The 47,878-nt window shown below is 35.7% G+C and carries 50 protein-coding genes, 1 tRNA gene, 1 rRNA gene and 1 pseudogene; 12 read left to right on the top strand and 41 right to left on the bottom strand.

Going from position 1 to position 47,878, the window contains the following annotated elements:
- Positions 1–156: 156 nt before the first annotated feature.
- The 8 genes from CD29_RS15675 to CD29_RS15710 all read right to left on the bottom strand — a co-directional run bounded on the left by CD29_RS15675 (position 157) and on the right by CD29_RS15710 (position 10,440).
- Positions 157–3,369 carry a DEAD/DEAH box helicase gene (locus tag CD29_RS15675; protein WP_036188938.1) on the bottom strand — a complete coding sequence of 1,071 codons (3,213 nt, stop codon included), beginning with the start codon at positions 3,367–3,369 and terminating at the stop codon, positions 157–159.
- A gap of 294 nt (positions 3,370–3,663) precedes the next feature.
- The gene (locus CD29_RS15680; protein ID WP_081976293.1) at positions 3,664–5,202 is read right to left on the bottom strand and encodes an acyl-CoA carboxylase subunit beta; all 1,539 of its coding nucleotides are present in this window, start codon (positions 5,200–5,202) and stop codon (positions 3,664–3,666) included.
- Positions 5,203–5,218: 16 nt separating this feature from the next.
- A complete protein-coding gene (locus CD29_RS15685) occupies positions 5,219–5,998 on the bottom strand; it encodes an enoyl-CoA hydratase (protein WP_036188943.1) in 780 nt (259 codons plus the stop codon).
- A complete protein-coding gene (locus CD29_RS15690; RefSeq protein WP_036188945.1) occupies positions 5,995–6,903 on the bottom strand; it encodes a hydroxymethylglutaryl-CoA lyase in 909 nt (302 codons plus the stop codon). Before CD29_RS15690 ends, CD29_RS15685 begins: the two co-directional genes overlap by 4 nt.
- Positions 6,904–6,916: 13 nt before the next feature.
- Positions 6,917–7,129 (bottom strand): acetyl-CoA carboxylase biotin carboxyl carrier protein subunit, encoded by a 213-nt coding sequence (locus tag CD29_RS15695; RefSeq protein WP_036188948.1) that lies wholly within the window; start codon positions 7,127–7,129, stop codon positions 6,917–6,919.
- Positions 7,130–7,228: 99 nt separating this feature from the next.
- Positions 7,229–8,572, bottom strand: coding sequence for an acetyl-CoA carboxylase biotin carboxylase subunit (locus CD29_RS15700; protein WP_036188951.1), 1,344 nt, complete (start codon positions 8,570–8,572; stop codon positions 7,229–7,231).
- 21 nt (positions 8,573–8,593) lie between these two features.
- Positions 8,594–9,736: an acyl-CoA dehydrogenase family protein gene (locus CD29_RS15705; protein ID WP_036188954.1), complete on the bottom strand. Its 1,143-nt coding sequence runs from the start codon at positions 9,734–9,736 to the stop codon at positions 8,594–8,596.
- 74 nt (positions 9,737–9,810) lie between these two features.
- Positions 9,811–10,440 (bottom strand): TetR/AcrR family transcriptional regulator, encoded by a 630-nt coding sequence (locus CD29_RS15710; RefSeq protein ID WP_036188956.1) that lies wholly within the window; start codon positions 10,438–10,440, stop codon positions 9,811–9,813.
- 270 nt (positions 10,441–10,710) lie between these two features.
- On the opposite strand from CD29_RS15710, the gene CD29_RS15715 reads away from it, so the two are divergent.
- Positions 10,711–11,943, top strand: coding sequence for an MFS transporter (locus CD29_RS15715; RefSeq protein ID WP_081976294.1), 1,233 nt, complete (start codon positions 10,711–10,713; stop codon positions 11,941–11,943).
- Between the two features lie 98 nt (positions 11,944–12,041).
- Here the strand turns inward: CD29_RS15715 and CD29_RS15720 are convergent, their stop codons facing one another.
- From CD29_RS15720 to norA, 7 genes are all read right to left on the bottom strand, one after another.
- Positions 12,042–12,545: a YkyB family protein gene (locus tag CD29_RS15720; protein ID WP_052124206.1), complete on the bottom strand. Its 504-nt coding sequence runs from the start codon at positions 12,543–12,545 to the stop codon at positions 12,042–12,044.
- 110 nt (positions 12,546–12,655) lie between these two features.
- A complete protein-coding gene (locus CD29_RS15725) occupies positions 12,656–13,435 on the bottom strand; it encodes an alpha/beta fold hydrolase (RefSeq protein WP_036188962.1) in 780 nt (259 codons plus the stop codon).
- A gap of 187 nt (positions 13,436–13,622) precedes the next feature.
- Positions 13,623–13,829 carry a hypothetical protein gene (locus CD29_RS15730; RefSeq protein ID WP_036188966.1) on the bottom strand — a complete coding sequence of 69 codons (207 nt, stop codon included), beginning with the start codon at positions 13,827–13,829 and terminating at the stop codon, positions 13,623–13,625.
- Between the two features lie 37 nt (positions 13,830–13,866).
- Positions 13,867–14,358 carry a DinB family protein gene (locus CD29_RS15735; RefSeq protein WP_036188968.1) on the bottom strand — a complete coding sequence of 164 codons (492 nt, stop codon included), beginning with the start codon at positions 14,356–14,358 and terminating at the stop codon, positions 13,867–13,869.
- Positions 14,359–14,466: 108 nt separating this feature from the next.
- On the bottom strand, positions 14,467–14,739 hold the full coding sequence (locus CD29_RS15740) for a hypothetical protein (RefSeq protein ID WP_036188972.1): 273 nt from the start codon (positions 14,737–14,739) through the stop codon (positions 14,467–14,469).
- Positions 14,740–14,929: 190 nt separating this feature from the next.
- The gene (locus tag CD29_RS15745) at positions 14,930–15,964 is read right to left on the bottom strand and encodes an LCP family protein (RefSeq protein WP_036188975.1); all 1,035 of its coding nucleotides are present in this window, start codon (positions 15,962–15,964) and stop codon (positions 14,930–14,932) included.
- A 415-nt stretch (positions 15,965–16,379) separates the two neighbouring features.
- On the bottom strand, positions 16,380–17,576 hold the full coding sequence (gene norA, locus CD29_RS15750) for a multidrug efflux MFS transporter NorA (RefSeq protein ID WP_036188978.1): 1,197 nt from the start codon (positions 17,574–17,576) through the stop codon (positions 16,380–16,382).
- 111 nt (positions 17,577–17,687) lie between these two features.
- Between norA and CD29_RS15755 the strand changes: the two genes are divergently transcribed.
- Complete coding sequence (locus CD29_RS15755; RefSeq protein ID WP_036188981.1) at positions 17,688–18,515, top strand: MerR family transcriptional regulator; 828 nt, start codon at positions 17,688–17,690, stop codon at positions 18,513–18,515.
- A gap of 202 nt (positions 18,516–18,717) precedes the next feature.
- Here the strand turns inward: CD29_RS15755 and CD29_RS15760 are convergent, their stop codons facing one another.
- From CD29_RS15760 to CD29_RS15790, 7 genes and pseudogenes are all read right to left on the bottom strand, one after another.
- Positions 18,718–18,945 (bottom strand): hypothetical protein, encoded by a 228-nt coding sequence (locus tag CD29_RS15760; protein WP_036188984.1) that lies wholly within the window; start codon positions 18,943–18,945, stop codon positions 18,718–18,720.
- Between the two features lie 260 nt (positions 18,946–19,205).
- Positions 19,206–19,355 (bottom strand): hypothetical protein, encoded by a 150-nt coding sequence (locus CD29_RS20520; protein ID WP_036188987.1) that lies wholly within the window; start codon positions 19,353–19,355, stop codon positions 19,206–19,208.
- A 141-nt stretch (positions 19,356–19,496) separates the two neighbouring features.
- Positions 19,497–20,330: a hypothetical protein gene (locus tag CD29_RS15770; protein ID WP_036188988.1), complete on the bottom strand. Its 834-nt coding sequence runs from the start codon at positions 20,328–20,330 to the stop codon at positions 19,497–19,499.
- Between the two features lie 195 nt (positions 20,331–20,525).
- Positions 20,526–20,992, bottom strand: a pseudogene (locus CD29_RS15775) (SAM-dependent methyltransferase).
- Between the two features lie 60 nt (positions 20,993–21,052).
- Positions 21,053–21,427: an iron chaperone gene (locus CD29_RS15780; RefSeq protein WP_036188990.1), complete on the bottom strand. Its 375-nt coding sequence runs from the start codon at positions 21,425–21,427 to the stop codon at positions 21,053–21,055.
- A 114-nt stretch (positions 21,428–21,541) separates the two neighbouring features.
- A complete protein-coding gene (locus CD29_RS15785; protein WP_036188992.1) occupies positions 21,542–22,759 on the bottom strand; it encodes a TolB family protein in 1,218 nt (405 codons plus the stop codon).
- A gap of 81 nt (positions 22,760–22,840) precedes the next feature.
- Complete coding sequence (locus CD29_RS15790; RefSeq protein ID WP_036188994.1) at positions 22,841–23,764, bottom strand: alpha/beta hydrolase family protein; 924 nt, start codon at positions 23,762–23,764, stop codon at positions 22,841–22,843.
- 381 nt (positions 23,765–24,145) lie between these two features.
- On the opposite strand from CD29_RS15790, the gene CD29_RS15795 reads away from it, so the two are divergent.
- Positions 24,146–24,637 (top strand): hypothetical protein, encoded by a 492-nt coding sequence (locus CD29_RS15795; RefSeq protein WP_036188996.1) that lies wholly within the window; start codon positions 24,146–24,148, stop codon positions 24,635–24,637.
- A 106-nt stretch (positions 24,638–24,743) separates the two neighbouring features.
- Here the strand turns inward: CD29_RS15795 and CD29_RS15800 are convergent, their stop codons facing one another.
- The 3 genes from CD29_RS15800 to CD29_RS15810 are packed head-to-tail and all read right to left on the bottom strand — an operon-like array spanning position 24,744 to position 25,821.
- Positions 24,744–25,295, bottom strand: coding sequence for a manganese catalase family protein (locus tag CD29_RS15800; protein ID WP_036188998.1), 552 nt, complete (start codon positions 25,293–25,295; stop codon positions 24,744–24,746).
- A gap of 20 nt (positions 25,296–25,315) precedes the next feature.
- Positions 25,316–25,594, bottom strand: coding sequence for a spore coat protein CotJB (locus CD29_RS15805; protein WP_036189001.1), 279 nt, complete (start codon positions 25,592–25,594; stop codon positions 25,316–25,318).
- Positions 25,591–25,821, bottom strand: a complete 231-nt coding sequence (locus CD29_RS15810) for a spore coat associated protein CotJA (RefSeq protein WP_036189004.1) — start codon at positions 25,819–25,821, stop codon at positions 25,591–25,593. The genes CD29_RS15805 and CD29_RS15810 overlap by 4 nt, the downstream gene beginning before the upstream one ends.
- On the opposite strand from CD29_RS15810, the gene CD29_RS20525 reads away from it, so the two are divergent.
- Complete coding sequence (locus CD29_RS20525) at positions 25,810–25,968, top strand: hypothetical protein (RefSeq protein ID WP_169716196.1); 159 nt, start codon at positions 25,810–25,812, stop codon at positions 25,966–25,968. The two genes, CD29_RS15810 and CD29_RS20525, sit on opposite strands and share 12 nt — an antisense overlap.
- A gap of 32 nt (positions 25,969–26,000) precedes the next feature.
- On the opposite strand, the gene CD29_RS20820 is transcribed toward CD29_RS20525, so the two are convergent.
- From CD29_RS20820 to epsC, 12 genes are all read right to left on the bottom strand, one after another.
- A complete protein-coding gene (locus tag CD29_RS20820; protein WP_268871004.1) occupies positions 26,001–26,135 on the bottom strand; it encodes a hypothetical protein in 135 nt (44 codons plus the stop codon).
- Positions 26,098–26,496, bottom strand: coding sequence for a hypothetical protein (locus tag CD29_RS15815; protein ID WP_036189006.1), 399 nt, complete (start codon positions 26,494–26,496; stop codon positions 26,098–26,100). Before CD29_RS15815 ends, CD29_RS20820 begins: the two co-directional genes overlap by 38 nt.
- Before the next feature lie 128 nt (positions 26,497–26,624).
- Positions 26,625–26,696: transfer RNA gene (locus CD29_RS15820), tRNA-Asn, on the bottom strand.
- 1,275 nt (positions 26,697–27,971) lie between these two features.
- Positions 27,972–30,302 carry an RNA polymerase recycling motor HelD gene (helD, locus tag CD29_RS15825; RefSeq protein WP_036189010.1) on the bottom strand — a complete coding sequence of 777 codons (2,331 nt, stop codon included), beginning with the start codon at positions 30,300–30,302 and terminating at the stop codon, positions 27,972–27,974.
- Between the two features lie 384 nt (positions 30,303–30,686).
- Entirely contained in the window at positions 30,687–31,247 is a 561-nt protein-coding gene (locus CD29_RS15830) for a hypothetical protein (RefSeq protein WP_036189012.1), read from the bottom strand.
- A 42-nt stretch (positions 31,248–31,289) separates the two neighbouring features.
- Positions 31,290–32,258, bottom strand: a complete 969-nt coding sequence (locus tag CD29_RS15835) for a 2-hydroxyacid dehydrogenase (protein WP_036189014.1) — start codon at positions 32,256–32,258, stop codon at positions 31,290–31,292.
- Positions 32,248–32,670 (bottom strand): NUDIX hydrolase, encoded by a 423-nt coding sequence (locus CD29_RS15840; protein ID WP_052124207.1) that lies wholly within the window; start codon positions 32,668–32,670, stop codon positions 32,248–32,250. Before CD29_RS15840 ends, CD29_RS15835 begins: the two co-directional genes overlap by 11 nt.
- A gap of 27 nt (positions 32,671–32,697) precedes the next feature.
- Complete coding sequence (locus CD29_RS15845; protein WP_036189016.1) at positions 32,698–32,883, bottom strand: hypothetical protein; 186 nt, start codon at positions 32,881–32,883, stop codon at positions 32,698–32,700.
- A 2-nt stretch (positions 32,884–32,885) separates the two neighbouring features.
- Positions 32,886–33,302, bottom strand: coding sequence for an HIT family protein (locus CD29_RS15850; protein ID WP_036189019.1), 417 nt, complete (start codon positions 33,300–33,302; stop codon positions 32,886–32,888).
- A 21-nt stretch (positions 33,303–33,323) separates the two neighbouring features.
- Positions 33,324–33,530, bottom strand: coding sequence for a hypothetical protein (locus tag CD29_RS15855; RefSeq protein ID WP_036189022.1), 207 nt, complete (start codon positions 33,528–33,530; stop codon positions 33,324–33,326).
- A 754-nt stretch (positions 33,531–34,284) separates the two neighbouring features.
- Positions 34,285–35,916, bottom strand: a complete 1,632-nt coding sequence (gene pruA, locus CD29_RS15860; protein ID WP_036189025.1) for an L-glutamate gamma-semialdehyde dehydrogenase — start codon at positions 35,914–35,916, stop codon at positions 34,285–34,287.
- A 260-nt stretch (positions 35,917–36,176) separates the two neighbouring features.
- Positions 36,177–37,076 (bottom strand): serine O-acetyltransferase EpsC, encoded by a 900-nt coding sequence (gene epsC, locus CD29_RS15865; protein WP_036189028.1) that lies wholly within the window; start codon positions 37,074–37,076, stop codon positions 36,177–36,179.
- Positions 37,077–37,389: 313 nt separating this feature from the next.
- On the opposite strand from epsC, the gene CD29_RS15870 reads away from it, so the two are divergent.
- Positions 37,390–38,394 carry an NAD(P)/FAD-dependent oxidoreductase gene (locus CD29_RS15870; RefSeq protein WP_036189031.1) on the top strand — a complete coding sequence of 335 codons (1,005 nt, stop codon included), beginning with the start codon at positions 37,390–37,392 and terminating at the stop codon, positions 38,392–38,394.
- A gap of 219 nt (positions 38,395–38,613) precedes the next feature.
- Positions 38,614–39,759, top strand: a complete 1,146-nt coding sequence (locus CD29_RS15875; RefSeq protein WP_036189032.1) for a CaiB/BaiF CoA transferase family protein — start codon at positions 38,614–38,616, stop codon at positions 39,757–39,759.
- Positions 39,760–39,838: 79 nt separating this feature from the next.
- Here CD29_RS15875 and CD29_RS15880 read toward each other — a convergent pair whose 3' ends face one another.
- The gene (locus CD29_RS15880) at positions 39,839–40,780 is read right to left on the bottom strand and encodes an aldo/keto reductase family protein (RefSeq protein WP_036189034.1); all 942 of its coding nucleotides are present in this window, start codon (positions 40,778–40,780) and stop codon (positions 39,839–39,841) included.
- 242 nt (positions 40,781–41,022) lie between these two features.
- Here CD29_RS15880 and CD29_RS15885 point away from each other — a divergent pair, with 242 nt between their 5' ends.
- A complete protein-coding gene (locus CD29_RS15885; protein WP_036189036.1) occupies positions 41,023–41,505 on the top strand; it encodes a C40 family peptidase in 483 nt (160 codons plus the stop codon).
- 146 nt (positions 41,506–41,651) lie between these two features.
- Here CD29_RS15885 and CD29_RS15890 read toward each other — a convergent pair whose 3' ends face one another.
- Complete coding sequence (locus CD29_RS15890; protein ID WP_052124208.1) at positions 41,652–42,491, bottom strand: DUF2268 domain-containing protein; 840 nt, start codon at positions 42,489–42,491, stop codon at positions 41,652–41,654.
- A 105-nt stretch (positions 42,492–42,596) separates the two neighbouring features.
- Here CD29_RS15890 and CD29_RS15895 point away from each other — a divergent pair, with 105 nt between their 5' ends.
- The 4 genes from CD29_RS15895 (at position 42,597) to CD29_RS15910 (ending at position 44,816) form a co-directional block, all read left to right on the top strand.
- The gene (locus CD29_RS15895; RefSeq protein ID WP_036189038.1) at positions 42,597–42,854 is read left to right on the top strand and encodes a hypothetical protein; all 258 of its coding nucleotides are present in this window, start codon (positions 42,597–42,599) and stop codon (positions 42,852–42,854) included.
- 194 nt (positions 42,855–43,048) lie between these two features.
- Positions 43,049–43,339: a DUF3219 family protein gene (locus tag CD29_RS15900; RefSeq protein ID WP_036189041.1), complete on the top strand. Its 291-nt coding sequence runs from the start codon at positions 43,049–43,051 to the stop codon at positions 43,337–43,339.
- A 10-nt stretch (positions 43,340–43,349) separates the two neighbouring features.
- Entirely contained in the window at positions 43,350–44,345 is a 996-nt protein-coding gene (locus CD29_RS15905; protein WP_036189043.1) for an LLM class flavin-dependent oxidoreductase, read from the top strand.
- Between the two features lie 33 nt (positions 44,346–44,378).
- Positions 44,379–44,816 carry a GNAT family N-acetyltransferase gene (locus CD29_RS15910; RefSeq protein ID WP_052124209.1) on the top strand — a complete coding sequence of 146 codons (438 nt, stop codon included), beginning with the start codon at positions 44,379–44,381 and terminating at the stop codon, positions 44,814–44,816.
- Positions 44,817–44,856: 40 nt separating this feature from the next.
- On the opposite strand, the gene CD29_RS15915 is transcribed toward CD29_RS15910, so the two are convergent.
- A complete protein-coding gene (locus tag CD29_RS15915; RefSeq protein ID WP_036189045.1) occupies positions 44,857–45,483 on the bottom strand; it encodes a class I SAM-dependent methyltransferase in 627 nt (208 codons plus the stop codon).
- Between the two features lie 591 nt (positions 45,484–46,074).
- Between CD29_RS15915 and CD29_RS15920 the strand changes: the two genes are divergently transcribed.
- A complete protein-coding gene (locus CD29_RS15920) occupies positions 46,075–46,842 on the top strand; it encodes a TerC family protein (RefSeq protein WP_036189048.1) in 768 nt (255 codons plus the stop codon).
- Positions 46,843–47,593: 751 nt separating this feature from the next.
- On the opposite strand, the gene rrf is transcribed toward CD29_RS15920, so the two are convergent.
- A 5S ribosomal RNA gene (gene rrf / locus CD29_RS15925) occupies positions 47,594–47,709 on the bottom strand.
- Positions 47,710–47,878 lie beyond the last annotated feature (169 nt).

Genomic DNA, 47,878 nt, shown 5'->3' on the forward strand with positions numbered 1-47,878 from the left:
GGTCATCAAAATGAAAAGCATTTTGATGACCTTTTGTCGACAATCTGAGAGCATTAACCTCTCGGTTAATGCTCTCTTTTAGATTCTAATTGTCCATTTTAACTTATTACGTTATTAATGTTTGTTTGTGTAAAACGTTGTCAGGAACACAAACAATTAAATCATTAAAATCTCCCGTATATCTTCTTCCGTTAGAGTTGTTGACGTTTTATCTTCAAATTCGAGAATGTCTGATATGAGATTTTTCTTTTTTTCTTGTAGCTCATTCATTTTTTCTTCAATCGTACCACGGGCTACAAGTTTAATGACCTGTACAGTATTTTTCTGGCCCATTCGGTGCGCACGGCTTGTCGCTTGTTCCTCTACAGCTGGATTCCACCACAAATCATATAGTATAACTGTATCTGCACCCGTTAAATTTAACCCTGTTCCTCCTGCTTTTAATGAGATTAAAAACACATCACGCTCACCGGCATTAAATCGATTACATAGTTCCACTCGTTCTTCTGAAGGTGTTTGACCGTCAAGGTAAAAATACGACTGGTTGCGGATAGTAATTTCGCGACCAATTAGTTCTATCATTTTTGTAAACTGTGAGAAAATCAACACTCTTCTTCCAGAAAGTCTGGATTCCTCAAGTATTTGGAGTAGCTGCTCAAATTTTGCAGAGCTTCCCTTATAGCCATCGACAAACAAAGAAGGATGACAACAAATTTGTCGCAATCTCGTCAAGCCTGCTAATATGCGAATTCGATTTTTATTAAAGGTTTCTTTATCAAGGTGCTTCAATGCATCAAAACGAAGCTTTGCCAAAAATGCTGCATACAGTTGTTTTTGTTCAGGTAGTAGCTCTGATACACCTAGTTCTTCATTTTTAGCCGGTAACTCCTCAAGCACATCCTCCTTTACTCGACGAAGTAAAAATGGACGAACTCTACCCGCAATTGCTTTTCTTGTTAGATAACTGTATTCTTCTAATCCTTGGAAAAGTTGCGGGAAAACAACATGATAAATTGACCACAACTCTACCTCACTATTTTCGATTGGTGTTCCTGTCAGTGCAAATCGGTTATCAGCTTTTATCTTTTTAACAGCACGGGCCGTTTGAGTTGTTGGATTTTTAAAGACCTGCGCTTCATCAAAGAACACCGTATGAAATGTTTGTTTTTCATACCATGCAATATCTTGTCGTAGTAACGGATAAGATGTAATTAGGACGGATACTTCACTATTCACAATAGATTGTTGTAGGTCTTTTCGAACTTTTAGTTCCCCATCCATTATGATTGATTGAAGGTTAGGTGCAAATTTCATAATTTCATGCAACCAGTTATAAGTTAAGGAGGATGGACATACAATCAAAACCGGCTTCTTAGAAACCCGTATGTTTGCTATTTCTGATTCTATAAAGGCTATACTTTGTACCGTTTTCCCAAGTCCCATATCATCGGCTAATACTCCACCAAATCCGTAGGTTGCGAGAGCTTTCAACCATTTAAATCCTTGAATTTGATAGTCTCTTAAGACCCCTTCTAAGCTTTGTGGTATTTCAAAATCCAACATCTCTGGATGAAGCAATTGATCAAGAAACTGTTGGAATGATTCCTCTGGTGTAAACACTTCACTCTCATCTATCAACTCGAGAAATTTCAAGCTTTCCATAATTGGCATATTAAAAGTGGTTTCGATCCCGTCATCTTGAATCGGTCCTGCCTGTAGGAAGGTTTGAATTTCTTCCATTTCTCTTGTTGTAAGAGATAGTAAAGAGTCATTAGGTAGACGATAATATTTCTGTTTTATTGCAAGTGCTTGTAAAATTTCCTTCACTTGTTTATCTGAAACACCATCCATCTCAAATTTAAATTCTAACCAATTTGTTCGTTCTTTGTTAACCTTTACGGTAATTTTTGGGAATGCACTTTTTTTGACTAGTCGATTGCGAACAGCGGTGGTAGCATAAATCTGTGCAAGTGATTGGAGCTTTGGTAATACATCATTTAAAAAGTCAAACTCGAATTCTTCATTTTGCATAAAATATCCGCCATCCGTTTTCATAAATCCACTTTCGTCCATCATTTTTATGATTTCTAGTTCCTTCTTATAATCTCTAATAATCATTGGACCTTTTGGCTGATCAGACTGTTCTAATGGTTGAATAACTACATGGTCATAATGAAATTCTAAACCTACAAGGAGTTTATTATGTAGGCGATCCAAATAAATCTTAGCGACCAGTGGAGTTTTCCTCATTTCCTCTGTTACCTGTTCAGATATTTGAACCTGGCCAATCTTCCTCAATCCAGGTACTACTTTGTTAAAAAATAAGTCTATTTGTTCATGTGGAATTGTTATAGAATTCTTACTTGGTGCTATAAGCATTTGCTGTAGTTCAGTTAGACGTTCACAATCTTGTCCTTCTAACTGAAAAACTTGGCCATCACTCAAAACCGCATTATAAGCACTAAAAATCAATATTTGTTCGAACCCTCTTATAGTCAATCGAAATTCAGCATCAATTGAATCTACTAAAAATTGTAAAGGTGGCGCTCCATCAACTAAACGTAATGGTTGGGTTGCTTGTCCATCTTGCACAATCAATGTGTCGGGTGTTTGTTCGAGTAAAGGGATAAGTCCACCCCAAACAGATGGCGGTACAAGTAATACATCATTCCCGACTAATTTGGATGTGTCATTCGGTAAAGCATTTATAAAAGTCAATTCATCACGAGCTACTCGAATTAATTGATGGAAAACAGCGTCAACTTCATTGCTAAAACAATGTTTGTTTGGGTCAAAGGTTAGGGTTGACGTTAATGCGCATAAATTTCCTAACTTTACGTGTTGAAGAAATGATCGAATCTGTGAGATTTTAGTTTGTCCTATGTATGTCTCTACTCCAAACAAACATTGCCCTTTTCCAATTGAGAAAGGTTTAAGTATAAACCTAACGTCAAGTACATGTCTGTTTTCAAAATGAAGCTGATGACGACTTTTTCGAATCGGTTCGTCCTGAAAAAGTGTCATGATGCCGTCTGACAGTGGTCTTTCATGCGAGTGTATATCAAGTGTTTCTGTTGATTGATTCCCTAGCCGTTTCTTTTCAAAAATGGCCAGTAAAACAGCCGCAACATGCTGACAATTCTTGCTAAAATTCTCAAGACTAGGACAGCTGCATGATGCCTGAATATGCCCAGATTCATTTTCGATTGTGACAAGGAATTCTTCTGCTCCAAGGACAGTAGCTGTACATAGATTTGAACTATAATCGTTAATTTTTACTTTATTTGCTTTGTAATAAGAATCGCCTCTTTTATAGGAGACGGTACCACATATTTCTTTAATGATTTTATGATTGATTTTAATGTCCATGCATCCCGCCCCTTCCATGCGATTTGTGCTAGAAATCTCGTTAATTATTACTAGTGCTTATTTTATCACGTATTTAAGTGGCTATCGACAAATAACAAAGACTCAAGTGATTCTAAGGTTAGACTAACTAGTCAAGGTTATATTTAATGGGAGGTAACTGAAGTATATTTCCAAAGAAAAGAGGAGGAATCGTAAATAATATGGTTCAAAATGAGGTTATTTAAAAAGTACCAGGCACATAAACTTTTTCTGAATCGTTCAGATAGTTTGTGTGACTGGTACATAAAGAAAAAATTATACTGGGCGAACTCCATGTTTTTTATTTACACTATCTAATTCTTTAGATTTATAAACTTCGATTCGCTTTTCTAGCACTTCTCTTAATTTATTAGGTTCGATGACTTCATCAATTATTAGTTCTGAAGCTAGTTTGTAAATATCAATTTCTTCGCGATATTCATTTCTTTTATTTTCAATAAAACTTGCTTGTTCATCTTTTGGCATTTCTGCAATTTTGTTTGCATAAACGGCATTTACTGCTGCCTCAGGTCCCATTACTGCAATTTGTGCACCTGTCAGCGCAATACATACATCGGGTTCAAATGCTGGACCAGCCATCGCATAAAGCCCCGCACCATATGCTTTGCGCACAATGACTGTAATTTTTGGAACAGTTGCCTCACTCATTGCAAAAATCATCTTCGCTCCATGACGAATGATCCCTAACTTTTCTACTTGCGTACCAATCATAAAGCCTGGCACATCTGCTAAGAAAATTAATGGAATATGGAATGCATCACAAAGTGATATAAACTTTGCTGCTTTGTCAGCTGAATCGTGGAATAACACTCCACCCTTTACACGAGGTTGATTTGCAATAATACCAACCGATTGCCCATTAATACGAGCTAATCCTGTGATAATCTCAGGCGCAAATAATTTCTTAACTTCACAAAACGAATCCTCATCGATAATACGGTCGATTAGATCATACATATTAAATGCTGCGTTTTGATTTTTAGGTATAATTTCATCAATCGTCTTTTCAAACGACGCTGGTACTTTTGGGGTTTCTAAATTTGGCTTATTTTTAAAGTTGGCTGGGAAGTAACTAATGTATCGACGTGCATAGCTAATTGCTTCTTCCTCCGATTTTGCTAATACGTCTCCACAGCCTGAAACCGTGCAATGCATTCTAGCGCCGCCCATCGTTTCAAGATCTACCTTCTCTCCAATTACCATTTCGGCCATACGTGGCGAGCCTAAATACATAGAGGCATTCCCCTCTACCATGACAACAACATCACAAAATGCAGGGATATACGCACCACCTGCTGCTGATGGTCCAAACAGTAAACAAATTTGTGGGATTCTTCCTGACAATCTTACTTGATTGTAAAAAATTCGCCCAGCGCCTCTGCGCCCTGGGAACATTTCAATTTGATCAGTAATTCGTGCACCTGCTGAATCTACTAAATAGAGTAAAGGTACACTTAACTTTTCCGCAGTTTCTTGAATGCGAATAATTTTTTCAACAGTATGTGCACCCCAAGAGCCAGCTTTCACTGTTGAATCATTCGCCATTACACATACAGTTCTTCCGTGAATTTTTCCAATACCAGTTACAACGCCATCTGCAGGTAGGTCTCCAGCAAGTATGTTCGCAAATGCACCATCTTCCACTAGTAAACCTTCATCGAATAGTAATTCTAGTCGTTCGCGAACGAACAGTTTTCCTTGTTCTTTATTTTTTGCGTGATATTTTTCGTGTCCACCTTTTTTTATAGCTTCTTCATAGTTTTGATGTTTATTATCAACTGAAAGATTTGCCATTTTTCCCATCCCCCTTTTATTTACCTCTATATAAAGGCGAGCGCTTTTCCTGGAAAGCTCTTAGTCCTTCTAAACGGTCCTCTGTATAAAGCAGACGGCTATAAGCTAATGATTCAATTTGTAAGCCCGTCGTAATATCTGTTTGTATCCCTTGATTGATCGCAACTTTTGCCTGAATAAGTGAAAGTGGGGCATTTTTCGCCATTTCAGCTGCAAGCGCTTTGGCTTCCTCAAGTAAATCTTTAGCAGGAACAACCTTCTCCACTATGCCGTACGCCAACGCTTCATCAGCTGTTATTCGACGAGCAGTAAAAATTAGCTCCTTTGCCTTTCCTACCCCTATTAAACGAGGTAAACGTTGAGTTCCACCGGCTCCTGGAATAATGCCAAGCGCCGTTTCAGTTAAGCCAACTTTAGCATTGCTACTTGCAATTCTAATATCACAAGCAAGTGCCAATTCCAACCCACCACCAAAAGCGACACCATTAATAGCTGCAATAACTGGCTGTGCCAGTAATTCAAAGTGATTAACTGTAAGTCCAATTAATGCAACGGTTTGGCGTACTTGTTCTTCACTCATACCTTTACGTTCTTTTAAATCTGCTCCCGCGCAAAACGCCTTTTCTCCATCGCCGGTTACAATAACAACTCGAATGGAACGGTCGTATTGGATTTTTTCTAACTCTTCATTAATTTCATGTAACATTTGAATTGAAAGTGCATTTGCTGCTTCTGATCTCATGAGCGTTACGATTGCAATTCCATCTTCTAGTGTTACATTTACAAAGTTTGTCATGATTGTTTCCCCCCATGTGCAATCATTACTTGCTTTGAGGATAATTTTCTCCCTATAACTTCTTCCACAGAAAGTGCTGCATCAGTTATGCGATCCAGTTGCACCCCAGTATCGATTCTCATTTCTTGTAACATATATAATAAATCCTCAGTTGCTACATTTCCCGAAGCACCTTTCGCGTACGGACAACCACCTAATCCACCAATCGCACTATCAAATTTCGATATACCATGCATTAAACTGACTACGGTATTTGCAAGTGCTGTTCCTCTTGTATCATGGAAATGCATCGAAAGCTGATCCGTTTTAAAGTATCGCAACAATTCCTTTAGCAATATATCTACTTGTGTTGGTACGCCTATCCCAATCGTGTCACCTAAAGAAATTTCAGAAACCCCCATTTCGAAAAGCTTATCAGCTATTCGTAATACTTGTGCTGGCTCTGTATACCCGTCATATGGACAAGCAATCACTGTTGAGATATAGCCACGTACTGTTTTACCTGCGGCTAAAGCACCATCAACAACTTCCTTGAGAATTGGAAAGGTTTCATCAATCGATTTATTTATATTCGCATGGTTATGACCTTCGCTTGCCGACATAAATATGCTGACTTCATCTACATTGCTTTCTAACGCTCGCTCGAGTCCTTTAACATTCGGGACAAGTGCTGCATACGTTACATTAGGATTCCGTTTAATGGCTTTTAACACATCGACCGCATCGGCTAATTGTGGAATCCATTTTGGATGAACGAAGCTCGTCACTTCGATATAATCGAGTCCTGTCTCACTTAAACAATCGATTAACTTTACTTTTTCAGCTGTTGGAATAAAGGCATTTTCATTTTGTAATCCGTCGCGTGGGCCTACTTCCTTTAGTTGAACTCGCTTTGGAACATCCATATACAAGTCTCCCTTACTCGATTTCTACTAAATCATCATCACTATTGATGAAGTCCCCTTCTGCTGCAATAATGCGCTTTACTGTACCAGCTACTTCTGTTGCAATTGGAATCTCCATTTTCATAGACTCTAAGATAACAACATCTTGACCAGCTTCAACTTGCTCCCCTTCTTGAACTAACACTTTCCATACTGTACCTGCCATAGTAGCTTTAACTATTGTCATAATTACCCCTCCATTGAATTTAATAAGTAGAAGAAATGGCCCTTTGCAATTTGATATTGTATATTTCAGTTTATCGGGCCCTTTCTCCTTCCTATGTTTTTATTTTGATAAATAATATTCTTCTACAAATTTAGTTGTCGTTACTCCTTCTATAAATTGTGGATGCGTGACAATATCAAGTAACATCGGAATATTAGTTTGAATCCCCTCAATTACATAATTTCTTAAAGCATCCGCCAATTTCACACAAGCCTCACTTCTTGTCTGCCCAAACACTATCAATTTCCCAATCATTGGATCATAGAACGGTGTCACGACACTGCCTGATCCAATTGCTACTTCATGCCGAATTCCATCTCCCTTTGGTAATTGTAGATGTGTAATTTTCCCTGGCGACGGGAAAAAAGTTATTGGATTTTCTGCATAAATGCGCACTTCGATTGAATGTCCGTTTCGGTTTAGACTTTCTCGAGTAAATGCCAAAGTTTCACCATTAGCTACTTTCAATTGCTGCTCGACTAAATCCAAACCTGTAATTTCTTCAGTCACAGGGTGTTCTACTTGTAATCGTGTGTTCATCTCTAAGAAATAAAAGTTTTGCTGACTATCTACTAAAAACTCGATTGTCCCTGCATTCGTGTAGCCAATATGCTTTGCTGCATCTACTGCTGCATTGAGCATTTTTTGTCTAGTTTCCTCTGATATGAATGGTGACGGAGCTTCTTCTACTACTTTTTGATTACGGCGTTGTATCGAGCATTCTCTTTCAAAAACCGGAACGACATTTCCGTGCTTATCCGCCAATACTTGCACTTCCACATGGTGTGGCTGGTCTATATATTTTTCGATAAACATCGTGCCATCGCCGAAAAAGCTTTGTGCCCGTTTTTGATTTCCTTCAAAGGCTTTACGAAGTTCATCTTCGCTATCAACAAGTTGCATTCCGATACCTCCGCCACCTGCTGATGCTTTTAACATCACAGGATATCCGATATCCTCCGAAGTTTTAACTGCTTCATCTACATTTGCAATTGGATCATTAACGCCTTGAATAATCGGAACTCCAGCAAGCTCCATCGTTTTGCGTGCCTCAATCTTACTCCCCATTGCTTGGATTACATCTGATGTTGGGCCAATGAATACAAGACCTGCATCTTCTACACGTTTTGCAAAATTCGCGTTTTCAGATAACAAGCCATATCCTGGATGAATTGCTTGTGCACCAGATTTTTTTGCTACCTCTATAATTGCATCAATATTTAAATAGCTCTGTGCAACGGGAGGTTTCCCAATGCAATAGCTTTCTGTCGCCTCTTTAACATGTAAACTTTCAGCATCTGCCTCTGAATACACAGCTACTGTATCAATACCAAGTTTGTCGCAAGTTCGAATAATGCGGCGTGCAATTTCACCACGATTAGCGATTAACACTTTAGAAAACATGTTGATTCCACCCTTCATGTATTAGCAGCCGAGTTGTCTTGATATAACTACTCGTTGAATTTCTGAAGTCCCTTCACCAATTTCCATTAACTTAATATCACGTAGGTGGCGTTCTACATCATATTCCGCCATATAGCCGTAACCACCGTGTATTTGTATCGCCTGATTACATGTTCTAAAGCCCATTTCAGATGCGAACAGTTTCGCATATGCTGCTTCCTTTTTAAATGATTTGCCATTGTCCTTAAGCCATGCAGCTTTGAACACCATGTTTCGTGCTAATTCAATTTCCATGGCCATATCTGCTAATTTAAATTGGATAGCTTGTAATTTTGATATTTGTTGACCAAACTGTACTCGTTCCTTTGAATATTTTAACGCTTTTTCAAATGCAGCTTGGGCGATACCAACTGAAAGTGCAGCAATCGAAATGCGTCCACCATCTAATGTATTTAAAAATTGACCGAATCCTTTCTTCTCATCACCTAACACATTTTCTTTCGGAACACGTACACTCTGCAATACAATTTCACACGTATTTGATGCTCGAACGCCCATTTTTTGATAATCCGAACGAATCGTTACTCCAGGAGTATCAGTTGGTACAATGATTGCTGTAATGATATTCTTACCGCGGTCGTCTTGACCTGTTACAGCTGTTACAACAACTTGTCGCGCATAGCTCGCATTGGTAATCCAACATTTCTCCCCATTGATAACCCATTCGTTCCCATCTAAATGTGCTTTCGTTCTAGTGCCTCCTGCGTCTGATCCAGCATTAGGTTCTGTTAAACCGAATGAGCCAAGTGTTTTCCCTTGCGCCATTGGAACTAAAAATTCTTGCTTTTGTTCTTCTGTACCGAAATTATAGAACGGTGTAGCTCCTAGACTTACCGCGGCAGCGTAAGACAACCCTGTTCCACCACATGCACGACCAATTTCTTCTACTGCTAGTGCATACGAAACTGTATCGCCATCAGATCCTCCATATTTTTCAGGAAATGGAATACCAAACAGTCCAAGGTCTGCCATTTTATCGAAACTTTCTTTACGGAAAGCGTGCTTTTCGTCTAGCTCCCTAGCATGTGGTGCAATTTCTGCCTGTGCAAATTCACGAACCATATCCCGAACCATTTGTTGTTCTTTTGTTAAATCAAAGTTCATTGTGAAAAATCCCCTTTCCCCTTTTAAGACCGACTAGTCGGTCTGTAATATGTTTTAAAAAAACTAGTTTTTAACTAGTTATTTTCCCCTAAACGAATTAATTGTAGCTCTTTGGCTTCGTTTAACCCCACTTCAGTAACAATCCCACGTAAAACAATATCATTAAAATAGGCTGTAATCTCTTCCATAGATAATGGACCTTCACTCTTATACCATTTATATGTCCAGTTAACTAATCCGATGATAGCCATTGTTGTAATACTAGTCGAAATTTCTGATCGAAAATGTTTACTTTCTTTGCCGTCATCAATTACTCTTTCAATGAGTTTACGATATTCTTTTCTTTTTTGATATATAGTGTCTTTATACTCATCTTGTAAATAGGCACTTTCATCATAAAAAACAGTGATATGTCTATTGTATACGTCAAAAACATGCGTAAATGAAACAAGCATATTATATAATCTTAAAATTGGAGAATCATAACTTTCGTATACTTGTTTTGTTTCTGCTAATACATGGGAAATAAATATATCGTGTATTTCGTAAAGTAACGAATCCTTCGACTTAAAATTGTGATAAAAACCTCCTTTTGAGGTTTTAGCTTTTTCAACTATTTCATCGATTGTTACTCCGTGGTACCCCTTTTGCTGAAATAAATCGAGTGCGGTTTCAATAATTCTTTCTTTTACTGACTGCTTCAAGTTCCTTACCTCCTATATCACTCCCTAATCTGCTAATTTATATTAGGCTATAATCTAGGATGATGTTGGGAAAAATATACCATTTGTTAAAAGCTTAGTCTAGTAAAATATTTCACTAATTAAAATTATTAGACAAAAATCTATGGCGAAAAACAACTTTATATATTTTAAAAATCAGGAAAGAATAAGTTTGTAATGATTTAAAAAGTAACTCTTTAGACTTACTAATCATTAATTTTTACTAAATAGCCTTGGAAGGCGGTCTTTTAAATGGGAAAAATTAAAGTAAAACTTTGGACAAACCAATATGTCATAATTATTGCTTTATCTTTAGTAATGTTTGCTTCTTTTTATATGATTACCGCAGGTTTTCCTATTTTTGTTTCATCTATTAGTGATAATCCTACGATTGCTGGCATCATGACCACGACCTTAATGACAGCATCTCTGATTACTCGCTTCTTTGCTAGCGTCATTATTCAAAAAGTTAATATGAAATTGCTCCTTATAATTTCCATGATTTATTTTATAGGTACTATAGGTCTTACCTTTTTAAGTGATGCTATTTGGTTTTTAATATTCATCCGCGCACTCCAAGGAATTGGCTTTTGTATGCTTACAACATTAGTCTTTACCATGTCTAGTAATATTGTTCCTAAATCTCGACTGGGTGAAGGAATTGTGTTTTTCGCTATGTCAACGAGCGTTGGAACGACAATTGGACCTTTAATCGCAATTTCTTATCTTTCGAATTATTCCTTTCAGTCAATGTTAATGCTAACCCTGGGACTGATGGCTTTTTCTTTTGTTTGTAGTTTATTTACTAAAAATAGTCCTGTTAGTAAAGAAGAAGCAAGCCCGCAAGAAACTAAAAATGAACCTTTTTATAAGTATATGTTTGATAAACGTGTCCTACTTCCCTGTATTTTGGTGTCATTCAATTATATGACCATAGCAGGTACTGTTAATTTTATGGGCGCGTTTGGGAAAGAAATAAATGTAGGCGGTAGTATTTCTCAATTTTTTATTGCTCAAGGGATTGCAATGGTCGTTGTCCGTGCCTTTTCTGGTAAAATATTCGATCGATTCGGTCACAGAATTTTAATCATTCCAGCAGCGAGTTCCGGAGCAGCAGGTTTACTCTTACTCGGCTTCGCTGCTAGTATGTGGATGGTTATAGTTGCAGGAGTATTATTCGGAATCGCTTTTGCAGTTATCCATCCGATTTCTCAAGCTTGGGCATTAACTCTCGTTCCACCTGAAAAAAAGGCAACTGCCAATTCCATGCTTTTAATTTTTATCGATTCAGGTATGGCGATTGGTTCAGTACTACTTGGAATTTTAGCAGGTCGAGTTGGATACGGCATGATGTTCTCTTTTACTGCAGCGATAATGGTAATTATTTTAGTCTTATATCTTTTTGGAAACAGAAAAAAGGTCACTTTTGGGACTAGTAAAAAAGGACCTTCCCTGCAGAAACAAACTCGTTTACGTGCTGGTTAATAAATAGTTATTACGAATGGTCTGAACCAATGTCAAATAGACATATGGAACAGTCCATTTTTCTTTGGTCAATACATAAGGCGAAGTAATGTATGTGTTTACCGTTCACCAAAACGTTTAGCAAATGGTGAAATATATTTTTTCGTTGTGGAAGAAGCGTAGGGATTTGTTGGTTGAGGCTCTTTCATACCTGTATAAGCAATAAGTAAAGTTTTCGCTTGTTTCAGAGAAAAGTTAGTTTTTGGGTTTCTTTGTTCCTCATCTAAACCTCCTAGGTGTGGTAAAGTTTGGAAATCTTCTTTTGTTGGAGGAAGGTGAAATAAATAATCTCCACAGGAAATTAAAACTGTCGATGTTTGTCTTGAAAGTTTTGGGTTTCTTGAAAAATGTAATCCTAATTTTTCCGCTTTCCCATCTATAATCATTTTCTCTAATGCTTTTTTCTTCAAGTCATATAAAAATTTAGGATTTGTCGCTGCTTTTGCATGTTTATTAATAACAAAGATTGCTCTAGATAAATTTTCAATAGAAAATTCTAGGTGTTGTTCTTTTTTATTATTTCTTTGGTTAGTATTCAATCGATCACCTATCTTCAATAGCATATTTGTATGGTTTATTATATAACGATTTGCTATTGAAATTAAAGTATTATCATTACAAAAAAGAGAGACAAGTTTGCACCTCTTTTCAAAAACTATCTTTTTGCACAATACTAAATAAACTGAGTTAACAGCTGGTTAAATTTATCGCGTTCTTCCCAGAAAGGACCGTGCCCGCTAAATTGAAATGGGACTAGCTTTGAATTTCTTATTTTTTGATTCATCTCTTTAGCTTGTGAAAATGGGATTACTTTGTCATGAATGCCATGGATGATTAAAGTAGGTATATTTATGTTAGGTAGATCAGCATAGAGCTTTTCATCTCTTAAAGTAGTAATGATTGCAGCTGTTGACCAGCTAGCTGCTTGTAGTCCCATTTGTAAAAACCAATCTGAAAATGGTTTTGTAAGATACTGAAAGAAAAAGCCATCTGTTACGTCCTGCATCATTTTCGGACGGTCATTTAAGCATTTTTTCAAAAATTCACTTGCGGTTTCAGCAGTAAATCCTGTTGGAGCTGCCGCATCAACAAGAACCAGCTTGGATACTCCAAATCCATTGTGGCGAGAAACATATCTTATGGCAATTGCACCGCCAGTTGAGTGACCTAATAACGTAAAATCTTTGAGTCGAAGTGCATCAACTAATGAGCGTATATCATCAGCAAGTCTATTAAAAGTATAACCACTCATCGGTCTATCTGACTTACCAAACCCTCTCCAGTCAACACCGATACACCGGTATCCCATTTGTGGTAAGACATTGAATTGATACTCAAATTGTTCATGACTTAATGGCCAGCCATGTAAAAATACAATGGTCTTATTCCCACCTGGGTTTATATCTTCTACATATAATTTTACCCCTGAATCTACAGTAACGTAATATCCTATGGGACTTCCTCCTTAGTTAAGTTAGTTGCCACATTAGGATATTCAGTTACCACATTATAGGTGAGTATCCATAGTATTAAGACAATCTGTACTACTGAAAATTTTACTACTTACTTTTATTTTTTAAATAAGGATACATTAATTTAATTGAGCAAAGCTCCAGTTCGTCAATATTTACAACCAAAACTCAATAAATTGTACCTTTAAATCTACCCGGCTTCTTTACATAGCCGTGAATGATAAATCCACACCCCGTGCAAATAAGATATTGAATTTCTGAACCTATACTCATTTTTCCACGAGGGTACATTGTTCCGTATCCACTATGTTTCCCAATTCCCAGTTCATTTTCTCCACATTTTGGACATTCCGTCACATTCGATGATTGACTCATGTGTTTTGCCTCCCTAATTCAAATATTTTTCATCTGTTTATTCGATAAACTCTAAATCTATATTTCTAAATAAAATGTCTGATGACACTGGTTTTCTATTAAGTTCTCTTGCCCAAATGGAAAGCTGTCCTATATGATGAACTTCATGCAAGCATATATGAAGAAGAACCTTGTCATATGGAAAAAAGGATGGTTCTCTATCTTTACGATTGATTTTCAATACATTATCCATAGCTTCTTTTTTATTCATGTAATCTATTAAAAATAAGTTGGTTTTTTCTTTCATTTCGTTTGAATAATCAATGACTTCATTTAACTTTTTTATTTCTTCCATATTCCTTTGAATGACAGGTTCTTTTAACATTTGGTTCACCCATATTTGTTCACAATCAATTACGTGATACAAAGTATGAAGAAAGCTTCCCATACCTCCAACACGTTTTTGAATTAATTCTTCCTCTGATAAACTTTCACACCATCGGAACCAATCTTCTCGTATTTGCCAATTATATAAGAACAATTCATGCATTACTTTACGGACCTCCAACGTTTAATTAATTCTCATATTTATCTTATTTCGACCAAAACAAAAGAAAACCTGCTATTTCATATCTTGAGCAGGTTTTCAATAATGATCTTATAATGGTTCTTTATCCATTATTTCTCCATTTTCGGTAGTCCAAATACGGTAATATTCCCCGTCCATTTCAACCAGTATGACGTATTCTGAAAACCATTCTCCCCAATGTCCAATACTGTTTATTTTATTTATTTTCGTAATTTCAGGGTTATTTTCATGCACTTTTGCCATTACATGATCAAGCTTGCTGTTTGTATATAACTGAATTGAAAAATAAGTAATTAACACTAAAGCACTAATAAACACTAGAATTGCCAATACTTTTTTCAATGATTCTTCTCCTAATACAAGACATTTATTAAGATGACGCTAATAATTGGGAAATGTTTCATGTAAATCAATTATTTAATAAGCATAAAGTAATTTAGAAAAATAAAAAAGTATGTTTCGAATTTGACCAAAACACACTTTTATAAACATTGGTTAGTAACTACATATAATTTAATTAGTCCGTACTTCCCTAATTACCATATGAGCTTGCACTTTCATTTTTTTCTAATGTGCTTGATAAGTTTGAAGAGTCTTCAATTAAGCCGAGGTGACTTTTTAAAATCGTTTGTGTTTCAATAAGATTTTGTTGATCTAAGACATAGATGTACGCACCAGTGTATGGTTGCTCCCCATTACCACCCTTTAGTGTCAAAGTATCAATTTGAGGCATTCCACCTAGTAAAATGGAGAAAAACGATTTCATTTCTTCAAAAGTCATATCTGTTTTCATGTTTGAACCGACTGCATCAATAATAGAGCCGTAACTACCTATCGAAGTGATATTCGTCGATTTACTAGCAATTGCTTTTAATAGTTCTTGCTGACGTTTCCCTCTATGAACATCACTATCTTGTAAACGAGTTCGTGCGAATGCTAAAGCTTCACGCCCATCTAAATTTTGCCAACCTTTTTTCAATTGAATTGTATAGTTATCATTTTCATCGAGTTCTAATCGATCGTATGGTACTTCTACTTCAACTCCACCTATTGCATCAACCACATCAATAAATGCATTAAAATTCATCTTTACATAATAATCAACAGGAATATCTAATAGTTGTTCAACGGTTTCGACTGACGCAAGTGTTCCACCAAATGCATGAGCATGGTTAATTTTATCTTTATATTGAACGTATGGTATGTATACATATGAATCTCGGGGAATACTTAACATTTTGATTGTTCTATCGTTATTATTCAACGTTGCCAAAATTAAAGCATCAGAACGAGGTCGACTATCTTGTCGTTCATCACTATCATCCACGCCAATAAATAATATGGATACACTATCATTGGCTGGTTCTACTTTTGTTTCACGCTTATCAGAAATCGGTCGTTCCTTAATTTCCTCATAAGCATCTGTCACTGCAATTTCGGCTTTTTTTGTTAAATAAATAGCATATGCTGTTAAACAAATTAATAAGGACCCGCATAGAATCACAGCTATTTTAAGCGAAAATATTAACTTTCCTTTACCACTTTTCTTTTTTGTAGTTCTTCTCATTAAAATCCTCCTTATATAAAATGAAAAAGTGACATAAATTTCTTTAAAAACCATTCTTTAATGTTTATATTCTTATCAGTGATAATCCTTTTTTGTTTTAAGAAGTTCTATACATTCTTTTGATTTTGATTCGTGTCTGTAATGTAGTTATTGGAACAATTGTACTATTAATACTATAATCATCTTCTATTTTGTATTATTATTCAAGTTCTTTCCAAGTATTTTAATATTTTCCTAAGATCCTAAGGATAATTTTTGATTAGTAGAACACTTTTATACTTTTTATCCTTCTTATAAGTAGACTCATAAATTTACATTTAGTAACATACAAAACACACTTCTTGATGTGAAATGGTCTAAATCCTATGACTTATAAAAAAAGCGCAAACCTTTAAATTAGGCTTACGCTTGTCTATTAATTCGCAACTGAAGGTTTAATTTCCTTCACTGTATTTTCTCTTTTCTTCCAAAACAGAGTAATTACAATTCCAATTATGAGTACTATTGTTGCAAAATAATATGGATAGTTAATATCAATATCGAATAACATGCCCCCAAGAATTGGCCCGCTAATATTTGCTAAACTTGTAAACATAGAATTCATGCCGCCCACAAACCCTTGTGCATTTCCAGCAATGTTGGATAAGTAAGTTGTTACCGCTGGACGGAATAAATCAAAGCCAACGAAGACTATAAACGTCACAAGTAAAATGGCAAAGTACGAATGAACAACCGTCATTAAAAAGACGAGGATAGCCGATAGTATTAGACTATAGCGAATTAGTTTAATTTCTCCCCAAATTCTAGTGAGTCGATCAAATAACAACACTTGCGAAATGGCTCCAAAAATACCACCACCCATAATCACTATGGCAATGTCCTTCGGTGTGAATTGGAACTTATGATCTACAAATAAGCTAAAGAATGATTCAAAAGCAGCCAAGCCAAACGAAGCAATAAAAATTAAAATAAACGCAATAAAGTATCTAGGTTCAAATACACGTTGTATTCCGGTCTTTTCTTTTGTTGAACCTGGTGTTTCTATTGTTTCTGTCGAACGTTCTGGTTCAGTAATAAAAATAATCGTCAAGATTGCAGCTAAAGTACCTAATGCCCCTGCAAAGAAAAATGGAATACGCGTTCCAAACTCCGCTAAAAATCCACCAATCCCAGGTCCGATGATAAACCCTGTACTAATAGCACCAGACATATATCCGAGCGCTTTTGGGCGAGTTTTTTCATTTGTAATATCTGCAATATAGGCCGTTACACCTGGCATAATAAATGCAGCACTAATTCCTCCTAATACCCGGGAGAAAAATAGCATTCCGATATCTTTTCCAATCCCAAACAGAAATTCAGAAATACCGAAAACAAATAAGCCAATCACAATCATAATCTTTCGACCAAAGCGATCTACTGCTTTTCCTGCAAACGGCGAAACAATTAATTGGGCAATGGCGAAAGATGCAGTTAAATACCCTATTGTTGTTCCATTTATATTCAATTCATTCATTAGTGAAGGCAATACAGGAATTACAAGCCCAATACCTAAAAATGCTATGAATAAATTCAATAATAGTAACCCTAATGTCATACGATACGACTTCATTTAATATTTCTCCTAACATACGATTCAATACGAATAGTCTTGATTTGTAATTACAACAGACTTTATCCTAGTATATATAGTAACTATATAGTCAAGGTGTTGATGTAAAAATTGAATAAAAAAAATGTAAAATATTTAACAACCGGTGAATTTGCCAAACTTTGTAAAGTAAACAAACAGACATTATTTTACTATGATCAAATTGGACTGCTTTCTCCTATTTATAAAAATGAGAAAGGTTATCGTTATTATTCATTAAACCAAATTGAGTTATTCTATGTGATTGATTTATTAAAAGAGCTTGGGATGTCGCTGAAGGATATTCAATTGTATACGCAAAATAAATCTCCAGAAAGTTTCTTAGCTTTAATGTATCAACAAAAAGAAGAAATTGGGAAAAAGCGACAGGAAATAGAAATGAAGGAAAAACTTATTGAGACGAAAATCGCAATAATAGAGGAATCACTTAGTGTACCTTTCAATCAAATTACACTTCAACATTTACCTGAAGCGACATTATATTTGAGCAGAAACATTGAAGATACTACCGATGATGAATTTGTCGAAGTAATTTCAGAATTTATCGAAGAATTGAATGAAGCACAATTAGATACGGGTTTTCCAATTGGTGGGATTACAAAACGGAAACACGTGTTAAATGGAGATTATTCAAAATATACCTATCTATACATCGAGCAGCCTCAACCAAAGGAAGGCTATCCATATTTTAAGGCTGTAAAAGGCGATTTTCTCATTGGCTATCATATCGGAGAAGATACAACCATCTGCAGTACTTATGAGGAGATGTTTTCAGAAATGAAACGGCTGAATTTGTCTTTAGGAGATTATGTATTTGAAGAATACGTATATGATACTCTTGTAAAAAATCAGAAAGAACAGTATGTAACGAAAATTATGATGCAGGTAGTCGGAAACTAAAAACGAGAAGATGACAAGCTTGGAGAAAATTAACCAAGCTTGTTTTTCATTTAACCTTTCCTTCTAATGAGCTCATATTTATCCTCTATTTATTCTTCAAGGTTTGAATCTATATTTGCCTCCTTTAGTTTAGGTGAGACTCAATATAAATAATCAAAACTTTTCTTAAATAACCATAATAAATTTGAACTAGTTCAAGTGACTAGATTCTTTTTTTAACATCTTCTCTTATTAATTCAATAATATTATCTGATAAATTTGCTGGAAGAGACGTACCATCTTTAAATACCCATGCATTAATTATTTCAAGGTCTGCTTTTTTAAAAGTAATGCTATAATCTTTATTTTGAAAAGAAAAATCAGTAGTCACGAATTCTTCACCATCAAATTCATCATCAATAATCATGTTTTTTATTTCATAAGGCATCATGAATATTCTCCTCGATTAATCATTCTTTTATTTAGAGTGAACTTTATATTTATCTTTATTCACTATTTTCAACTAATCTACACAGATTATTTTAAGAAGAAAAAGCAACCGCATTTTTTAAGTAACGCACCTTTTCATGAAGAAAGACGCTTTCCTTATTTAGAAAGGCGCCCCATTGTTGAAGTTTATTAATTGACTAAAGTCTTCGTTAATTCAAGAAGAAAGTACCCTATATTCATTCTTACTATGTTTAATTCATATTATTTATCTGTTTGATTTTCCTTCTTTTTCAAATACTCCGCACGTATTTTTTCAAGTTGCTGCTTTTTATCAAATTTGGAAGGCTTGTTTTTTTCATGATATTTTGTCACAGCTACCTTACCTTTGGTATCCAATTGATATTTTCCCACTTTGTTCACCTACTTTTCATATCTTAAATGAGTGAAAATACTCTGGGGATAAGATATTCTCCAGAGTATTTTTTATTTAAACAAGTATCTTAAAAAAATCATCCTTATCCATCGTGATTGCTACAAAAATTTTTATTATTTTTAAATCCCTTTAATACCACTATCTTTTAAAAACCTGATACTATCAATTTTCCATGCATCTGCAGGGGAAAAACGGAATAAGTTAATATCTCCTTTAAAGTATTTTCTTTCTGAATTATTACTTTCCCATTCAATTTCAACTGGCACTTGAAGACTTAATTTATTTACTAGTTCTTCAACAGGAATAATAGATATACGTTTCAAATTTATATTTTCAATCGATTGAATATGTTCATTCCAGTCAATTTGCTGAAGGGAGATGGTTGAGATTATCCGGGAATCCTGCTGCTTGAATCCAGCTACATATGCATTAATTAGTTCATATGGGTCTGCGCTGGTAACATACTCTTGAAGTTTGCCTGCTGCTTTTAAAATCATTAATTTATGTGATAAATCCATAGAGTTTGTGCTGTGGGTCTTACTTCCATAAAAATGGATGCAAAAATGTCCAGGAAAATCATTTTCTAATGCACCAGGACCATGTGGCATCCCATGCATTGAAGCCGCAATCCACTGATCGCGATGAATAACAATAATAGCTCTTCGTTTCCAGCTCCATTTTCCGCCATATATTTCTTTCATTATTTTCGTATCTTTCGAAGTCAAGGGCTGAACGTCCGCATGGTGGTATCCTGCACGACTCTGCACCTTAAACATTTTCCCTGTTTCCACATCCAATACTGTAAACTTGCTGTACTTTGGCAAAATATCATACACTTTTTCCCAAGGGAGCATTTCAATCTGGATGCCCATATTTTCATCTTTTGCTAAAACATTAGAACAGTTAATGAACAAGGTAATTGTTAAAAGAATGATTGTAATTACTGATCGCATTTATTCCACTCAATTTCATTATATTTTGAAAAAGCTTTAGCATACAGAAAGCTTTCCTAAAATAGTTTGGATGTATTCATCACTTACAACCTCTTTCTTCACCGCAGATTGAAAAGGAGTTAATGTTCCTGTTAATGCCAGTTTCATTCCATAATCTGTAAAAGGTTACTTTAAATTGCGTTTAAGAAATAATTACTAGTAATCTCCCCAATAATTTTCCATCAAAGAGATTGACCAATTGGGTTGACTCACTTCATTCTTAGGTAGAAATTCTTTCATTACAGGCTTAATGTCTATAATTGGAGTTCCGTCTATTGCATCCAATCCTTTAACTATAATCGCTCGCTGTTTTAGTTCAAGAAGTTCGACAATAGTTACACCTAATTTATTTGGTTTATTTTTTCCTCTCTGAGCAAAAATTCCAACTTCAGGATACTCTTTAATGTTTCTAGGATGTCTTGCTCCATAGTGAATTTTATCATCTGATACTTTATCAAAGTAAAAAAAGATTTCTAAGTGTGAGAATTCATCAATACCTTTCAATGAAGCCTCATTTATATTTTTCGTTATTTCAATTGTTGATATGATTGAACCCCAATTATCATCGATAATATCTTTTCATTATTATTTACAAATGCAATCGGTTTGATGGAATAATGCATTTGTTCCTTCCCCTCCTAACCAGACTTATTTAACCGACCGAACCCCTAGTTTACGTTGAGTTAATTTTTCCGTCTCTTTACCTCAGCTTTTTCTTTATTTTCAGCTACTCTAAATTTTACTATTTTGCTTATTAACTCATAAGGGATCGGCTTTTCAATCGGGAATTGAATTGCCCCTTTTGACGTTTTATATTCTGATAACTCCTCTTTAAAGCGTTCAATCCCATTAGGTGTTGGATAGAAACCTATATGGTTTTTGTATGCTGCAAAATGAACTAAATTTCTTTCTAATACAAATGTGGGCATACCATAACTAATTTTTTCATCTGCATTTGGGGCTATTTCCTTTATTTCCTTTCTAATTGTATTTAAGATTTCTTGTATATCTTCGGGAAACTGTAGGATATATTCATCAATTGCATTCTTTATTTCCATTGGGGTTTTATTTCTCCTTGTTACTGTATTCTCTTACCACTACTATAACAAAAAAGGTCCCTTATATAGGAACCTTCTTTGTAATCTTCCTAAATTGAATCGACGTATCATTAGTTAGTTAATTTTTTCGTAAAAAGTAGGTGCCGTACCAACATTCTGAAGCCACAATCGTTCTTGTCCGTGAATACTCGGTTTCATCCATACATCATATTGATTTTGGTTTGGGGAATGTCGTAACCAAGTGACGTTAGAATCAATTACTTGAGGTGCAGTGTCGATTTCATTGTCTTTTGGAAACGTCATTTGCTTTTGTTCTCCGGTTTTAATATTAATTAGATAAAAAGCCGTATACATCGTAGGAACAGGTCCTTCTTTCCACTCTTTATTTTCCTTCGCCCGTGCAACAATGATTTCATCCTCCGAAAACCACTCAATATCAAGGTCAACAAATCCTGCTGGAGTAAAGTTTGTTGGCTTTCTTGTAGAAGGAATATCTTTCACAGTCGCGTTCTTATTCTCAACAAAAAATCGACCCTCACCTGAAATATATGCAAGCTGATTTTTGATTGGTGCCCATTTAAACCAATCGTAAAATCCAAGCATCTTTGTGACCATTTGAAAAACCTTTCCGTCGCTTGATAGTACACAAAGTGTATTGCTGTCCATTGACCATGAAGCTGTTGGAGTTGCCATAAAACTTACCCACTTACCGTCCGCGCTCCATTTAAAATCTTCTGCATCTATTGCAAAAAAATCATCCGTCATTTTTGGTAATGTATAAAGAGTTTTAACTTTTGCTGTATCTAGTTTTGCATCTACAGGTATTTGATAAATACTTACAGGCTCCCATCCTGTAGGAAGCAAGTTTGATGTAGAAGAAGCAATAAAAGACTGTCCATCTGGGTACCATTCATAAGACCCAACACCTAGCGCAACGTTTTCAAATCCATACGGTCGCCCGTTTTTTATTTTTGTGACGTTTAAGAGTCCTTGATCTTTAAAGGCAATTACATTCGAAATTGGAGACCACTTAAAACTCGTTGTTTCCATTGAGACTGGCTGAAACGTTTCTTTTTCTATCGTATCGTATATAAACAAATGCTGATTTGACCCGTCTTCTTCACCTTTCAAAAATCCAAGAAATCGCCCATCCTTTGACCACTGTGGGTTATAAGCAAAATGGTCCTTTGTAATTTGTATTTCACTGTCACCATCTTTAATCCAAAGGTGATGATCTCTGACAAATGCAGCCTTTTCATGAATTTCAGCAGATGCATGGATCGAAAACCCAAAAGTGAAGATAATTAAGAAATATACTATTTTGAACGCCATTAAATTCCCTCCTTTTGTTAGGATGGTTGATTTAATGGTTAAAATTCCTTTACAAATACAAATCCAGCAAACTAATCTTCCTTAGTTTGATAAAATCCATTCTGCCATGTCATTAATTACTTGTTGGTCAACTTTCTGTGGAATTGCATATTCCTTTTTTATTTTCATAATGTTACCGTATACAGAGTTCATGAATAAATGGTTCAAGTTCGGGTAAAGTTTGAACTTCGCATGTTCTTTGTCTTTCAAAAGTCCTTTATATCCTTCAAAGTCTTCGGTTATGCTCGCTTGAACATCCTTTTCACCTAATATAATGAAAATTGGTTTCTCTAATTGTTTTAGATAGTTACTTGCAGGGCTGGCTCCCATTTCTTTAAAGTAATATGCTCTGAGATTACCCAATAGCTTAGTAGATTTTGCTTGCTCATCTGTTAGATCATAGAGATTGTCGAATTTTTTGGAGAATGCGGCAATTTGTTTTTTTGCTATCCATCTTAATAATTTATTTAGAGAATTTAGTACTGCATCATTTTGACTCATCATGATTTCTTCTAACTTCCGTGGAGAACCCGCCATTATGATTATGCCAGCAAAATTTCCACCCTCTGCATCAATACGAGGTGCCAACATCCCACCAAAACTATGACCAATGATGAAAATTTTGTTCGGATCAATTTTTGGATGTTTTCTTAGCAATTCTGCGGCACGGACTGCATCTTCAATCGTTTCTTCTTTTACCGACAGTCCAGGGTCATCTTTCATCACTTTACCATACACAAAAGTTCTTTTATCATACCGTATACTTGCAATTCCTTTTTCTGCCAAACCTTCTGCGATGTCTTTAAAGAACGTATTAGGTCCAATTTGTGCATCCATATTACTTGGGCCTGAACCATGAACGAACACAGCTACTGGATACAATTCATTTGCCTCATTTGGAATCGTCAACATTCCGTTAAGTGGGTATTTTGTATTAGAACCGATTACAATTTTCTCTTGAATCATTTAATGCCTCCAATTATTTAGTTTCCATGAATTATTCGATAAAAATACATATTAACCCTTCTTAGACTGAAGTTTATTCTAGTTATTTTATCTTACATACAATTATTTTTTGGTCCAAAAAAGGTGTATTGGATATTGTCCTAGTTCTCATAAATTTCCATTATTTAGATTATTGTATGAATAAAGGTTTAATGCATAAATACCTATCTCATTTAATAATTTCTTTCTGATCATACTTCGTGATCAATGTAGGTTTTGTTTCACTGAAGATACTGTTATATCTTAAGCGAATTAACACATCAACTCATCGTTCCCAATTTCTGTTAAATGTATATTTCAGTTTTTTCAATGTGGTGCTACAATTAATAAGGGGGTGTGTTGTTGAATAGAAAACGATTGAAATTTATCGTTCTCTTGTTAGGAGTTGTCCTATTAAGCTTCTTCCTTTATAACTACCGTTATGGAGATACAACAATTCCAGAAATTGCACAGGAGTCGTATCAATATAGTACAATTGACTCTTTGACAGCTGGGTTTCTTTATGTGATTGAAGGAGATCAACAGTTTCGAATTAACCTTATTGAAGATGAGGCAAAAAAGATTATTGAGGCATTAAGGGATGCTGTTGTTCAGGGAACTGATGAAACCTACAGTCCTAAACGCTCTGAAACACAGTACTTAATTTCCCTAGAGGATCCTAAGATGAAGACTGAACATATTTCATTTAGCATTTACCATGATCCTACTCAGAATGAAGCTATTCTCTTTCCATTTATCGTAACTCGTTTCAAACCAGAGCAGTATATTGCAAAGACGGATTATTTATATAGAACGATTACTAGTATTGTAACCGAAAGAGCTTCCTCCAATTGAAGAAGCTCTTTTATTTTTTGTTGGAGGAATGCCAAATTTATTCACAATTGACTCTTAGTGCTTTTTCACTTACCTAGTTTGCGCGGTCAATATTCTAATTTTTAAATCATTGCCCTTCCTTTAAAATTTCAAGGGCTTCTCTAAATCTTTGGGAATGGATTATTTCTCTTTCCCTTAAAAATCTCAGGCTATCATTTAAGTCTGGATCATCAGAGAGGTCTATCATCCACTGATAGGTTGCACGTGCTTTTTCTTCAGCAGCAATATTATCATACATATCAGCGATTGGGTCACCTTTAGTTTGTATATATGCAGCTGTAAACGGTACTCCTGCCGCATTCGTATAGAATAATGCACGGTCATGATTGACATAGTGCTCCCCAAGTCCCGCTTGCTTTAACTGATCTGGTGTTGCATCTTTTGTAAGTTTATAGATCATCGTAGCAATCATTTCTAGATGTGCTAATTCTTCTGTTGCAACATCCGTTAGTAAACTAATTAGTCTATCGGGTACAGAGTATCGTTGATTCATATAGCGTAAGGCTGCAGCTAACTCACCATCAGCACCACCATATAATTCGAGTAAAAATTTAGCCAACATTGGATTACAAGTGCTCACTCTTACAGGATAGAGAAGCTTTTTTTCGTAAAACCACATTTTCTTTTCCCCCTATTGTGTTAGACTTGCCACGGCCATGGGGTATCGTTCCATTCCCATGAACAATCTGTAAAGCCCCTACCGAAATTGATTAGCAATCCAAAATCAATGTCAAATTTCATTTTTAATTTAATACTCTTTTTAACTGTTTCATTAAATTGATTAATAGCTTCCTGATCGTTTGGGTGAGTGTCTAAATATAGATTCAATTCAATTAAGATAAAATCAATGGCTTGAATTTCTTCTAATCGTTGATAGTATTCTGGAGGTAGTTGAGGCTGTTGCGGTTGTTGATTCATGATTCTTCCTCCCCTTCTACAGAATTCGGTTTCGGATATGGGCTATAAAGTGCTGGCCATAGTGTTCCACTACGTAATGCTTCGCTTGCATTTGGGTATTGAGGCAATCCAGGTGGTTGGAAGCCTATATAGAGGTTTGGAGGCGTAGAATAATATTTAACATTTAGTGGGGGACATGGATCAAATGGACTTACATACGGGTTCCACTTTTTAAAATGGGAATGCATGAGATCATCCTTCCTAGTGTTTTAAATTCAATTCATCATATGTCATCTGATTTGTATCAACTAAACTATCGTTGGGATGGTGGAAAAAAAACAAGTGAAGATGTGAAACAAAAAAGCTCCTCGTTTTCACGAGGAGTTTTTGATTAATCACACAGAGATAGTTCTAAGCGCAAACATTTTTATGTAGAAATAATTTGGCACAACGCCACTTCAATTTCTTCTAGTGTGTTTTGCTCTAAAATTTGGATCAATTCTTCTTTTAAGCGTTGTCGTTCGTCATCTGAAAGTGTTTTCGTTGGTTCGTATGGATTCATGCTGTTGTTCCCCTTTTATGTTGCTCCAAATTAAACTAATCTTCTTTTCCACTTGTTTCTTCAATGCATCCCCTTGATAATGAAATGTTAAAATTTCACCCCGGCAAAGAAAAGAATACATACACTCGTTTTTGTTCGTTGCTTGATACTTTTCAAATTTTATCCCCTGTTTTAAAAGAGCTCTTGCAGTCCTTTTAAACTCTTCTTTTAATATGTTGATTTGCTGTTCGCAAAGTGAAATATAAGGTCGTTTTACTGTAAATGATTCAAATAGTTTCTGATCATGCTGCAATGATTTGATAGCTAATTCTAGAATGACGTATAAATGAATCGTTTTTTTTATATCTGAATTTAACTGCATGCAGCTCCCTCACTTTCTATATATCATTATAGGAACATTTGTTCTATTTTTCAAGTGGATGATTTTGGTTAGTTGAATAAAAAGAGCATGTTCTGAGAAAATCTCAAAACATGCTCTTGATGGTATGACTCCGAAAGTAGGACTCGAACCTACGACCGATCGGTTAACAGCCGATTGCTCTACCACTGAGCTACTTCGGAATAGTAATATTTATGTCCCTCAAATATAATGTACAATTAGTATTAAATTTATACATCGACTTGATGAAATTTCTTTCGCCATTTTAGGACAGATTGAGCGGCTTTCAATCGGAATTGAGCGATTGATTACCCTTATTGAGCGACTTCCCCCGAGAATTGAGCGACTTTGGCCGAGATTGCATTTATTGAGCGGAATTTTTCACGAATTGAGCGGCTTTTGATTGGAATTGAGCGATTGATTAACACAATTGAGCGGCTTCCCCGAAAATTGAGCGACTTTAGCTCTGGTGGATTTATTGAGCGGAATTTTTCACGAATTGAGCGGCTTTCAATCGGAATTGAGCGATTGTTTACCCTTATTGATCGGTTTCCCCCGAGAAATAAGCGACTTTGGCCGAGATTGCATTTATTGAGCGGAATTTCGCAATAATTGAGCGGCTATCAATCGGAATTGAGCGATTGTTTACCCTTATTGAGCGACTTCCCCCGAGAATTGAGCGACTTTGGCTAAGTTTGCATTTATTGAGCGGAATTTTGCAATAATTGAGCGGCTTTCGATCGGAATTGAGCGATTGTTTACCCTTATTGAGCGACTTCCCCCGAGAATTGAGCGACTTTGGCTAAGTTTGCATTTATTGAGCGGAATTTTGCAATAATTGAGCGGCTTTCGATCGGAATTGAGCGATTGTTTACCCTTATTGAGCGACTTCCCCCGAGAATTGAGCGACTTTGGCTAAGTTTGCATTTATTGAGCGGAATTTTGCAATAATTGAGCGGCTTTCGATCGGAATTGAGCGATTGTTTACCCTTATTGAGCGACTTCCCCCGAGAATTGAGCGACTTTGGCTAAGTTTGCATTTATTGAGCGGAATTTTGCAATAATTGAGCGGCTTTCAATCGGAATTGAGCGATTGTTAACCCTTATTGAGTGACTTCCCCAGAATATTGAGCGACTTTACTCTAATTAGATTTATTGAGCGGAATTTCTCACGAATTGAGCGGCTTTTGATTGGAATTGAGCGATTGATTAACACAATTGAGCGGCTTCCCCGAAAATTGAGCGACTTTAGCTCTGGTGGATTTATTAAGCGGAATTTCGCATGATTTGAGCTACTTAGCCATAGAATTAAGCGACTTCCCCAGCGATATATGTAACAATAACAACTTTCTATTAGATTAACTTCTTAAGCATCAAGTGAATTTTCGCACGCTTCAAAAAACAGCCCAATCCCTCAATTTTCACATCGAGGAGATTGGGCTCTTAATCACTGAAAGCTAAACTTGAATAAATCCTTCATCAAGCGCTCGCTGTAAAAATGGCGTTGGTGTTCCTATACTATAAAGCTCCAAACAATGCATAGCTCTCGTACAAACTGTGTAGAAAACTTTTCGTAAACTTTCATCCCCATATACATTTTCCGATGCATCATAGATGATGACCGCATCAAATTCAATACCTTTTGACAAATAGGATGGAACAATGACTATTCCTTGCTCGAAATCAAAGGAACTGCTCTTGAGTAGTTTCATTCCATCAATGTGGGACAAGGCTTCATAAGCACGTGAACTTTCTTCTGCAGATTTGCAAATTACGGCAATACTTTGGTAACCATGGTTTCTTAATTCCTCAATCTTCAGGGCAATGCTACTGTGCAACTCATCATAAGTATTTATTTTTCTCAATACAGGAAGTTCCCCATCTCGTTCAAAAGGAATAATTTGTTCCCCATTTGGAACTAATCTTTTTGTAAATTCAACAATCGGTTTTGTTGATCGGTAGCTTTTGTTGATGGTAATTAATTCGGCTTGATCTGGCCCATAAAGATTTGTAAGTAAGTTAAAATTATTTTTGTCGCTAGAGTGGGCGAAAATTGCCTGATTAAAATCGCCAAGTACGGTCATCTTTGCCGCAGGAAATAGTCGTTTTAAAAACTCAAACTGGAATGGTGAGTAATCTTGGGCTTCGTCAACAACGATGTGTTTGATCGAAGAATTTGTATGAAAGCCTTGAATAAGTTCTTTTAACAGTAGAAATGGTGTTGCATCTTCGTAAGATAGTTTTGCATCATCTACCAATTCAATTGTTCCTAGGCAAATTGCATCCCACTCCTCCGGTATTTCCCCTTCTAACCAACGAGAAATTTTAGCCCTGTCTAAAAACAGTTGTGTATATATTTCTTTATAGTTAATGAATTGAAGTTTGCGGATTCGTCTTCGTAACGGTTTTAATTTTTGCTGAACGATTAAACGTGCCAGAGCTTCTGGCTCCATATCATAATCGGCAACTGCATCCTTTTTATAGCCTCGTTTTTCCGCCAAGGTAATTTGAGCTTTATAGTATTCCTCATTACTCAAAAGCTCGATTTCCTCCTGAACCCAAGCCTGTGCCCATTCGTATCGTGTCTTTTCTTTTACTTGTTCCAAAATCCAGTCCTTCAATTTTTCCAATCGATTATGGAAACGCAACTGTGTGTCATGACTGTAAAATCGATCAATGATTTGTTGTGATGAGATAATTGGTTTTCCTCTGAAGGTAATATCCTTAAATTGCATTCCTTCTAATTCCAGTGACTGTCTATAGGATAGTATAGCGTCAAAAAATTGAATTGAAGCCTTAAAACGAATACTCGCTAATCTAGAACTATAGAAGGGCGCACCATGAGATGTTAATACATACTCTAATTGCTCAAATGGACTTTCAACTTCAAACTCATCACTTAAACGATTGTATAGATAATCTTGAAACGTCACCTGTTGCATATTTTCTTCCCCAAGCTCCGGTAAAACATTGGAAACGTAACTACTAAACATGGAATTAGGAGAGAATAAAATAATTTGGTCAGCATTCATGCGATCGCGATATTTGTAAAGTAAATAAGCAATACGTTGTAAGGCCACTGATGTTTTTCCACTACCTGCCGCCCCTTGAACAATAAGCAACCTTCCTTGATCGTGTCGAATAATTCGGTTTTGCTCTTGTTGAATGGTTGCAACAATATTATGCATCTTTTTGTCAGTAACTTTACCAAGTACTTGCTGTAATATCTCATCGCCAATCGTGATACTCGTATCGAACATCGATTGAAGAACGCCGCCGCGAATAATATATTGCCACTTTTTCTCCAATACCCCTTCGACTACACCCCCAGGAGTTGTGTATTTTGCAGGACCAGGCTGATAATCGTAATACACACTAGAGATTGGTGCCCTCCAGTCATAGATCAGGAAATCTTCCCCACTCGCATCAGTAAGCGATGAAATCCCAATATAAATTTGTTCTGTTGCAGGTAACCCATCTTCTAAAAAATCAATCCGTCCAAAATACGGGATTTCTTGCATTTTGGTTAATGTTGATAAGCGCTTGGATGCATGCTTATGAGTGGTTTGAATGACAGAGAGTGCTTGTGCCTCTTGACGCAAACTGATAATCGTCTCCAAATAATCATCAAACGTGTCCGTATTCACCTTGACCTCATCCCAAAAGTTTTTACGTGTTTGAATCACTTCACTTTTTCGTCTACCAGTTTCGTCTTCCAATCTGTTGATTTCCTTAACAAGGATCTTGATGACACTATCTACTCGTTTTTGCTCTAGTTCCCGGTTCATAGCTACACCCCTTAAAAAAATAAGATAAAACAGTTGACTTTCTCCATGTATGCATTGTATAATTAAAATAGGGATAATATACTTAAATATTAAATTACAATGCATATCTATATAAACTTATCACGTTCTCATATCTTTTTCAATGACTTTTTGTAATTCTATAAGTATTTCTTTTTTTTTTGCATTTTTTTACCCCAACTCTGTCATCCCTTCACAATCCATTCGTAATCATTTTCTCTATTATTCCGTCTTCCTATATAAAATAGTCATTTATATTTTTCCAGTAAAATAAAAAAACGTTACCCCTGTTGGATAACGTCGCCATTCATTGGTTAAAAACTTCGGGATTTTTCTGTGAAGTACGTAACCTTCGTAGATTGCGTTTTAGAATTCCTTATTACTAAGCTCAAACTGGGCAATTTCTTTATCTTTTATCGAGACAATGATTGTTGCATCCAAGGCAATTTCTTGTAGCTTTTGCAATTGTTTGGTGGAAGGTGTTTTAATTCCGGAGTTTTCTGTAATCTCTATTAATATAAAGTCTAGCGTAAATTCGCCAAGCTCATTTGGTTCGAGTATCGGCTTACTCGTTTCTCCAGCGCCGAGTTTTCTCCCTTTTTCCTCAAAAATATTTACACCCAACATTTCTTTAGAAAGTGTTAGTAAATTTTCACCTGGCTCTAACGTGACCTGCAACCCTTCATCGTAATTAGAACCTTGTAATTTACCATATCCGCCAACAGCATCTACACCAATATTCTTTAAACTAAAATTGTAACTTAATATATTAGGAAGAATCATTTCTCCGTCATGTTCAGTTGAAGAAAATCCTACGATCGTTGTTTCTTTGATCGCAACTGTAGCATCGACTAATTCTAAAGTGATCTTATTTGAGCAACCTGACAATAGTAGTAAAATGATGACACATAGCAAAATAAGTCTCATTCATTTCCCCCAAATATTAAAAGATTTAAAATCAAAAATGCTTCATTGTTTATTCACAAGATTCAATGGCATCTCGCCCCTTATAGCCTGAACTAAATTATCAGCCGCAAGATCAGCCATTTTCATGCGAGTTGCGATACTTGCACTTCCTATATGAGGTAAAGTCACGACGTTTGGTAATGTTAATAAAGGATGGTCCGTTGATATAGGTTCTTGTTCAAATACATCTAATCCCGCAGCCCATATTTCGCCTTTCACAAGCGCTTCGTATAAATCAGATTCGTTAACAATCCCGCCTCTTGCTGTATTTATGAGAATTGCATTTTTCTTCATTAATTTAAAGTGTTCTGCAGTAATGAGGTTTTTCGTCTCTGTTGTGTACGGAGTCATAACAAGAATAAAATCTGACTCTCTAAGTAATTCCTCAAAAGGAACATAGGTAGCCCCAAGTTCCTGTTCAACTTCGAGCTTCCTGTTTCGGTTGTTATATAAGAGTTTCATATTAAAGCCTTTTGTTCTTCTCGCAACCGCTTCACCAATTCTCCCCATTCCTATAATCCCTATAGTAGCTCCAAATATATCTTGCCCTGTTAATAGATTTGGCGACCAAGTCTGCCATTGCCCAGCTCTCAAAAAGTCAGAAGCTTCTACTAATCTGCGAGCGGTAGCCATAAGTAGCGCGAACGTTAAATCCGCAGTCGTTTCAGTTAAAACATCAGGTGTATTCGTTACCAAAATCCCCTTTTTTGTCGCAGTTTCAATATCAATGTTGTTATACCCGACCGCCATATTACTAATTACTTTCAAATTCTTAGCTTTTTCTAACAACTGCGCATCAATCGATTCTGTTAATAAACAAAATAAACCTTCCACTTCTACAATTTTAGTCTCTAACAAATCTCGAGGTATGGGTATGTCTTCCTTTTCCCAAATAAACACATCAGCCACTTCACGAATTTTATCAATGATTGGTTCAGGGATTCTTCTAGTTATTAAAACTTTAGGTTTCATCTAGTTCCACTCCATTATCTCTAAGATTTCTTAATATATTAATCAAATATGGCCTATCCTCAGGGAAGGATAATTCTAAAGATTTTAACTCCTCGATAGATTTCCAAGCAATATCGTATATCAATTGGTCAGGATCCTGAAAATTTCTACTTCCACCAACAACTTTCGCAAAAAAATAATGGACTTCCACAAATTCATTTTGCTTCACGTAAATTTTATCTTCAATTTCTACGATGTAGCCGGTTTCTTCTCTCACCTCGCGTACACAACATTCTTCAAAGGTTTCTCCGCGCTCTTTTCCTCCAGAAGGTGTTGCCCACAGCTTATTTTCATCTGGTTTTCCTTGCAAAACCATTAACAATTCCCCATGTTTATTTATACAAATTGCTGATGAACCGTACCATTTTTGCATAGATTGTCACCCCATTTAGTACACCTTTTAATCTATTAACATTTGTTTAATGTCCTCATAGTACTCTTTAATGAAATAATAGCTACCATCTGTGTCAAGGATTGTCTCTAGCGCAGAATTATAGTCTCTGCCTTTTTCCTCCCAGACGTGGACAATATGATTTTTATTAATAAGTGTCTTTGTTCCATCTGACAAAGTTAACTCGATAAACATAATCAGACATCTCCTTTTAAATATTCAGTTTTTAAAGTTTTACCAATAGCAATTAAATCTTCTTCCATTACATCGATATCGGGCTCAACCCATGAAAAGCCGTCATTTTGAAAACGCGGGAATACATGCATATGATAGTGGTCGACATCTTTGAAAATTCCATTATTTTGCATTATCGTTATTCCGTCTGCTTGAAATGTTTTTTCTATTACATTTGCAATTTTCTGTGCAGTTATTATTACGTTATATAAAGACTCTTGATCAACATCTGTAAATTCTATGTAATGCTTTTTAGGAATAACCAGAACATGGCCTTTATTTATCGGATTAATATCTAAGATGCAACAAACATGATCGTTTTCATGGATAATATAAGCTTTTTCCCTTTTAGTAATAATTTCGCAAAAAATACAGTTCATAGTTAATGCCTCCTTTTGAGACTAGTGACAGGTACATAAATCAATTAATATTCCATCCAACTTCTCGAATAGGTCCTTTATTAGTTTTCCAAATGTATTGTAGATTAAATGATCTCTAAGTTCAGGATCTGTTGAACCTATCTGATCTAAAATTCTTTCAATTAAATGATCCATATTACTAGTTTGTATGGATTGATCTAAGTTTAACAATTCAGTTTTTAGTGTCATTTTCAATTACCTTTCTCGGATTTCCCTTTTAAATAGTTGATTTTCAAAACTCGAGATTAATAACACCAGTTGATAACAAGCGTTATCCTCTTGATTACTATTCGACACAGATTTCATTAAATCCTATACAAACAAGTTAGATGAAACTATTTAAATACTACTTCGTATATAGATTAGACCGTTATTTAACGAGAAAAAAGGAGAAATTGATTGTTTTGAATAGTTGAATGAAAGTTTTACTTATCTTTGTTTATTTTGTTACAGTTGCTGATGCTTATTATTCTACTCTCTTTGTAGAACCAAAAAATCCGCCTAAATTCCAGATTTCTCAGGTGTCTTTACAATCCTCTGAAACAGGTACTACTCTACGGTAACAAAGTTAATAAATTTACATTTATCATAAAATTAGTAAATTTATGTGTTGTAATAAGTATTACTAAGATTAATACTCTATTTTCATTACTTATAAACAACCATTATTTTCGAACTGTAATATTACGAAACTGAAGCGTTGGCATAAAAATATATTTACAGAGTTTGGGGAGGCATAGAACCTCCCTTTTTCATTTTATAAAATCGCTAATGTCTTATTTGTTATTTGTATAATCTGAGGAAATATAAACTTCGGAATTATTATGAAAATCTTCGGGATTACTTCTCGAGACTTCGGGATTATTGATTAAAACTTCGGAAACAAATACCGAACACATAAAAAAAAGCCGAAAGCATCGCGCTTCCGACCTCTTTAAAATATTTATTCTTCGTCCATAAATGGATAAGCAACATCTGTTGTTGGTGCAAAGTTTTCTTTAATGACGCGAGGAGTTGTCCAACGAATCATGTTGAAGACTGATCCTGCTTTGTCGTTAGTACCTGAACCACGAGAACCACCAAATGGTTGTTGGTTAATCATTGCACCAGTTGGTTTGTCGTTAATATAGAAGTTGCCAGCTGCACCAGATAAACGGTTTTCTAAATGAACGATTGCTTGGCGATCTTGTGCAAAGATTGAACCAGTTAACGCATACATAGACGCTGTATCTACTAGATCTAAAGTATCTTCTAAATTATCATTTTCATAAACATAGATTGTTAAAACTGGACCGAAGATTTCTTCTGTCATTGTTTTGAAGTTTGGATTTGTTGTTACGATAATTGTTGGTTGGATGAAGTATCCAACAGAATCATCATAAGTTCCTCCAGCAATAATTTCTGCTTCCTCTGATTCTTTCGCATAGTCGATATAGTTTGCAATTGAGTCAAATGCTGGTTTGTCGATAACCGCACCCATGAAATTACGGAAATCACGAACATCCCCAACTTTGATTTTTGCTACTTCTTCTACTACACCATCTTTTACTGTTTCCCAAAGGCTAGCTGGAATGTAAGCACGAGAAGCTGCAGAACATTTTTGACCTTGGTATTCAAATGCACCACGTACAAGAGCAGCTACCACTTTGTCAGCTTGTGCTGATTCGTGAGCAAACACGAAGTCTTTACCACCAGTTTCCCCTACTAAACGAGGATATGATTTGTAGTTTGCAATGTTTTCCCCAACTGTTTTCCAAATCGTTTGGAATGTTGCTGTGGATCCAGTAAAGTGGAATCCAGACATACGTGGGTCTGTTAATACGATATCAGAAACTTGTGAACCACGTGATGGGACAAAGTTAATAACACCTTTTGGTAAGCCTGCTTCTTCTAAAATGCGCATGAAGTAATAGTTTGCTAGAATTGCAGTCGATGCTGGCTTCCAAACGACTACGTTCCCCATCATTGCAGGTGCAGATGGTAAGTTTCCACCAATTGCTGTGAAGTTGAATGGTGAAATCGCTAACACGAAACCATCTAGGGGACGATAATCTGTACGATTCCAGACATTTTTCATGCTATCTGGTTGGATTTGATACACTTGGTTTGCATAATCTACACCAAAACGTAAAAAGTCTGCCAATTCTTGTGCAGCGTCGATTTCAGCTTGAATAGCTGTTTTTGATTGACCTAACATTGTTGCTGAGTTTATAAGGTCACGATATGGACCAGAAATTAAGTCAGCCGCTTTTAAGAAAATTGCAGCACGGTGTTCCCATGGCATATTAGCCCATGATTCTTTTGCAGCCATTGCTGCTTCTACTGCATCACGTAATTCCTTTTCACCAGCTTCTGAATAGTTTGCTAATACATGTTGGTGATTGTGCGGCATTACTACTTGTTTTACTTTATCAGTTGTTATATTTTGACCATTAATAATTACAGGAATTTCAACTACAGTATTTGATTGACGCTCTAATTCTGCTTTTAATGAAGCTCTCTCTTTTGTTCCTGGCGCATACGTGTTACCAGGTTCGTTTTTAGGAGATGGGATCTTAAAAATACCGTTACTCATGTTTTCACATTCCTTCCTAACTATTTTATTCTCTACCACTATATCATAGACATTCGCGCCTATACTAATAGATTATAACATTTTTTACTATTTTGTTAATTATACTGTTTAACGTTCCAATATAACTAAGTTTCGTATATTATTCTTCTAAAGTTAAGAATATCACCTCAACATCTAATCAAATACCAAGTAAAGATCAGCAAAAAAAAAACACCCAACATGTAAGCTTGCAAGTGGGTGTTTGTAATCCTCTACGTTTATTAATCGTTTTTAATCTTTGGAGAAGGTTGTGTTTGATAGACTCTTGAATTTGGTGGAACTGATTGAGTGAGCCAAATATTACCCCCGATGACAGAATCGTGACCAATCTTTGTATCCCCGCCAAGAATCGTTGCCCCTGAATAGATAACAACATTATCTTCAATATCTGGATGACGTTTAATTCCTTTGATTGGATTACCATGTTCATCTAACGGGAAACTTTTCGCGCCTAATGTTACCCCTTGATAGATTTTCACATTTTTTCCAATTGTACAAGTTTCACCAATTACAACTCCTGTACCATGGTCGATAAAGAAGTACTCCCCTATTGTCGCACCAGGATGTATGTCAATACCTGTTAAACTATGAGCATGCTCCGACATAATTCTAGGTATGATTGGTACCCCTGATTTGTATAATTCATGAGCAATTCTATGTATCGTAATTGCTAGAATCGAAGGATAACTAAACAATATTTCTTCAGTTGAAATTGTTGCAGGATCCCCATTATAGGCAGCTTGAATATCTGTTTGAATTGTATTTCGAATGTCAGGGAATTTAGTAATTAAATCCATTACGATTTGATCTGCATCCAATGTCACATCATTATTTGCAACATTATTCTCATTTGAAACTACTTTTTCAATCAAATCTTTTAAATCTAAGGCAGATGATCGTAGTTTATTGCCAATGCCAATATTCACCCTTGTATCAAAGGTAGGAAATTTGTCGCATAAACAAGGGAAAAGAGCATTTCGGAAATTTTCTAGAATTGTATAAACCTTCTGTTGCCCTGCAAAACCTATTGTCTTTTCAATAGAAAAATAACTACTATGAACGTCTACTAGCGAGTTAGCAATGTTAGGAATTTCATTATTCAACCAATCATTTAATTTCATCGTACATCACCTCATTAAGAATATTGTAGTAAAACTGCCAATCTATGTATATGTCCCTCCCTTGAACAAGCACGGAGTAAACAAGGAAATGAACATGTTAAAAACCATATTAATATCCTATTATACTATATTTTCTTGATGAACTCGCCTTTTTAAAAAATATTTTACTAATTTCCTTATGTAATGCTTGCTAGTAATCATTTTCTCATCCGGGTGTATATCGAATTACTTTTCACAAAAATTTGGTATACTAAATTTATTGAAAATTATAGAAGTTGAGAAGACGAATTAGTCTTAAAGGAGTGTAATGACAATGTCGCAAAACGAAGAAGTCTATGACATCACGATTATTGGTGGAGGTCCAATAGGCTTATTTACTGCTTTTTATGCTGGGATGAGACAATGTTCTGTAAAAATTATTGAAAGTCTTCCACAACTGGGCGGTCAATTATCAGCATTGTATCCAGAGAAGTTTATATATGATATACCTGCTTTTCCAAAAGTTCGAGCACAAGATATTATTGACAATCTAATCGAACAAATGAATCATTTCGAGCAAACGATCTGCCTTGGACAAGCAATTGAAAGCGTCGAAAAATTAGAGGATGGTTCGTTTAAACTAACGACGAATACTGAAGTACATTATACAAAAACGATTATTATTACAGCAGGTAATGGTGCATTCCAACCAAGAAAACTACAACTCGATGATTCAGAAAGATTTGAGTCCACAAATATGCATTACTTCATTAAAGATATGAATAAATTTGAAGGAAAACGTGTTTGCGTACTTGGTGGTGGAGATTCTGCTGTAGACTGGGCGCTAATGTTAGAACCAGTTGCAAAAGAGGTTTCATTAGTTCACCGAAGAAATGAATTCCGAGCTCACGAAAACAGTGTTGAAAATTTAAAAAACTCACATGTCCAAATTATGACACCTTATGTCCCAGTAGAACTAGTTGGAGATGAACGAATAGAGAAAATTGTACTTCAAGAAGTGAAAAATCATGAAAAAGTTACGTTAGAGGTTGATGATCTCATTGTAAATTATGGCTTCCTATCTTCCCTAGGTCCTATAAAAAACTGGGGTCTTGAACTAGAGAAAAACTCCATCGTTGTGAACAGTAAAATGGAAACGAATATACCTGGCATTTTTGCTGCAGGAGATATTTGTACCTATGAGGGAAAAGCAAAACTAATCGTCACAGGCTTTGGCGAAGCGCCTATCGCAGTTAGTAGTGCGAAACTCCATTTTGACCCATCGGCAAAAAGACATATGATGCATAGTACAAGCTTAATGGATGAATTAAAAAAATAGTGACAGTAATAAGCTATGAGCTGATATCGAATAATATTGAGCTTATAGCTTTTTTGCATTATTATTTGACTCTCCCCTTACATTTCAGATCATTCTTATATCTTCACCATTTCGAATATTCCATAAATCGTACGCATAAATAAATGTTATACGGCATACGGGTAGCAAAGGATAAGTTTACAACATTAAATTTCTAAACTAATAATTGGGGTGAAAACAATGCAACCACTCGAAAATATTAAAGTTTTAGATTTATCACGTGTTCTAGCAGCCCCTACAGGTACGATGCTCTTAGGAGATTTAGGAGCCGAAGTCATTCGTATTGAACATCCAGAAGGTTCAGATAGTATGCGTGAATGGGGGCCCTTCTCCAATGGACAAAGTACTTATTATTTAAGTGCGAATCGCAATAAAAAATCTATTACTCTTGATTTAAAACTAGAATCCGAACGTGAAAAATTTAAGAAACTTGTAAAAGATGCAGATATCATTATAGAAAATTTTAAAACCGGTGATATGGAGAAACTAGGGGTTCATTACAAAGAATTACAAAAAGTGAATCCAAGTATTATTCACATTGCTGTAACTGGTTTTGGTCAAACAGGACCACTTGCTTCTGAACCTGGTTTTGATCCTGTCATTCAGGCAATGAGTGGTTTGATGGACATTACTGGGGCAATCGATGGAGAACCTACCAGAGTTGGCGTACCTATTGTAGACATTTTAACTTCTCACTATGTCGTCATTGGAGCTTTAGCTGCGCTTCGACAGAGGGATCTTACCGGTAAAGGTCAATTTATCGATCTATCTTTATTTGATGTTCAACTGAGTAGCATGGCGAATGTTACAAGTGCGTATCTGAATGCGGGTTATATTTCAAAACGACTTGGTAATCAGCATAACAATATTGCCCCTTATCAAGCATTTAAATGCAAAGATGGATTAATCATGATTTGCGCTGGTACTGATTCACAATTTGTGAAGCTTTGTAATATGTTAGACAGGTCAGAGTGGATACAAGATGAACGTTTCAAAACAAATGTCCTCCGTAAAACGCATGAGAATCTATTAGCAGATATGATTAATGAAATTACTTTTACGAAAAATCGTGAAGACTGGCTTGGATTGCTTCAAGAATATAAAATTCCCGGTGGACAAGTGCTTACAGTTGCAGAAGCATTGGAACACCCCCAGACGAAGGCTCGAAACTTAATCGGTGAAATAGAACATCCGACATACGGCAATATTAAGTTCATTAAAAATCCCCTTCAATTCTCTGAGCTAAACATAGATTACAAAAATGCACCACCTATATTAGGAGAACATAATGAAATCCTATCGGAATTAGAAGATGATAATTATTGACACACAACAGTATATGAATATTATTGCAAAAAAACATCCCTCAAGGATTTACTCTAACCTTGAGGGATGTTTTATTTTATTATTTTAAAATTTCTTCAATATTATTAATAATTGCATCTTCTAAAACAATGCCAGAAGCTTTTACATTTTCTTCGATTTGTTCAGGACGACTTGCCCCAACTAGCGCACTTGCTACATTAGGTTGTCTTAAAATCCATGCTATTGCAAGTTGAGAAAGTGATATATCAAGTTCATTTGCAATGTTTGTTAACTGATCGACTTTATCTAGATATTCGTCTGTTAAAAAGCGTTGAATTGAAGTGTTGTTTGTAGTTGCTCGGCTTCCTTCCGGTAGGCCTGCACCTTTTTTATATTTACCTGTTAACACACCTTGTGCAAGAGGAGACCATACCACTTGGCCAATTCCATGTTTTTCGCTCACTGGGATAATCTCTTTCTCAATCACACGATGGAACATATTGTACTGCGGTTGATTTACCACGATGCGGTCAAGTAGTTTTTTGTCTGCGATATGAACTGCTTCTGAAATTTGTTCTGCTGTCCACTCACTCACACCTAGGTATAGAACTTTCCCTTGACGTACTAAATCATCAAAGGCACGTAATGTTTCTTCAACCGGTGTTTCAGAATCAAAACGGTGAGCGTAGTATATGTCAACGTAATCTACATTAAGACGTTTTAAACTAGCGTTTGCTTGTTCGATAATATGTTTTCTTGAAAGACCTTTGTCATTCGGCCCTTCACCCATTGGCCAAAAGACTTTCGTTGCAAGTACAATGGATTCACGTTGGAAATCTTTAATTGCTTGTCCAACTACTTTTTCTGCTTCTCCGCGCATGTAAACATTGGCAGTATCGAAGAAGTTAATGCCTAAATCATATGCACGGTGAATCGTACGAATTGCTGAATCTGATTCCATGTATCCACCATATGTTAACCAGCTCCCTAAGCTGATTTCACTTACTTTTAACCCTGTATTCCCTAGTCTTCTATATTGCATTTTTCATAATCCCCCTTTGCTTGAAATAAAAAATCAGAGTACAATTTTTAGTTTAATGGCACTTTTTGGGTATGTCAAATTATGCAAACTGATTTTAATTCGACTATGCATTCAAGTTTTGTTTTATTACTAATTTGACGTTTTTCATAATTATATATTTTTTTTCAAAAAATCATGTTACTTTTTTCAAATTTTACCGTCTATTAGTTCGTAATACAAAAAATGATCTTTGGAGGGTTTTCATGTCTTTAACAGTTCGTTTACCTAAATTTGTGAAGATGGTTGTTTCAGCATTAACGATTGTGGCTTTATTCCTTTTCACCCAAGCTCCGAATGCTTCCGCGACGATTAACTATGGTGAAGAAGTATCAGCAGTAGCCAAAAATTATGTAGATAGCCAATACAAATGGGGTGGCACATCACCAAAAGGGTTTGATGCAAGTGGCTTTACACAATATGTCTATAAAAATGCAGCAACGAAAATGAACATCCCAAGAACAAGTGCATTACAATATAAGACTGGTGCTTCTGTGAAGCAAAGCGAATTACAGTCAGGTGATTTAGTCTTTTATGCTACTGGTGAAAAAGGAAAAGTGTCATTTGTAGGAATTTATAATGGTGATGGAACCTTTACAGGGGTTACAATGAGTGGCGTAAAAGTTGTTAAAATGAGCGATAAATATTGGAAAGAACGCTATATTGGGGCAAAACGAATTATTGAGTAAAGACTAAATTTGCGTTCCATTTCCAATTCAGACAACGTATTGTTGTCTTAATATATAGCCGTAACCCTCATTAGGGGTTACGGCATTTTTATTTTCTTAATGTATGTGGCAAAGTAACTTTACGACGTGTTGTAGCAAGATTTCATTTATAATGCAAAGTCAGAATTTGATATGATTTCATCTGCCGAAAGTTTAAGAAGGATTTTTGGGGCGACTTTGCTATTCTTCACGAGAAATGATTTTACGATTGAGTAGCCCATACAATAGCCAATCCAATTTGGAAGTCGTCGCGTTCCATCCCCGTACAAAAATTGAAAGTGCTTGCTAACATCCTTCTTATTTAAAGAAGGCACGAATACTTTTCTCCATTTCTTCATTAATTCTTCTTTTGAATATTTTGAAACCCAAGGTGAGCACCATTTTTCACCATACAATTCTTCTACCATACATTCTGCCATTCCTTCCAGGATTAACGATTCTTTTAGCGACATCGCATCTGGTGTTTTGTTTAGAATGTTTAACCTACAAAAATGGTGATATTCATGTGCGATCATTGCTTTTATTTCCGTCTCAGCAAGATCTTGTGAAACAAAGAGAATGACTGCCTCTTTATAAGTCACTCCATTTTTATTTGCTACGATTCCATCTATGTTAGGTCGATGTTTTGTTAGTGGGAAAATATAAATGGGACAATCTTCTCCATCCCACAAATGTTTCAATCGCTCAAACTCTACTTGAACAATTCTCCAAACATTCTTTTCTTCCAAGCTACGTAAAGTTTTACCTAAATCTATTACTTCCTGGGAATCAAACAAACCGTTATTCAATAATTCAAAATATAATTCTTCAGGTGATATATTTGGAAAGTGATTTTTCAGCTGTTCGTACAACAAATCTTGCACATAATTTATAGGTGATTGCTCTAACCCAGGGCGTGACATTTCAACTAATCTTTCAAGTAGATTATTTGTATGTTCAACTACCAACCCTATCCCTCCTCTTTTCTATCTTATGACTTAGACTATTAACTCGTGTGTTCCTTTTTCCCCGCCATATATTAATTAGAATCTTTAAGTAAAGGAGGTTACATGATGGATAAACGACAAGCATACGATCTCTGTTGTAGATACCGAGGTAAAATGGTCTGCATAACAGATAATAGAGGAAATAAACATATTGGTAGAATTACAAAAGTAGATAGTGAGATGGTTTGGATTCAACCAAACAGAGGTCAAGGCGGATATGGGCTAGGGTTTTGGGGCTTTCGCGGAGGATATGGCAATCTAGGTTATGGTATTGCACTCGGTGCTATCCTTGGAATCGCATTAGTTTCCGCATTTAGATGGTAATATCATAAACTTTTAATCAGTGGAGATTCATATTGGCAAGTGCTGCAAATGGACATGTCAATAGGCAGCATCCCCACTGATTTGTTATTTTCTATTATATTTCTCTTATCTAGGTCAAAAACGAAAAATAAAACCAATTCTTTTACGCAATTTTAAGTCAATGCTAATATCATATAAGAGAGGAGCAATGCATTTTGGTTAAAGAAATTTATTTAAATAATCATTTAATAAAAGCGGAGCACTATCAAGAAGAACAAGTTGATGGTTTACATAAAATATATATTGATTTCAAGGTAACAAGTGATGATTATCACGATATTGCGGTATTACTCTATGAAGGTACCTTTGATGTGAAAGTGCCTAGTAGAGATTTATCTTTCCGAGGGACCATCTATAACTACTCTACTTCCATAACAGATTTATATAAGGAAGGTCAAATTGCAGATTATAAATTAGTCTTAGTGGAAGTTAAACGCGAGAAATGAGGATGCTTTGATGAAACTAAGTATATTAGATCAATCGCCCATTGCATCGAATCAAACATCCCAAGATGCACTCATGTCTTCAATGAGGTTAGCTCATGCAGGAGAACAATTCGGTTATTCGAGATATTGGATTGCAGAGCACCATGATTTACCAGGACTAGCCTGTTCGGCACCTGAAGTGATGTTAAGTTTTATTGGGGCCCATACGAAAAAAATTCGTATTGGGGCAGGAGCAGTACTACTCCCTCACTATAAACCTTATAAAGTAGCGGAAATTTACAATATGCTTGCTACTTTATTCCCTAATCGTATTGATGTGGGCATTGGTCGTTCACCTGGAGGCTCTGCAGAAGCAACAAATGCTTTATCAGATAACTTTTTGCAACAAGTGTTTAAAATGCCTGAACTGGTTCAAGAGCTACTTCACTTTTTCCATCAAGATTTTCCGAGTGACAATGAATTCTCAAAAGTGACCGCTTCCCCTCTCCCTGAGGTTTTACCAATTCCATGGATGCTTGGGACAAGTATGAAAAGTGCAATTTTAGCAGCGAAGTATGGATTAGCTTATGCTTTTGGCCAATTTATGAGTGATCAGGACGGTACTGCAATTGTGCAAGCTTACCGTGAAAACTTTCAACCTCGGATACCTGGTCAAGCGGCACAAGTAATTGTTACAGTCCCTGTTATATGTGCTGGTTCAAGTGATAAAGCAGAAGAAATTGCACTTAGTAATCTCGTTTGGCAATTATTAATTGCAAAAGGCGAAGGGAAAAATGTTCCCTCGATTGATACAGCAAAAAATTATGCTATGAGTGATAAAGAATCTGAACAATTTAATGCCATGAAAAAGAGAATGATTATTGGTAATCCAAAAGAAGTTAGTTTGGCATTACTGGACATGGCCAAACACTACGAAGCAGATGAGATGATGATTTTAACAATCACCCACTCTCCTGAAGACCGAATTGAGTCCTATCGGCTAATAGCAGAAGAATTATTAAAATAAGAATAAGTAAATGTGGAAGGACATATAAAGCGAATGAAAACTACAACAAAGATTACAAATGAAGAACAATTAGATTTAGCATTTGAGATAAGAAAAGAAGTTTTTGTAAAAGAACAAGGGGTCCCTTTAGCAGATGAATTTGATGAATTCGACCGATTAGATGGGCGTTGTGGCCATATACTTGTCTATTATCATGAACAAGCAGTTGGAACAGGTAGACTTCGAATTGTTGATGAATATGGGAAATTGGAAAGAATCTGCTTGTTGGAAAAATATCGAAATCTTGGTCTTGGTAAAGTGATTGTTAAAGCTTTAGAAGAAATTGCGAAAGAAAAAGGCGTATTAAAAGTGAAATTGCACGGACAAACACATGCAGAAGGTTTTTATCATCGACTAGGTTATCAAACAGCTTCTGATATATTTATGGAAGATGGCATTCCCCACGTATTAATGACAAAACAGTTAAGTTAACATTAAAAGGAGTCGCATTAAATACGACTCCTTTTTATAATTATTTTGAAATCATAAAAACTCCACCACAATGAGAAATTTGATAAAATTCTAAATGACAACTATTTGAAAGCAAAGCCTTTAATTCATCGAAAAAAAAATAAAATTCATCATCATCCCAATAGTTTATACTTTCTTTTCGGCACGATTCTAGCTTTTCCCGAGTTTCAAATGCAATATCACCTATTAAAATTTTCCCTTTAGCATCAAGTAATGGGAGCAAATTTGAAATAAATTGCACCTTTTGTTCATCCGTTAAATGATGCAAGGTATAAGTACTCACAATGAAGTCAAATTTATTTTCAAGTAGTTCAGCTGGTAATCCATTAGTAATATCCCACTCTAGTAAGTTTGCATTTGGCATTTTCTCTTTTGCAATTGAAATCATCTTCGCGGAAAAATCAATTCCATGTATTCGATGACCATTCTCATATAGCTTAGCTGTTAAAACTCCCGTACCAACACCAATATCTAATACATTAGCATTATCTTTTTGCATAACTTCATTAAAAATCATATTTAATATTGCTTTATAACCCGCAAATGGATATTGATTATTTTCTTCACTAATTTGTACCGTTTGATCGTACTGGTTTGCCCATAAATCAAATCCTTGTTTGTTTAACATATTTCTCCCCCAATAACTATTGCATCACTCACAAATACCATTCATAAGCACGTTATCATAGATCTTATTTTTCATTTTTATTCCCCCTATTATTCAATTAGTTAAATATTAACATAATAAATGATTCTTTCCATCCTATATTAGAGATATAATTTAAGTTAATGATAGAAGTTTTTTGCTTTTTTGAGCATTTTTATATTTAATTATAGAAATATGATTGACAGAATTTGAATGATGCCTTATGCTGTAGTTACTTAATTGAATAGTTCTCCTAAAGGGGAGTAGCTATCACAGCAAAGTCGTCATTACGGAAGTTTTAATTCTTCTCGGCTTTGTTGGCAACGAACGTGTTGTAAGCAAGACCTTTACCAACAACGGTAAAGGTCTTTATTTTTTGACCTTTACCATCTCTGGTAAAGGTTTTTTTGTTTTTAGTACCAATATCAGATACTGAGCTTTCAATGAAGGAATCTTATTGAATGGAGTTGGAGATTATGTAATTAGTTCGATGCTTTTAGGATTAACCGGATTAATAAATACAGTCCAGTTACAAAGTGAATTTTAAATTTAAATTAAGGGGGATGACTTGAAATGGAACTTTCGATTTTATTTGAATATGGTTGGGTATTATTATTATTAATTGCTCTAGAAGGCTTACTTGCTGCAGATAATGCACTAGTTTTGGCGATAATGGTGAAACACTTACCGGATAAAGAAAGGAAAAAAGCACTCTTTTATGGATTAGCTGGAGCTTTTGTATTTCGATTTGCTTCCCTATTTATTATTTCTTTCCTAGTAGATGTTTGGCAAATTCAAGCGATAGGTGCATTATATTTACTATTCATCGCAATCAACCATATTGTTCGAAAGCTTGTCTTTAAAAAGAAAGATGAGAATACGGAAGAAACAGAAAAGAAGAAATCTGGATTTTGGGGTACTGTTATTAAAGTTGAATTAGCGGATATCGCTTTTGCAATTGATTCGATCCTTGCCGCAGTTGCACTAGCAATGACTTTACCTAATACAACTCTCCCTCAAATTGGTGGATTGGATGGCGGAAAGTTTCTAGTGATTTTTGCGGGAGGCTTGATTGGCTTAATCATCATGCGCTTTGCTGCTAACTTATTTGTTCGTTTATTACATTCTCGTCCAGGCCTTGAAATTGCTGCGTTTGCCATTGTTGGTTGGGTTGGCGTTAAATTAGCCGTATTAACACTAGGGCATAAGGATATCGGTATTATTCCTTACGAATTTGCACACTCAACTGAATGGAAGCTCATCTTCTATAGCGTGTTAATTTTAATCGCATTAGCAGGTTGGTTTTTCACAAAAGGAACGAAGGAAATAAGATCTGAATAGTGACAATGAAGTCAAAGCCTCGGCAACTTGAAAATGATCTTTCTAGATAAAGGATAGGTTTAAGGATAGGTTCTGGATAATAGAACCTATTCTTTTTTAGTATTGATTTTCAGTACGCAAAATTAGTTTTGTTAGTTGTGAATAAACTTCCTACTCGCAATGCAGATGTATCAATGCTTTTCGTGACAACTCGGTTTGATTTTGAATCTATACTGTCACGTAAACTGGGTTTTCGTGACAACTCGGTTTGATTTTCCACCTCTACTGTCACGTAAACTTTTCTTTCGTGACAACTCGGCGGGATTTTTCACCTCTACTGTCATGTAAACCTGCCTTTCGTGACAACTCGGCGGAATTTTCCAACTCTACTGTCACGTAAACCTGCTTTTCGTGACAACTCGGCGGGAGTTTCCAACTCTACTCTCTTAATAAGCTTATTATTAGGACAACCCATTCTGAATTTATACTCCTACTGTCCAAATAAGCTCCTTATTTGGACAACTCATTTTGATTTTATACCTATACTGTCTTAATAAGCTTCTTATTAGGACAACTCATCCTGAATTTATACCTCCACTGTCTTAATAAGCTTCTTATTAGGACAACTCATCCTGAATTTATACTCCTACTGTCTTAATAAACTCCTTATTAGAACAGGACAACTCATCCTGAATTGACGTTTTTATTAGCTCAATACTATTTAGCTGTAAATACTAAAAACACCACTGACTTTAATCAGTGGTGTCATTTTGCGAAGCGATGTCCTACTCTCACAGGGGGAAGCCCCCAACTACCATCGGCGCTAAAGAGCTTAACTTCCGTGTTCGGTATGGGAACGGGTGTGACCTCTTTGCCATTATCACTTCACTTGTACATGGATGTGACTTGCTTCGCCGTTGCAACAGGACGTTGCGCTTTTAGGCGAAGTTCCTATATTTACCTGAAAGAACTTCGTTCTCTCAAAACTGGATAAAGACATTGAAAGCATTCAAGTTTAATTTGGTTAAGTCCTCGATCGATTAGTATTCGTCAGCTC

The sequence above is a fragment of the Ureibacillus manganicus DSM 26584 genome, from assembly GCF_000772945.1.
GTDB lineage: Bacteria > Bacillota > Bacilli > Bacillales_A > Planococcaceae > Ureibacillus > Ureibacillus manganicus.

Excerpts from the sequence above, each read along its gene's own strand:
- norA (WP_036188978.1), bottom strand. The coding sequence starts at position 17,576 with ATGAAGTCGTATCGTATGACATTAGGGTTACTATTATTGAATTTATTC.
- CD29_RS15685 (WP_036188943.1), bottom strand. The coding sequence starts at position 5,998 with ATGACAAACTTTGTAAATGTAACACTAGAAGATGGAATTGCAATCGTA.
- CD29_RS15760 (WP_036188984.1), bottom strand. The coding sequence starts at position 18,945 with ATGATGCCTTATGAAATAAAAAACATGATTATTGATGATGAATTTGAT.
- CD29_RS15840 (WP_052124207.1), bottom strand. The coding sequence starts at position 32,670 with ATGCAAAAATGGTACGGTTCATCAGCAATTTGTATAAATAAACATGGG.
- CD29_RS15690 (WP_036188945.1), bottom strand. The coding sequence starts at position 6,903 with ATGGATGTTCCAAAGCGAGTTCAACTAAAGGAAGTAGGCCCACGCGAC.
- CD29_RS15910 (WP_052124209.1), top strand. The coding sequence starts at position 44,379 with ATGAAAACTACAACAAAGATTACAAATGAAGAACAATTAGATTTAGCA.
- CD29_RS15855 (WP_036189022.1), bottom strand. The coding sequence starts at position 33,530 with ATGACACTAAAAACTGAATTGTTAAACTTAGATCAATCCATACAAACT.
- CD29_RS15845 (WP_036189016.1), bottom strand. The coding sequence starts at position 32,883 with ATGTTTATCGAGTTAACTTTGTCAGATGGAACAAAGACACTTATTAAT.
- CD29_RS20525 (WP_169716196.1), top strand. The coding sequence starts at position 25,810 with ATGGGAATGCATGAGATCATCCTTCCTAGTGTTTTAAATTCAATTCAT.
- CD29_RS15700 (WP_036188951.1), bottom strand. The coding sequence starts at position 8,572 with ATGTTTTCTAAAGTGTTAATCGCTAATCGTGGTGAAATTGCACGCCGC.
- CD29_RS15680 (WP_081976293.1), bottom strand. The coding sequence starts at position 5,202 with ATGGCAAATCTTTCAGTTGATAATAAACATCAAAACTATGAAGAAGCT.
- CD29_RS20820 (WP_268871004.1), bottom strand. The coding sequence starts at position 26,135 with ATGAATCCATACGAACCAACGAAAACACTTTCAGATGACGAACGACAA.
- CD29_RS15705 (WP_036188954.1), bottom strand. The coding sequence starts at position 9,736 with ATGAACTTTGATTTAACAAAAGAACAACAAATGGTTCGGGATATGGTT.
- CD29_RS15920 (WP_036189048.1), top strand. The coding sequence starts at position 46,075 with ATGGAACTTTCGATTTTATTTGAATATGGTTGGGTATTATTATTATTA.
- CD29_RS15720 (WP_052124206.1), bottom strand. The coding sequence starts at position 12,545 with ATGCTATTGAAGATAGGTGATCGATTGAATACTAACCAAAGAAATAAT.
- CD29_RS15885 (WP_036189036.1), top strand. The coding sequence starts at position 41,023 with ATGTCTTTAACAGTTCGTTTACCTAAATTTGTGAAGATGGTTGTTTCA.
- CD29_RS15815 (WP_036189006.1), bottom strand. The coding sequence starts at position 26,496 with ATGCAGTTAAATTCAGATATAAAAAAAACGATTCATTTATACGTCATT.
- CD29_RS15695 (WP_036188948.1), bottom strand. The coding sequence starts at position 7,129 with ATGACAATAGTTAAAGCTACTATGGCAGGTACAGTATGGAAAGTGTTA.
- CD29_RS15880 (WP_036189034.1), bottom strand. The coding sequence starts at position 40,780 with ATGCAATATAGAAGACTAGGGAATACAGGGTTAAAAGTAAGTGAAATC.
- CD29_RS15870 (WP_036189031.1), top strand. The coding sequence starts at position 37,390 with ATGTCGCAAAACGAAGAAGTCTATGACATCACGATTATTGGTGGAGGT.
- CD29_RS15850 (WP_036189019.1), bottom strand. The coding sequence starts at position 33,302 with ATGAACTGTATTTTTTGCGAAATTATTACTAAAAGGGAAAAAGCTTAT.
- CD29_RS15715 (WP_081976294.1), top strand. The coding sequence starts at position 10,711 with ATGGGAAAAATTAAAGTAAAACTTTGGACAAACCAATATGTCATAATT.
- CD29_RS15780 (WP_036188990.1), bottom strand. The coding sequence starts at position 21,427 with ATGGAAATAAAGAATGCAATTGATGAATATATCCTACAGTTTCCCGAA.
- CD29_RS15875 (WP_036189032.1), top strand. The coding sequence starts at position 38,614 with ATGCAACCACTCGAAAATATTAAAGTTTTAGATTTATCACGTGTTCTA.
- CD29_RS15675 (WP_036188938.1), bottom strand. The coding sequence starts at position 3,369 with ATGGACATTAAAATCAATCATAAAATCATTAAAGAAATATGTGGTACC.
- epsC (WP_036189028.1), bottom strand. The coding sequence starts at position 37,076 with ATGAAATTAAATGATTGGTTGAATAATGAAATTCCTAACATTGCTAAC.
- CD29_RS15830 (WP_036189012.1), bottom strand. The coding sequence starts at position 31,247 with ATGAGACTTATTTTGCTATGTGTCATCATTTTACTACTATTGTCAGGT.
- CD29_RS15800 (WP_036188998.1), bottom strand. The coding sequence starts at position 25,295 with ATGTGGTTTTACGAAAAAAAGCTTCTCTATCCTGTAAGAGTGAGCACT.
- CD29_RS15730 (WP_036188966.1), bottom strand. The coding sequence starts at position 13,829 with ATGAGTCAATCATCGAATGTGACGGAATGTCCAAAATGTGGAGAAAAT.
- helD (WP_036189010.1), bottom strand. The coding sequence starts at position 30,302 with ATGAACCGGGAACTAGAGCAAAAACGAGTAGATAGTGTCATCAAGATC.
- CD29_RS15790 (WP_036188994.1), bottom strand. The coding sequence starts at position 23,764 with ATGATTCAAGAGAAAATTGTAATCGGTTCTAATACAAAATACCCACTT.
- CD29_RS15895 (WP_036189038.1), top strand. The coding sequence starts at position 42,597 with ATGGATAAACGACAAGCATACGATCTCTGTTGTAGATACCGAGGTAAA.
- CD29_RS15915 (WP_036189045.1), bottom strand. The coding sequence starts at position 45,483 with ATGTTAAACAAACAAGGATTTGATTTATGGGCAAACCAGTACGATCAA.
- CD29_RS15785 (WP_036188992.1), bottom strand. The coding sequence starts at position 22,759 with ATGGCGTTCAAAATAGTATATTTCTTAATTATCTTCACTTTTGGGTTT.
- CD29_RS15905 (WP_036189043.1), top strand. The coding sequence starts at position 43,350 with ATGAAACTAAGTATATTAGATCAATCGCCCATTGCATCGAATCAAACA.
- CD29_RS15735 (WP_036188968.1), bottom strand. The coding sequence starts at position 14,358 with ATGCATGAATTGTTCTTATATAATTGGCAAATACGAGAAGATTGGTTC.
- CD29_RS15805 (WP_036189001.1), bottom strand. The coding sequence starts at position 25,594 with ATGAATCAACAACCGCAACAGCCTCAACTACCTCCAGAATACTATCAA.
- CD29_RS15835 (WP_036189014.1), bottom strand. The coding sequence starts at position 32,258 with ATGAAACCTAAAGTTTTAATAACTAGAAGAATCCCTGAACCAATCATT.
- CD29_RS15770 (WP_036188988.1), bottom strand. The coding sequence starts at position 20,330 with ATGCGATCAGTAATTACAATCATTCTTTTAACAATTACCTTGTTCATT.
- CD29_RS15810 (WP_036189004.1), bottom strand. The coding sequence starts at position 25,821 with ATGCATTCCCATTTTAAAAAGTGGAACCCGTATGTAAGTCCATTTGAT.
- CD29_RS15745 (WP_036188975.1), bottom strand. The coding sequence starts at position 15,964 with ATGAGAAGAACTACAAAAAAGAAAAGTGGTAAAGGAAAGTTAATATTT.
- pruA (WP_036189025.1), bottom strand. The coding sequence starts at position 35,916 with ATGAGTAACGGTATTTTTAAGATCCCATCTCCTAAAAACGAACCTGGT.